Here is a 57671-nt window from a genome sequence, read left to right as displayed (position 1 = left end):
TGGCGCGCCTCAGGAACTCAGGATCCGCTGGCGTATCTGGAGCGTATTCGTCTGGCGATGAAAGCCGGGAATACCGGTCTGGTCACGGCGTTAGCTGGGCAAATGCCCGCGCAATACCAAACTATCGCTTCGGCGATCATCGCGCTGGCCAACGATCCGAATTCGGTGATGACCTTTGCGCGCACCACTGGCGCGACGGATTTCACCCGACAGATGGCGGCGGTGGCTTTTTCCAGCGTGGCGCGTCAGGATGCGGAAAACGCCCGCCTGATGATCCCGTCTCTGGCGCAGGCGCAACAGCTGAATGACGAGCAAACCCAGGAGCTGCGCGACATCGTCGCCTGGCGTCTGATGGGTAATGACGTTACCGATGAGCAGGCCAAATGGCGCGATGACGCCATTATGCGCTCGAATTCCACCTCGCTTGTGGAGCGCCGTGTGCGCATGGCGCTGGGAACCGGCGATCGTCGTGGTCTGAATACCTGGCTGGCGCGTTTGCCAATGGAAGCAAAAGAGAAAGATGAGTGGCGTTACTGGCAGGCGGATCTGCTGCTTGAGCGCGGGCGTGAGGCGGAAGCCAAAGAGATCCTGCACCAGCTCATGCAGCAGCGCGGTTTCTATCCGATGGTGGCGGCACAGCGTCTGGGTGAAGAGTACGAGCTGAAAGTGGATAAAGCCCCGGCAAACGTTGACTCTGCGCTGACTCAGGGACCGGAAATGGCACGTGTGCGCGAGCTAATGTACTGGAATCTGGACAATACCGCGCGCAGTGAATGGGCGAATCTGGTCACCAGTCGCACGAAGTCTGAGCAGGCTCAGCTGGCGCGTTACGCGTTCAACAATCACTGGTGGGATCTGAGCGTACAAGCGACGATCGCCGGTAAGCTGTGGGATCATCTGGAAGAGCGTTTCCCACTGGCCTACAAGGATCTGTTTACACGCTACACCAGCGGCAAGGATATTCCGCCAAGCTATGCGATGGCGATAGCGCGTCAGGAAAGCGCCTGGAACCCGAAAGTGAAATCGCCGGTTGGCGCCAGCGGGCTGATGCAGATTATGCCGGGCACGGCGACGCATACGGTGAAAATGTTCTCGATTCCAGGTTACAGCAGCCCGAGCCAACTACTGGATCCTGATACCAACATCAACATTGGTACCAGCTATTTACAGTATGTCTATCAGCAATTCGGTAATAACCGCATTTTCGCGTCGGCGGCCTATAACGCCGGACCGGGGCGCGTTCGCACCTGGCTTGGCAATAGCGCGGGTCGTATCGATGCTGTCGCGTTTGTCGAAAGCATTCCATTCTCTGAGACGCGTGGCTACGTGAAGAACGTGCTGGCTTACGATGCGTACTATCGCTATTTCCTTGGTGATAAGCCGGAGTTGATGAGCGACGCAGAATGGCAACGTCGTTACTGATCGTGTCGGTTGTGTTATGCTATCGTACTCGTTAAAGAGTACAAAAGGGGGGCGGCAAGCACGCTTCCCCCGCAACGATGGCGATAACTTATGACTCAGCAATCACCCTATTCGGCAGAGATGGCAGAACAGCGTCACCAGGAGTGGTTACGTTTTGTCGATCTGCTTAAACACGCCTATGAACAAGACTTACACCTGCCCCTGCTCAATTTGATGTTAACGCCGGATGAGCGCGAAGCGCTGGGCACGCGCGTGCGTATCATTGAAGAGCTGCTGCGCGGCGAGATGAGTCAGCGCGAGCTTAAAAACGAGCTCGGGGCGGGGATCGCCACCATTACACGGGGGTCGAACAGCCTCAAATCCGCACCGGTGGATCTGCGTCATTGGCTGGAGCAGGTGCTGCTAAAAAATGCCTGATGGCGCTTCGCTTATCAGGCCTAAGGATGTGGCGCGGTTGTGGCCGGATAAGGCGAAGCCGCCATCCGGCACAACGCTATAAATACACTGCGTTATGAAACGGGCTGAGCGCCAGAATCACCGCCTGGTGGTATACGCTTGAGCGCGTCAGCTTGCCCGCGGTAAAGACGCCGATTGCGCCTTCTTTACGGCCAATCTCATCAATACCCGTGTAGTCCGACATCACCGGACCGAGCGCTTCGCCTTGACGGACTCTATCGAGAATGACAGCTGGCAATGGCAGCGTGGCTGAACGGGCTTCGCCGCGCTGGACGCCATTATCAATCACCACCCAACTGAAGGTCGCATCGTCGTCAATTCCCGCTTCAATAGCGACCCAGAAATCAGCCTGCGGGTGCAGACGGCGCGCATTATCAACGCGATTTCGTGCGCCAGTGCGCGTTTCCTGGTTTCCGAAAGGTTGTTCCGGCACGCCACTCTCGACGGCGACGGGTTCAATATGGCAGGATCCTTCCCCGAAAATCTCTTCAAATGCCCGCAGAATTGCCTGAATTTTGGCAGGATTGGTGGTCGCAGAGATAACCTTGTGCATAATTAAGCTCAGTTTGAAAATTCATCGCATCGCAGTATAACGGAATCTATGGTCACTCCCGTTTTTGCAACACTGATTTTGACGACAAGTTGGCTTGCTTGAATCTATCCGGCGTCTGAATGGGATTTTATTCCCGCGCCTTGATGAGTTCCGCGCCTGATGAACCTCCAGAAAATATACGGCTTCAATGAGCCTTTCCGTTTTACAGGTTCCTCAACAGGCCGGTGGGCCGTTAGTATCATCAATATCAGTATTCGCAAAACCAGATCAGTAATTCTTTAAACCGGTGTATTTCTGCCGTTATGCTACATAAGTTTGCTGTCGTGCCGTTAGGGCCCAGGCTATTCTGGCCAGCTTGTTTGCCAGAGCACAAGTGACGACAAAGTTGCTTTTCCGGCACAGTAAATCCCTGACCCAATCGGCCAATTTGCCAGACTGGTGTTCCAGTTTTTGTATGAATACCCTGGCACATTGAACCAACAAAGTTCGGATCTTTTTATTACCTCGCTTACTAATTCCCAGCAATGTCGTCCTACCTCCCGTGCTGTACTGCCGAGGTACAAGCCCTGTTGCCGCCGCAAAGTCACGGCTGCTGGCGTACTGCTTCCCGTCGCCAATCTCAGTTGAAATAGTACTCGCTGTCAGTGTTCCGACGCAGGGAATGCTCAGCAAGCGCTGTCCAACCTCATCTTCGTCCAACTTTCGTTTCAACTGGGATTCCAAATCTTTAATCTGCTCAACAAGATAGTGATAATGCTGTTGTAATTTCAGCAATAACTGGCTGAGGTAAAGAGGCAAACTATTATCCTCAAGAATGGTACTCAGTCGGCTAATAACGGCAGCTCCTCGGGGAACGCTAATGCCAAATTCCAGCAGAAAAGCATGCATTTGATTGGTTGTTTTTACCTTATCCTGAACCAGGGATTCACGGACACGATGCAGAGCCCGCATTGCCTGCTGAGATTCCGTTCTGGGCTGCACAAAACGCATAGACGGACGCGATGCAGCTTCACAAATAGCTTCGGCGTCGACAAAGTCGTTTTTATTGCTTTTAACGAACGGGCGGACAAATTGTGGTGATATCAGCTTTGGGGAATGCCCCAACTCTTCCAACTTGCGTGCCATAAAGTGAGAACCGCCACAGGCTTCCATTGCGATGGTTGTAGCGGGGCATGTCGCCAAAAATTCGATCAACTTTGGCCGGGTAAATTTTTTACGGTAAACAGCCTTCCCGCGACGATCCTGGCAATGAATATGGAAAGAGTTTTTACCCAGATCGATACCAATGAGCGCAATGTTTTCCATGATAGTTCTCCGAATGAAAGCCTGTCCTCAGCATAGTACCGGGAAGGAGGGAGTGACCATCTCATTAAAAAAGCATGTTACAGGTATACCTTGTTCGCCATGGCGAAACGCAGTGGAACGCCGAGCGACGTATTCAAGGCCAGTCAGACAGCCCACTGACCGCTAAAGGTGAACAGCAAGCCATGCAGGTGGGCGAACGCGCCCGCACGTTTGGTATTACGCATGTCATCAGCAGCGATTTAGGTCGTACACGACGCACCGCAGAAATCATCGCCCAGGCCTGTGGCTGTGATATCACCTATGACTCACGTTTGCGCGAGCTGAATATGGGCGTGCTGGAGCAACGCCATATCGATACGCTGACGTCGGAAGAAGAGGGCTGGCGTCGCCAGTTGGTGAACGGTACGGTGGAGGGGCGTATTCCTGAAGGGGAATCGATGCAGGAACTGAGCGATCGCGTCCACGCGGCGCTGGCATCCTGTCTGGAACTGCCGCCGGGGAGTCGTCCGCTGCTGGTCAGTCACGGTATTGCACTGGGTTGCCTGGTGAGTACGATTCTGGGATTACCGGCATGGGCTGAACGTCGCCTGCGTCTGCGCAACTGTTCTATTTCTCGCGTCGATTACCAGGAAAGTTTGTGGCTGGCGCCGGGATGGGTAGTTGAAACGGCAGGGGACATCTCACATCTGGACGCCCCTGCGTTAGACGAACTGCAGCGCTAGCGGCGAATAGGAATCAGGAATTCGCAGCGCAGGTTGATCGGGCGATCTCCCGCTTTGGCATCTTCTGCCGGGTAGTATCGCTCGATATCCTGCCCTTTACGGCGCGTCAGGTTCAGCATTGGCATGCATGTGCCATAAACCGTCAGGATAAACTCCTGTACGCCGGTCCCCAGCCCTTCATAGGTAAACATCACATACTCGCCGCCCTGTAGCAGGATAGGCTGTGCCGACGGCACATAACCATTGGCCTGTTCCGGCGTCAGTGCTGTGGTGTAAAACACTTCCTGCTCGTCATCTTTTTCAATGCTCGGACGCGTTTCGTTCAACCCGTACAGCACAGGTGGGATCGCAGGAGCCTGGCTAAGGAAGTCGCGCCAGAACTGAATTCGCATTTCATGACGGAAATCTGAAATCTGCTCCAGCGAGCAGGAATAGCTTTGCGTGGTGCCAAGCAGTTGCGTATCTTCCAGCGTGACAAACTCGTGCGCAGGCATGGCAAATTCACCCAGTCGCATAGGCGGGCGAATACCAAACGCGCTCCATTCCGGTGAACGGCGATACAGCGCAGGCGTTTGGGAAAATTGTTTCTTGAACGCGCGGGTAAAGGTTTGTTGAGAGTCAAAGCGATATTGCAGCGCAATATCCAGAATTGGGCGTGCAGTCAGGCGCAGCGCCACTGCGGATTTCGATAAACGACGGGCGCGGATATAGGCGCCAATAGCATGGCCCGTCACGTCCTTAAACATTCTCTGCAGGTGCCACTTGGAATAGCCTGCTTTTGCCGCCACATTGTCAAGCGACAAAGGCTGATCCAGATGACCTTCCAGCCAGATTAATAGGTCGCGAATAATGCCAGCCTGATCCATAAAATATCCTCATCCTTTCAACAACGAGTACCTGACGTCAGGTATGAGGATAATAGCATTTTTTGCTGTTTTAGCATTCAGTGTTTTTTTTGCTCATAAATGCTTTTTTCGATCATTCGAAAGCGTGATTATTGTAATCCTGTGATCTGTATACGTTTTATCTTAGAATGTCGAATAATTACACAGAGTAACTTTTAAAAATGGTAACAATATGAAATATAAGAGCTTAATCATTTCCTCAATTCTGCTGATGTTGGCGCAGGTCGCCCATGCGGAGCAGATTGGATCTGTCGATACGGTGTTCAAAATGTTTGGGCCGGATCATAAAATTGTGGTCGAAGCGTTTGACGATCCAGATGTTACCAACGTGACCTGCTACGTGAGCCGGGCGAAGACCGGCGGCATCAAAGGTGGGCTGGGGCTGGCGGAAGATACCTCCGATGCCGCCATTTCCTGTCAGCAGGTGGGGCCGGTAGAACTGAGCGACAGAATCAAGAACGGCAAAGCGCAGGGTGAAGTGGTATTTAAAAAACGTACCTCGCTGGTGTTTAAATCCTTACAGGTCGTGCGTTTTTACGACGCGAAACGTAATGCACTGGCCTATCTGGCCTATTCAGATAAAGTGGTCGATGGATCGCCCAAAAATGCCATCAGCGCGGTGCCCATCATGCCGTGGCGGGAATAACAAGGAAGCAAAATGCAACAACCGTTGATCTGGTTGGTTGAGGATGAGCAGGGCATTGCCGATACGCTCATCTACATGCTGCAGCAGGAAGGTTTTAGCGTGGAAGCGTTTGAGCGCGGGTTACCTGCGCTGGAGAAATCTCGCCAGCGTTGTCCTGATGCGATCGTTCTGGATGTCGGACTACCGGATATCAGCGGTTTTGAACTGTGTCGACGCCTGCTGGAGCGGCATCCAGCGTTGCCGATCCTGTTTCTGACCGCGCGTAGCGATGAGGTGGATCGCCTGCTGGGGCTGGAAATTGGCGCGGATGACTATGTTGCCAAGCCTTTCTCACCGCGCGAGGTGTGCGCCCGCGTGCGTACGCTGCTGCGGCGGGTGCAGAAATTCTCTGCTCCTTCATCGACGACGCGTTGCGGCGATTTTGAACTTAATGAGCTGGCCGCGCAGATTACCTGGTTCGGCAAGCCGTTAAACCTGACGCGCTATGAATTTCTGTTGCTGAAAACACTGCTGTTGTCGCCGGGGCGCATTTACTCACGCCAGCAGTTGATGGATTTAGTCTGGGCCGATGCACAGGACACCTTTGACAGAACGGTCGATACCCACATTAAAACGCTGCGCGCCAAGCTGCGGGCTATCAACCCTGAGCTTTCCCCCATCAATACGCATCGCGGTATGGGATATAGCCTGAGGAGCGTCTGATGCGCATTGGCATGCGTTTGTTGCTCGGCTATTTTCTGATTGTTGCCGTCGCCGCCTGGTTCGTTTTGTCGATCTTTGTACAGGAAATTAAACCAGGCGTCCGCCGGGCAACCGAAGGCACTTTGATTGATACCGCCACGCTGCTGGCTGCGCTGGCGCGCGATGACTTGCTCTCTGACTCTCCAGCCAACGGCAAGCTGGCGCAGGCATTTTCGCAACTGCATAACCGCCCATTCAGCGCCAATATCAGCGGCATTAACAAAGTCCGTAATGAATACCATGTCTACATGACGGACGCGCAGGGTAAAGTGTTGTTTGATTCCGCAAACCAGGCTGTCGGTCAGGACTATTCTCGCTGGAACGACGTGTGGTTAACCCTGCGTGGGCAATATGGCGCCCGCAGTACGCCGCAAAACCCGAACGATCCGGAAAGTTCAGTGATGTACGTGGCCGCGCCGATCGTAGACGGCGGACGTATTATCGGAGTGCTTAGCGTCGGTAAACCGAATGCGGCGATGGCGCCGGTGATTAAACGCAGTGAACGGCGGATGCTGTGGGCCAGCGCCGTATTGCTGGGCATTGCCTTAGTGATTGGCATCGGGATGGTATGGTGGATAAACCGCTCCATCGCCCGGCTGGCGCGCTATGCCGACTCCGTTACCGAGAATCGCCCCGTCCCACTGCCTGATTTAGGTAGCAGCGAGCTACGTAAACTGGCGCAGGCGCTGGAAAGCATGCGACTGAAGCTGGAGGGCAAAAACTACATTGAGCAGTATGTTTATGCGTTAACGCATGAACTGAAAAGTCCGCTGGCGGCCATTCGCGGCGCGGCTGAGATTTTGCGCGAAGGTCCGCCGCCGAACGTGGTTGCGCGCTTTACCGATAATATTCTGACGCAAAATGCGCGCATGCAGGCGCTGGTCGAAACCCTGTTACGCCAGGCGCGACTGGAGAATCGACAGGACATTACGTTGACGCCAGTGGCGGTAGATGCGCTGTTTGCTCAGCTCAAAGAGGCACGCAGCGTGCAACTGGCGGCAAAAAACATCACGCTTACCATTATGCCTTCATCGCTTAGCGTCGCCGCCGATCCTGCGTTACTGGAGCAGGCATTGGGGAATTTGCTCGACAACGCTATCGACTTCACGCCACAGGACGGGACGATTACGCTGAGCGCGCATCAGCAGGATGAACTGGTCACGTTGCAGATAATCGACAGCGGCGGCGGGATCCCCGACTTCGCGTTGCCGCGTATTTTTGAGCGTTTCTATTCGCTGCCCCGTGAAAATGGGCATAAGAGCAGCGGTTTAGGGCTGGCGTTTGTCAGTGAGGTTGCGCGACTGCACGAGGGGACGGTGACATTGTGCAACCGACCACAAGGCGGCGCACAGGCCTCGTTTACGCTTCACGGTCACTTCACATAACTTCAAATTCTCCGCACATAGCTGTTCTACCTTGCTGATATTGCAAAGGAGAACGCTATGTTTAAATCACCCCTGTTTTGGAAAATAGTCACCTTAGGTGGCGCAATACTGCTGCTGTTAATCCCGCTGACGATGGTCAGGCAGATCATCGTGGAGCGATCGGATTACCGCGATGAAGTCGAAGATGCCATCCGACAGAGCACCAGCGGGCCGCAAAAGATGGTAGGACCGTTGATAGCCATTCCGCTAACGGAGCTTTACACCTCACTGGAGGATGGTAAAGAAATCCAGCGTAAGCGTAGCTATATCCATTTCTGGCTGCCGGAGTCGTTGGTAGTTGAGGGGAATCAGAACGTTGAAGCACGTAAAATCGGTATTTATGAGGGCCAGGTCTGGCACAATGATGTTTCGGTGAAGGCTGAGTTTAACGCTGAACGGTTGAGTGATTTAAATCATCCTAATATCAGCATCGGCAAACCGTTTATTGTGGTTGGCGTGGGGGACGCGCGCGGGATTGGCGTGGTAAAAGCGCCGCAGGTCAATGGAACGTCGCTGGCCGTTGAGCCGGGGACGGGGCTGGATGGACGTGCGCAGGGGATCCACATTCCGCTACCCGATGCGAGCTGGGCTGAGCAAAATCTGAGCATGGCGTTGTCGCTTAATTTGAGCGGAACCGGCGATTTCTCCGTCGTTCCGGTTGGGCGTAACAGTGAAATGACCTTAACCAGCAACTGGCCGCATCCCAACTTTCTTGGGGACTTTCTCCCGGCTAAGCGCGAAATTAGCGAATCAGGATTCAAGGCTCAGTGGCAAAGCAGCTGGTTTGCGAACAACCTCGGCGAGCGCTTTAACGACGAAAAGATTGGTTGGCTGGGCATGCCAGCGTTTAGCGTCGCCGTCGCCACGCCAGCAGATCAGTACCAGTTAACGGACAGGGCAACAAAGTATGCCATCCTGCTGATTGTGCTGACCTTTATGTCTTTCTTCGTCCTTGAAAGTATGACCAATCTGCGCTTGCACCCGATGCAGTATCTGCTGGTGGGGCTATCGCTGGTAATGTTTTATCTGCTGCTGCTGGCACTGTCGGAACACATCGGTTTTACGGCGGCGTGGATAACGGCAAGTCTGGTGGGGGCGTTGATGAACGGTGTGTATCTGCAGGCGATATTGCAGGGCTGGCGGAACAGTATTTTGTTCACCGTGGCGCTGCTGGGGCTGGATGGTGTGATGTGGGTGCTGCTACGTTCACAGGATAGCTCTTTACTGCTGGGAACCGGCGTGCTGTTGTTCGCGCTGTGTGGGGTCATGTTCCTGACGCGTCATCTTGACTGGCACTCGCTGGCACAGCCAAAAACAAAGCCAAAATCTACAGAACTTCCAGAGCTTCAGCCTGCGCAGAGCGACGAATTTCGCTTGTGGGAATAGAGCGGTAGGGAAATGAAAAACGGCGCATAAAGCGCCGTTTTTATACCAGTGAGGATTGAATTAATCCTGCAGGTCGCCGCAGAAACGGTAGCCTTCACCGTGAATGGTGGCGATGATTTCTGGCGTATCCGGCGTTGATTCGAAATGTTTACGAATGCGGCGGATCGTCACGTCAACGGTACGGTCATGCGGCTTCAGTTCGCGACCGGTCATTTTTTTCAGCAGTTCTGCGCGAGACTGGATTTTGCCCGGATTCTCACAGAAGTGAAGCATGGCGCGGAATTCGCTGCGTGGCAGTTTATACTGCTCACCGTCAGGACCAATCAGAGAGCGGCTGTTGATGTCCAGCTCCCAGCCATTGAACTTGTAGCTTTCGACGCTACGGCGTTCTTCGCTGACAGTACCCAGGTTCATGGTACGGGACAGCAGGTTACGAGCACGGATAGTCAGTTCGCGCGGGTTAAACGGCTTGGTGATGTAATCGTCTGCGCCGATTTCGAGGCCGAGAATTTTATCGACTTCGTTATCACGGCCCGTCAGGAACATCAGCGCAACGTTAGCTTGTTCGCGAAGTTCGCGCGCTAACAGCAGGCCATTTTTCCCAGGCAGATTGATATCCATAATCACAAGGTTGATATCATATTCAGAGAGAATCTGATGCATTTCCGCGCCATCTGTCGCTTCGAATACATCATAGCCTTCTGCTTCGAAAATGCTTTTCAACGTGTTGCGTGTTACTAACTCGTCTTCAACGATAAGAATGTGCGGGGTCTGCATGTTTGCTACCTAAATTGCCAACTAAATCGAAACAGGAAGTACAAAAGTCCCTGACCTGCCTGATGCATGCCGTAAATTAACATGATCGGCGTAACATGACTAAAGTACGTAATTGCGTTCTTGATGCACTTTCCATCAACGTCAACAACATCATTAGCTTGGTCGTGGGTAGTTTCCCTCTGGACCCGACAGTGTCAAAAACGGCTGTCATCCTAACCATTTTAACAGCAACATAACAGGCTAAGACATGCCGGACACCCAATAAAACTACGCTTCGTTGACATATATCAAGTTCAATTGTAGCACGTTAACAGTTTGATGAAATCAACGTATCCAAATGTTTGCTTTCATCACAAAATTGCAATATTACAACTAGTTGCACGAGCAAATTAATAAATGTAATGAATCCAACCAGTGCGATCCATTTTAAATTAAATTATCATGGATAAACAGAGGGATATGCAACTTTTGTTAACATAAAAAGCAATAGTACACCCGGGAAATAGTTTAGCATTTTTTAATGGATGCGAAATGCTTTTTCAGTGATTTCTGTTAAAAATATGTAAATTCGCACTGCGTAATATGTTGAAGCACGTCACATTTTTCCTTGCAGACTGGCCAAAAAGAGTATCGAAATGCGTTTAACAATTATTCTGGTTGCCCCCGCCAGAGCGGAAAATATAGGTGCGGCTGCCCGCGCTATGAAGACCATGGGGTTCACCCAATTACGCATCGTTGACAGCGAAGCCCACCTGGAACCCGCCACGCGATGGGTCGCGCATGGTTCTGGCGATATTATTGATAATATTAGCGTTTTTTCAACGTTGGCGGAGGCGCTGTACGACGTAGATTTTACCGTCGCGACCACTGCGCGTAGTCGGGCGAAGTTCCATTACTACGCTACGCCGGTCGAACTGGTTCCTCTGCTGCAGGAAAAATCAACGTGGATGGATCATGCCGCGCTGGTTTTTGGTCGTGAAGATTCAGGGCTGACCAACGAAGAATTGGCCCTGGCGGATGTACTCACCGGTGTACCTATGGTGGCTGACTATCCTTCACTCAATTTGGGGCAGGCGGTGATGGTGTATTGCTATCAATTAGCAGGTTTAATACAACAACCCGTCAAAAACATTGAGGTGACGGATGAGCTTCAGCTACAGGCATTGCGCGCGCGCGTTTTGCGTTTATTAGCCACGCTGAACGTTTCTGACGACATCAAGTTGACGGACTGGCTGCAACAGCGAATGGGTCTGTTAGGGCAGCGAGATACGGCAATGTTGCACCGTTTTTTACATGATATAGAAAAAAGCATCACGAAATAAAATATCGACCTACATTTGTTGCGTGGTGTTTTGCTCTGGATTCAAGTAGGGGTGACATACTGTATTGGTCGAAACTAAAAGGGCAAGCAGTCGCTCGTGAACAAGTTTCGGAATGTGACCAATTTAAAAATTTATTGACTTAGGTCAGCAGATACTTTAACCCTAAAAGAATACAGGACAGATAATAAATAATTACAGAGCACACAACATCATGAAACGCATCAGCATCACTATTACCACAACCATCACCATTACCACAGGTAACGGTGCGGGCTGACGCGTACAGGAAACACAAGAAAAAGCCCGCACCTAAACAGTGCGGGCTTTTTTTTCGACCAAAGGCAATGAGGTAAACCATGCGAGTGTTGAAGTTCGGCGGTACATCAGTGGCAAATGCAGAGCGCTTTCTGCGGGTTGCCGATATTCTGGAAAGCAATGCCAGACAGGGGCAGGTCGCGACCGTTCTCTCTGCCCCCGCAAAAATTACCAACCATCTGGTGGCGATGATTGAGAAGACCATCGGTGGTCAGGATGCTTTAGCCAATATCAGCGACGCCGAACGCATTTTCTCTGAGCTGTTGGTGGGTCTTGCCGCCGCGCAACCGGGTTTCCCGCAGGCTCCGCTCAAAGCCTTTGTTGAACAAGAGTTTGCACAGATTAAGCACGTCCTGCACGGTATCAGCCTGCTGGGTCAGTGCCCGGACAGCATCAATGCTGCGCTTATTTGCCGTGGTGAAAAAATGTCGATCGCCATCATGGCTGGCCTGCTGGAAGCGCGCGGGCACAACGTGACGGTCATCGACCCGGTAGAGAAATTGCTGGCGGTAGGTCATTACCTCGAATCTACCGTTGATATCGCCGAATCTACGCGCCGCATAGCCGCCAGCCGTATTCCTGCGGACCATATGATTCTGATGGCAGGTTTTACCGCCGGGAATGAGAAAGGAGAGTTAGTGGTGCTGGGGCGTAATGGCTCTGACTACTCTGCCGCCGTACTGGCCGCCTGTTTGCGCGCCGATTGTTGTGAGATCTGGACCGATGTCGATGGCGTATATACCTGCGATCCGCGCCAGGTACCCGACGCCCGACTGCTGAAGTCGATGTCTTATCAGGAAGCGATGGAGCTTTCTTACTTCGGCGCTAAAGTGCTGCACCCGCGCACCATTACCCCTATTGCCCAGTTCCAGATCCCGTGCCTGATTAAAAATACCGGCAATCCACAAGCGCCCGGCACGCTTATCGGTGCCAGCAGTGATGATGACGATTTGCCGGTAAAAGGGATTTCTAACCTCAATAACATGGCGATGTTTAGCGTCTCCGGCCCTGGGATGAAAGGCATGGTGGGGATGGCGGCGCGTGTTTTTGCCGTGATGTCGCGCGCAGGCATCTCGGTGGTGCTGATCACCCAATCCTCTTCTGAATACAGCATCAGCTTCTGCGTCCCGCAGGGCGACTGCGCGCGTGCGCAACGCGCCATGCAGGATGAATTCTATCTCGAACTGAAAGAAGGCTTGCTGGAGCCGCTGGCGGTGACTGAGCGTCTGGCGATCATCTCGGTCGTTGGCGATGGTATGCGCACGTTGCGTGGCATCTCGGCGAAATTTTTTGCCGCGCTGGCTCGCGCGAACATTAATATCGTGGCAATCGCCCAGGGCTCGTCTGAGCGTTCCATTTCGGTAGTGGTGAACAACGACGACGCGACCACTGGCGTGCGTGTGACCCATCAGATGCTGTTCAACACCGATCAGGTGATTGAAGTATTTGTCATTGGCGTTGGCGGCGTGGGCGGTGCGCTGCTGGAGCAGCTTAAACGTCAGCAAACCTGGCTTAAAAAGAAGCATATCGATCTGCGTGTGTGCGGTGTGGCGAACTCGAAGGCCCTGCTGACCAACGTCCATGGTCTGAATCTGGAAAACTGGCAGTCGGAGCTGGAAAGCGCGAAAGAGCCTTTCAACCTGGGGCGCTTAATTCGTCTGGTGAAAGAATATCATCTGCTCAATCCGGTGATTGTCGACTGTACGTCAAGTCAGGCGGTCGCGGATCAGTATGCGGATTTCCTGCGCGAAGGCTTCCATGTGGTTACGCCGAATAAAAAGGCCAACACGTCGTCGATGGATTACTACCATCAGCTGCGTTTTGCTGCGGCGAAGTCTCGTCGTAAATTTCTGTACGACACCAACGTAGGCGCGGGCTTGCCGGTAATTGAGAACCTGCAAAATCTGCTCAGCGCGGGCGATGAACTGCAACGTTTCTCCGGCATTCTTTCTGGTTCGCTGTCGTTTATTTTCGGCAAGCTGGATGAAGGCATGAGCTTCTCCGAGGCCACCACCATGGCGCGTGAGCTGGGCTATACCGAACCCGATCCGCGTGACGATCTATCCGGTACGGACGTGGCGCGTAAGCTGTTGATCCTGGCCCGTGAAACCGGTCGTGAGCTGGAGCTTTCTGACATTGTTATTGAGCCGGTCCTGCCAAAAGAGTTTGATGATTCCGGTGATGTTCCCGCGTTTATGGCGAAATTGCCGCAGTTGGATGACGCCTTTGCCGCGCGTGTGGCGAAAGCCCGTGATGAGGGGAAAGTATTACGCTATGTTGGCAATATTGAAGAGGATGGCGTCTGTCGCGTAAAAATAGAAGCAGTAGACGGCAACGATCCGCTGTTCAAAGTGAAAAACGGTGAAAACGCGTTGGCGTTTTACAGCCATTATTATCAGCCGCTACCGTTGGTTCTGCGCGGATACGGCGCGGGTAACGACGTGACGGCGGCGGGCGTATTTGCCGACCTGCTACGCACCCTTTCATGGAAGTTAGGAGTCTGACATGGTGAGAGTTTATGCCCCGGCTTCCAGCGCCAATATGAGCGTCGGGTTTGATGTGCTCGGAGCGGCGGTAACCCCGGTGGACGGTTCGCTGTTAGGCGATGTGGTATCCGTTGAGGCGGCTGACCATTTCAGCCTCAACAACCTCGGTCGCTTTGCCAATAAGCTGCCGCCTGAGCCGCGAGAAAATATTGTCTACCAGTGCTGGGAGCGATTCTGTCAGGAGCTGGGTAAAAGCGTTCCGGTGGCGATGACGCTGGAAAAAAATATGCCGATTGGTTCCGGGTTAGGCTCCAGCGCGTGTTCCGTTGTGGCGGCGCTGGTCGCCATGAACGAGCATTGCGGTAAACCGCTCAACGATACGCGCCTGTTGGCGATAATGGGTGAGCTGGAAGGGCGTATCTCCGGCAGTATTCATTACGATAACGTCGCCCCGTGCTTTTTGGGCGGCATGCAGTTAATGATCGAAGAAAACGGCATTATCAGCCAGCAGGTGCCAGGCTTTGATGAGTGGCTGTGGGTCCTCGCGTATCCGGGAATTAAAGTGTCGACGGCAGAAGCGCGGGCGATTTTACCTGCGCAGTATCGCCGTCAGGACTGTATCGCCCACGGGCGGCATCTGGCTGGGTTTATCCATGCCTGCTATTCCCGTCAGCCAGGGCTTGCCGCGAAGCTGATGAAAGATGTCATTGCTGAGCCGTACCGTACCCGCCTGTTGCCAGGCTTTAGCCAGGCGCGTCAGGCGGTAGCGGAAATCGGGGCGCTGGCCAGCGGTATCTCCGGTTCGGGGCCGACGCTGTTCGCTTTGTGCGACAAGCCGGATACGGCGCAGCGTGTAGCAGACTGGCTGGGTAAAAATTATCTGCAAAATCAGGAAGGCTTTGTTCATATTTGCCGGTTGGACACGGCGGGCGCACGGGTACTGGGATAATCAATGAAACTGTATAATCTGAAAGATCATAACGAACAGGTCAGCTTTGCACAGGCCGTCACGCAAGGGCTTGGCAAGAATCAGGGATTGTTTTTTCCGCACGATTTGCCGGAATTCAATCTGTCAGAAGTCGATGAGATGTTGAACCAGGATTTCGTTAGCCGCAGCGCGAAGATCCTTTCCGCATTTATCGGTGATGAAATCCCACAGGAGATTCTGGAACAGCGCGTGCGTGCGGCGTTTGCCTTCCCGGCGCCGGTTGCTCAGGTTGCCGCGGATATCGGCTGTCTGGAGCTGTTCCACGGCCCAACGCTTGCATTTAAAGACTTTGGCGGGCGCTTTATGGCGCAGATGCTGACGCATATCAGCGGCGACAAACCGGTCACCATTCTGACGGCGACCTCTGGAGACACTGGTGCGGCAGTCGCACATGCCTTTTATGGTCTGAAAAATGTGCGCGTGGTGATCCTTTATCCGAACGGCAAGATTAGCCCATTACAGGAAAAACTGTTCTGTACACTGGGTGGCAATATTGAAACCGTGGCGATTGATGGCGATTTTGATGCCTGTCAGGCGCTGGTGAAACAGGCGTTTGATGACGAAGAGCTGAAGGTAGCTTTGGGGCTGAATTCGGCTAACTCAATCAACATTAGCCGTCTGCTGGCGCAAATCTGTTACTACTTTGAGGCCGTGGCTCAACTGCCGCAAGAGGCGCGTAATCAGCTGGTTATTTCCGTTCCCAGCGGCAACTTTGGCGATCTGACTGCCGGGCTGCTGGCAAAATCACTGGGCTTGCCGGTGAAGCGTTTTATCGCGGCGACCAACGTCAACGATACGGTTCCACGCTTTCTTGCACAAGGTGAGTGGGCGCCGAAAGCGACACAGGCGACGTTGTCGAATGCGATGGATGTCAGCCAGCCAAATAACTGGCCGCGGGTGGAAGAACTGTTCCGCCGTAAAATCTGGCGTCTGAATGAGCTGGGTTATGCCGCTGTTGACGATGCCACTACTCAGGACACGATGCGTGAGCTGCATGAGATGGGGTACACCTCAGAACCGCATGCGGCGGTGGCTTACCGTGCGCTGCGTGACCAACTGAACCCTGGCGAGTACGGCCTGTTCCTCGGCACTGCGCATCCGGCCAAGTTTAAAGAAAGCGTTGAAGAGATTCTTGACCTGACGCTGGCGCTGCCAAAAGCGCTAGCGGAACGCGCGGACCTGCCGCTGCTTTCTCATAACCTGCCTGCTGATTTTGCTGAACTGCGCAAGCTGATGATGGCCCGCGGTTAACGGTTGTGCCCGCTGGCGCTTTGCTTAGCGGGCCTACAAAACCTATCGGCCGGATCGGGCGTTCGCCGCCATCCGGCCTTTTTACTACTGCTCCTGGCGCTTAAACACCAGTTCGCCATTTCCTGACGCTTCTTCATCAAAGAAATAGCCTTCGCTGTTAAAGGCGGTCAGCTGTTCTGGCTGCGTTAAGCGGTTCTCAATAATGTAGCGACTCATCAGGCCGCGCGCTTTTTTGGCATAGAAGCTGATGACTTTGAACTTACCGTTCTTCTCGTCGAGGAAGACCGGTTTGATAAGCTCCGCATTGAGCTTTTTCGGCTTCACGGATTTAAAATACTCATCCGAGGCGAGGTTAATCACTACGCTGTCGCCTTGCGCTTCCAGCGCTTCGTTAAGTTTATCGGTGATGGTATCTCCCCAGAACTGGTAGAGATCTTTACCTTTCGCATTGGCCAGACGAATACCCATCTCCAGACGGTAAGGCTGCATCAAATCCAGCGGACGCAAAACGCCGTACAGCCCGGACAACATCCGTAAGTGTTGCTGAGCGAAGTCGAAATCCGCTTCGCTGAAGGTTTCAGCCTGCAGTCCGGTATACACGTCGCCTTTAAATGCCAGAATGGCCTGGCGCGCGTTTTCCGGCGTGAAGTCAGGCTGCCAGTCATGGAAACGCGTGGCGTTCAGATCCGCCAGCTTGTCGCTAATTCCCATCAGCTTGCCAATTTGCGGAGCAGAGAGTTGGCGCGCCACGTGAATAAGCTGCTGAGAGTGATCCAGCAGTTCGGGCAATGTATGACGTGTCGTTGCCAGCGGACTTTGGTAGTCGAGCGTTTTTGCAGGTGAAATCAGAATCAGCATATCCAGTCCTTGCAGGAAATTTACTGCGACTTTAGCAAAAAAAACGACAGAATTGATCGATGGTTGCGATTGCCGCGCTATCCGCGCGGCGTCTCATCCCAGCTTTCGGGCGCAAGTTGTTGTCTGATATCAGGATAACGGCGCGGATCGAATTCTGGGCGCACCCCGAGTTTGCGTTGGCGTAGATAGTCGCAGGCGATAGTCTGCACAACCGGTGAAAGCAGCAGAATCGCCGTCAGGTTAGTGATGGCCATACACGCCATAATGATGTCCGCCAACTGCCAGACCAGCGGAACGCTGACTAACGTTCCGCCGATAACGGTGCTAACGGTGGCGATCCTTAATAGCCAGACGACGCGGATATTGTCCAGCTTCAGGAAAACGAGGTTATTTTCCGCATAGATGTAGTTGGCTACGATAGAGCTAAAAGCAAACAGAATCACAATTAACGCCACGAATCCGGCACCCCATTCTCCCGTTACTGAAACCATCGCTTTCTGGAGTAACTGGATGCCTTCCATCGGTACATAGCTGGCGTCATTACCCGCCAACAGAACAATCATCGCGCTGGCCGTACAGAGAATCAGCGTATCAACTAATACTCCGATCATTTGCACAATGCCTTGTGCCGCAGGATGCGGAGGCCAGGATGCTGCTGACGCGGCCGCGTTCGGAGTTGATCCCATTCCGGCCTCATTAGAAAACATACCGCGTTGAAAGCCGCTGGCAATGGCCTGGCTTAGTGTATACCCGGCGGCACCGGCTGCGGCTTCCTGCCAGCCAAAGGCACTTTTTATAATGGTCATGATAATGCCGGGGAGCTGTCCGAAATGCCACAGACAGATGACGATGCTGCAACCGACCCACAACAGCGCCATCATCGGAACGAACCATTGCATCAGGCGGGCAACGCCTTTAATGCCGCCAACGATTGCCAATAATGACACTATTGCCAGTGCGATACCGGTGAAGAGGGGAGGGATATCAAAAGCAAAGGTCAGCGCATGAGAGACCGAATTAGCCTGAACGCTGTTAAAAATCAGACCATAAGCAATGAGTAAAAAGATGGCAAAAAGAACGCCCATCCAGCGCATGCCCAGCCCACGCTCCATATACCACGCAGGACCGCCGCGAAACTGTCCCTTGCTGTCGCGCTCTTTATACAGTTGGGCAAGAGAGCTCTCGGCAAATGACGTCGCCATACCAATGATCGCCGAGACCCACATCCAGAACACGGCTCCCGCGCCGCCAGCGGCAATCGCCAACGCCACGCCCGCCAGATTTCCGCTACCGATACGTGCGGCAAGACTGGTGCATAAAGCCTGAAAGGAAGTTAAACCGCCCGGCTGCGGGCTGATGCTGTTTTTAAGACTTTTGCCAAACTGGCGAATATAGCGAAACTGAATAAACCCTGTACGCCAGGTGAACCAACATCCTGCGCCAAGCAGGAGGTAGATCATCACCGATCCCCAGAGTATTTCATTAATAAATGAGAAAAAATCAGGCATTAACATCCCTCTTGTTGATGCCGGTAAGCGCGAATATTCCCATGTAAGCGCTACCAATAATCGACCAGTATATACCTTATAGGGTGATTGATTGCGGGAGTTTATCATAACAATCGTTATATCCCTTAATTGCGCATCACAGGCTTGGCGATGCGTAATCAGGGCTGAGCGGCTGGTCGGACAATCCAGGCGGTTGCGCTGAGAGTGCGTCGTGCTATCATCAGGGAAGATCGGTTACATCCCCCTAACAAGCTGTTTAAAGAGAATCGCTATCATGACGGACAAATTGACCTCCCTTCGTCAGTTCACCACAGTAGTGGCCGACACCGGAGACATCGCGGCAATGAAGCTGTATCAGCCTCAGGATGCCACAACTAACCCTTCTCTCATTCTTAACGCAGCGCAGATCCCGGAATACCGCAAGCTGATTGATGACGCTGTAGCCTGGGCTAAGCAGCAGAGCAACGACCGTGCGCAGCAGGTCGTCGACGCGACCGACAAGCTGGCAGTAAATATCGGTCTGGAGATCCTGAAACTGGTCCCAGGTCGTATCTCCACTGAAGTTGACGCTCGTCTGTCCTACGACACCGACGCGTCCATCGCTAAAGCAAAACGCCTGATCAAAATGTACAACGATGCTGGCATCAGCAACGATCGCATCCTGATTAAACTGGCTTCAACCTGGCAGGGCATCCGTGCCGCTGAGCAGCTGGAAAAAGAAGGCATCAACTGTAACCTGACTCTGCTGTTCTCCTTCGCGCAGGCACGTGCATGTGCAGAAGCTGGCGTATATCTGATTTCTCCGTTCGTTGGCCGTATTCTTGACTGGTACAAAGCCAATACCGACAAGAAAGAGTATGCACCGGCAGAAGATCCGGGTGTGGTTTCCGTAACGGAAATCTACGAGTACTACAAACAGCACGGTTACGAAACCGTAGTTATGGGTGCGAGCTTCCGTAACATCGGCGAAATCATTGAGCTGGCAGGCTGCGATCGTCTGACGATTGCTCCGGCACTGCTGAAAGAACTGGCGGAAAGCGAAGGTGCTATCGAACGTAAACTGTCTTTCTCCGGCGAAGTGAAAGCGCGCCCTGCACGCATCACCGAAGCTGAGTTCCTGTGGCAGCATAACCAGGATCCGATGGCTGTAGACAAACTGGCGGACGGTATCCGTAAGTTTGCTGTAGACCAGGGTAAACTGGAAAAAATGATCGGCGATCTGCTGTAATCATTAGTGCGTGGCCCTGATATGGGTCACGCTACCTCTTCTGAAACCTGTCTGTCCTTCCCTTCGCAGTGTATCATTCTGTTTAACGAGACTGTTTAAACGGAATAATCATGAATACTTTACGCATTGGCCTGGTTTCCATTTCTGACCGTGCTTCCAGCGGCGTTTACCAGGATAAAGGTATCCCGGCCCTTGAAGAGTGGCTGGCGTCAGCCCTTACCACCCCTTTTGAGCTGCAAACGCGATTGATCCCGGATGAACAGGCGATCATCGAACAGACCTTATGCGAGCTGGTAGACGAAATGAGTTGTCATCTGGTGCTGACTACCGGCGGAACGGGTCCGGCCCGTCGTGACGTAACGCCTGATGCAACGCTTGCCGTAGCCGACCGTCAGATGCCGGGCTTTGGTGAGCAGATGCGCCAGATAAGCCTGCACTTTGTGCCAACGGCGATTCTTTCCCGTCAGGTTGGCGTGATTCGCAAGCAGGCGTTGATCCTGAATCTGCCTGGGCAGCCAAAATCGATCAAAGAGACGCTGGAAGGCGTGAAAGATGCCGACGGTAAGGTTATCGTGCCGGGTATTTTTGCAAGTGTACCGTATTGTATACAGCTATTAGATGGGCCGTATGTGGAAACCGCACCGACTGTTGTAGCATCTTTTCGTCCTAAAAGCGCAATACGCGATACAAAAGCCTGAAAGTAGCCCGATCGTGACATAAGTGCCAATGACAGTGGAGTATTGAATTGTTTACGATATAGTAATTTTTGCTTTACATATATCAACAAACAGATTCAATTACTTCACTGACTCATGGTTTGCTATGTCACAACACACTCGACCGCTGAATCGCCAGGATTATAAAACCCTTACGCTTGCTGCCCTTGGTGGTGCGCTTGAGTTTTATGATTTCATTATCTTTGTCTTCTTTGCCGCTGTTGTTGGCGAGCTCTTCTTCCCCGCAGACATCCCTGAATGGCTACGTCAGGTGCAAACCTTCGGCATTTTTGCCGCCGGATATCTGGCGCGTCCGCTGGGGGGCATCATCATGGCGCACTTTGGCGATCTGGTCGGGCGCAAGAAAATGTTCACCCTGAGCATTTTACTGATGGCGATACCGACGCTGGCGATTGGTCTGTTGCCTACCTACGCCTCAATGGGGATCCTCGCGCCGCTGCTGTTACTTCTGATGCGTATTTTGCAAGGCGCTGCCATCGGCGGAGAAGTTCCGGGCGCGTGGGTGTTCGTGGCGGAGCATGTACCGGAGCGTCGCATCGGCATTGCCTGCGGAACGCTGACTGCCGGCCTGACGGTGGGAATTCTGCTGGGGTCGGTGGTTGCGACGCTGGTGAACACCAGCCTGACGCAGCAGGCGGTGCATGATTACGGCTGGCGTATTCCTTTCCTGCTGGGGGGCGTGTTTGGGCTGGTGGCGATGTACCTGCGTCGCTGGCTGCAGGAGACGCCCATATTTCTCGAAATGCAGCAGCGTAAAGCGTTGGCGCAAGAGCTACCGGTGAAGTCAGTGGTGAGCAAACATAAAAAAGCGGTGGTTATTTCAATGCTGCTGACCTGGCTGCTTTCAGCCGGGATTGTGGTGGTGATCCTGATGTCACCAGTCTGGTTGCAGAAGCAGTATGGCTTTGCGCCGGCGCTAACGTTGCAAGCCAACAGTGTCGCTACCATTATGCTGTGCGTCGGTTGTCTGCTGGCCGGGTTTATTGTCGACCGGGTCGGCGCCAGCAAAACCTTTATTGTCGGCAGCCTGCTGCTGGCCTGTTCAAGCTGGTTTTTCTATCACCTGACCGGCAGCCATCCCCAGCATTTGTTCCTGTTATACGGGCTGGTGGGGTTATGCGTTGGCGTGGTGGGGGCTGTGCCTTATGTGATGGTGCGCGCGTTTCCGGCGGAAGTCCGCTTTACCGGAATATCCTTTTCTTACAACGTGTCGTACGCCATTTTTGGTGGTCTGACGCCAATCGCCGTCACGATGTTGATGAGCGTGTCGCCAATGGCTCCGGCCTGGTATGTGCTGGCGTTATCGCTGGTAGGGCTAGGTTTGGGGATTTGGCTGCGACAGGATCTTTATCATCGCGATTCGAGCGTACAGGCAGAGTTACAGCGCTTGTAAGGAATATCCCCCCGTCAGGGGGGATAGCATCAGATTAGTGCGCTTCACCAATCGGCAGGATGGTACGGCCAAACTGTTCGTTCAGCACTTCACCCATCGCCAGGTAAATGGCGCTTGCGCCACACACTAAGCCTACCCAGCCAGCAACGTGAATGATCGCTTCGTTACCCGCAATGTTGCCCACGGCCAGCAGGGCGAACAGCACTGTCAGGCTCAGGAACACGAACTGCAGCATGCGCGCGGCTTTCAGCGTACCGAAGAACATGAACAGAGTGAACACGCCCCACAGACCGAGGTAAGCGCCCAGGAACTGACTATTGGTTGCATCCGCCAGGCCCATTTTCGGCATCAGCAGGATCGCAACCAGCGTCAGCCAGAACGAACCGTAGGAGGTAAAGGCGGTTAAACCGAAGGTGTTGCCTTTTTTATATTCCAGCAGTCCGGCAAAAATTTGCGCGATACCGCCGTAGAAAATGCCCATCGCCAGAATAATAACGTCCAGAGCGAAGAAACCCGCGTTGTGCAGGTTAAGCAGAATGGTGGTCATGCCAAAGCCCATCAGGCCCAGCGGTGCCGGATTAGCCAACTTAGTGTTGCCCATAATTCCTCAAAATCATCATTGATTGAATGGTGAAATAGTTTCCCCGAATAACGATCGCTGTCTTCGGGGCGCGGCATGATAATCAGGGGAGAGGGCACTGTCTATGATCTAACGAAGGGTAAATGAATTATTTTCCCTGTGATGGGCATCACGCTAGCCAGTTACGGCGGTGCTGCTCAGCAGAAGGCCCATAAGCAGGCTGGCGGAAAGGGTTAACACGGATTTCATGGAGTTTCTCTTTGACGGCTGCAAAAGTGTGTGACTTCAGACCATATTACCGTCGTCATAAAAACGATTCATGCTCGTAATCTTTTCTTTTTATTGCAATTTTCATGTGAATGGCTTTCCTGATTTAATTGGTTTTATGAATTAATTCTGGTTGGCGACTATTCATTTTTATCTCTTTTTGCCTTTTTTCTGCGAATTTATTGCCACAAGGCTAAAAAAATTTTTCATGCCCCCCTTGATGACGTGGGTTACGACCCCATCTTGTAGACAACCGCAGTGGTGAGTCTGAAAAAAAACGATTCAGGGTAGTTGAAACCGCACGTTTCGCCCTTATTACAGATTCACAACCACATGATGACCGAATTTTTAGTGGAGACGTTTAGATGGGTAAAATTATTGGTATCGACCTGGGTACTACCAACTCTTGTGTAGCGATTATGGATGGCACTACTGCACGTGTGCTGGAGAACGCCGAGGGCGATCGCACCACGCCTTCTATCATTGCTTATACCCAGGATGGTGAAACTCTGGTTGGTCAGCCGGCTAAACGTCAGGCAGTGACAAACCCGCAAAACACCCTGTTTGCGATTAAACGCCTGATTGGCCGCCGCTTCCAGGACGAAGAAGTGCAGCGTGATGAAGCCATCATGCCGTACAAAATCATCGGTGCTGACAACGGTGATGCATGGATTGACGTAAAAGGTCAGAAAATGGCACCGCCGCAGATTTCTGCTGAAGTGCTGAAAAAAATGAAGAAAACGGCTGAAGATTACCTGGGTGAACCGGTAACTGAAGCAGTTATCACCGTACCTGCATATTTTAATGATGCTCAGCGTCAGGCAACCAAAGACGCCGGCCGTATCGCAGGTCTGGAAGTAAAACGTATCATCAACGAACCAACCGCAGCTGCACTGGCTTACGGTCTGGATAAAGAAGTCGGCAACCGTACTATCGCGGTTTATGACCTGGGTGGTGGTACTTTCGATATCTCTATTATCGAAATCGACGAAGTTGACGGTGAAAAAACCTTCGAAGTTCTGGCAACCAACGGTGATACCCACCTGGGTGGTGAAGACTTCGATAGCCGTATGATCAACTACCTGGTTGACGAATTTAAGAAAGATCAGGGTATCGACCTGCGTAACGACCCGCTGGCGATGCAGCGTCTGAAAGAAGCCGCTGAGAAAGCGAAGATCGAACTGTCTTCCGCTCAGCAGACCGACGTGAACCTGCCGTACATCACTGCAGACGCGACTGGTCCGAAACATATGAACATCAAGGTGACCCGTGCGAAACTGGAAAGCCTGGTTGAAGACCTGGTTAACCGTTCTATCGAGCCGCTGAAAGTTGCTCTGCAGGATGCTGGTCTGTCTGTTTCCGACGTTCAGGACGTTATCCTGGTCGGTGGTCAGACTCGTATGCCGATGGTACAGAAGAAAGTAGCTGAGTTCTTCGGTAAAGAGCCGCGTAAAGACGTTAACCCGGACGAAGCTGTGGCAATCGGTGCTGCCGTTCAGGGTGGTGTATTGACCGGTGATGTGAAAGACGTGCTGCTGCTGGACGTTACCCCGCTGTCTCTGGGTATCGAAACCATGGGTGGCGTGATGACTGCACTGATCGCGAAAAACACCACTATCCCGACCAAGCACAGCCAGGTGTTCTCTACTGCTGAAGACAACCAGTCTGCGGTAACCATCCACGTGCTGCAGGGTGAACGTAAACGTGCCGCTGATAACAAAGATCTGGGTCAATTTAACCTGGATGGCATCAGCCCGGCTCCGCGCGGTATGCCGCAGATCGAAGTTACTTTTGACATCGATGCCGACGGTATCCTGCACGTTTCCGCGAAAGACAAAAATAGCGGTAAAGAGCAGAAGATCACCATCAAGGCTTCTTCTGGTCTGAACGAAGAAGAAATTCAGAAAATGGTTCGTGAAGCAGAAGCGAACGCAGAATCTGACCGTAAGTTTGAAGAGCTGGTTCAGACCCGTAACCAGGGTGACCATCTGCTGCACAGCACTCGCAAGCAGGTTGAAGAAGCAGGCGACAAACTGCCGGCTGATGACAAAACTGCCATCGAGTCTGCACTGACCGCGCTGGAAACTTCTCTGAAAGGCGAAGACAAAGCGGATATCGAAGCGAAAATGCAGGCGCTGGCACAGGTTTCCCAGAAACTGATGGAAATCGCTCAGCAGCAGCACGCACAGCAGCAGGCTGGCGCAGCAGGTGCTGATGCTTCTGCAAACAACGCGAAAGATGACGACGTTGTCGACGCTGAGTTTGAAGAAGTGAAAGACAAAAAATAATCGCCCTTTGAACGGGTAATTACTGGCACGGGCGAAGAGGTTTCCTCTCCGCCCGTGCACGCATGTTAGGGGCAGATAAAAAGAGATGGCTAAGCAAGACTATTACGAGATTTTAGGCGTTTCCAAATCAGCGGAAGAGCGTGAAATCAAAAAGGCCTACAAGCGCCTGGCCATGAAATATCACCCGGACCGCAACCAGGGTGATAAAGAGGCCGAAGCCAAGTTTAAAGAGATCAAAGAAGCGTACGAGATCCTCACCGATGCGCAAAAACGTGCGGCTTATGATCAGTACGGCCATGCAGCGTTTGAGCAAGGCGGTATGGGCGGCGGCGGCGGTTTTGGCGGCGGGGCCGACTTCAGCGATATCTTTGGTGACGTGTTTGGCGATATCTTTGGCGGCGGTCGCGGTCGTCAGCGCGCCTCACGTGGTGCTGATTTACGTTACAACATGGATCTCACTCTGGAAGAAGCCGTGCGTGGCGTCACCAAAGAGATCCGTATTCCGACGCTGGAAGAGTGTGATGTTTGCCACGGCAGCGGTGCGAAGGCGGGCACGCAACCCCAGACCTGTCCAACCTGTCACGGTTCTGGTCAGGTGCAGATGCGTCAGGGCTTTTTTGCCGTACAGCAGACCTGTCCACACTGTCAGGGCCGCGGTACGTTGATTAAAGACCCGTGCAACAAATGCCATGGTCATGGTCGCGTTGAGAAGAGCAAAACGCTGTCCGTTAAGATCCCGGCTGGGGTTGATACTGGCGACCGTATTCGTTTAGCGGGTGAAGGTGAAGCCGGTGAACATGGCGCGCCAGCAGGCGATTTGTACGTTCAGGTGCAGGTAAAACAGCACCCAATTTTCGAACGTGAAGGCAATAACCTGTACTGCGAAGTGCCGATTAACTTTGCGATGGCAGCGCTGGGCGGCGAGATTGAAGTGCCGACGCTGGATGGTCGCGTGAAGTTAAAAATCCCGGGCGAAACGCAGACCGGCAAACTGTTCCGCATGCGTGGTAAAGGCGTTAAGTCAGTACGCGGCGGCGCACAGGGCGATCTGCTGTGCCGTGTGGTGGTTGAAACCCCGGTAGGCCTCAACGACAAGCAGAAGCAGTTGCTGAAAGATCTGCAGGACAGCTTTGGCGGCCCGACCGGCGAGCAAAACAGTCCGCGCTCTAAAAGCTTCTTCGACGGTGTGAAGAAATTTTTTGACGATTTGACGCGCTAATTTACAGCTGTCTTATTAATTAAAAGGCCTTGGATTGAAGAATCCTGGGCTTTTTATTTTTGTATCGAATACAAAAATAATTAGTTAGATATCAAGAATAAATCTTCAGGAAAAATGATGAGAAATGATTTTTTAAAATAAAGATTTTCTTCTATTTTTTGCTCAGTTAATAGAAGAAAAGGTGAGTGAAATGCTTGTGCGCGAAAATGATTTTGACTTCAATTTAATTAAGATATTTAATGCCGTTGTGGAATCCGGAAACGCTTCTCGAGCTTCCGAGAGATTATCCATAACACCAGCTGCTGTTTCTCAGGCGTTAAGTCGATTACAGAATATTTATTCATTTAAGCTCTTTGAACGAACCCGAAAAGGGTTGACGCCTACGAAAAAAGGATTGGAACTCCATAAGGCCTATAGCCATGTTGTGAATGTAATCAACGCTACATATTCACTTTCAAAGAATAACTACGATCCTCCAGCAATAACTTTATTAGGGAGTGATATTGTAGAGAATTATTATCTCCATCATTTTATTAGGAATGATGAATTAATTGAAAAGTATGAAATAAATCATTATGCAGTAAATAAAAATAGCGAAGATACTTTGGCTGAAATGTTACTTTCTGGAGTGGGTGATATTTTAATTAATCTTTCACCACCAAAAAACTTTGATATTGAAGTCCATCTTATTGACGTTTTTAGGCAATATGTTTGTATTTGTGGCAACGACAATCCACTATCAATCTTAGAGCAAATCTCACTACACCATTTTTATACTTTTTCACATGCGGTATATCAATCTGATATGTTCTCTCCGGAAGTAATGGTTTATACCAATAGCGTTGATCATAGAACAGAACGTAAAATAGGTTATCGCAGCGATTCTATGTTAGGGGTAGTCAATATAGTAGAAACAACAAATATGATCTGCATTGTACCTCTTGAGTTGGCTTCATTTTTTAAATATACCAGAGGGTATAACATTAAAATATTATCACTGCCTGATGAATTATTTTTTAAAACAATCCCTGTTTATGCTTCTTTATATAAAAAAAGCAAATATTATGTTGTGCTTAGAGAGTGGATAGTGATACTGCAATCTAAATATTCATCTATAAATGATCGGGATAATTTATGTCAGTGATAATAAGTTCAGAACCTGCCTTAAAGTATATTATAGAGCTAGAGACTATTCTTGCGATTATTATCGTGAGTGCTTGGGGGGGAGTCGTTAGCTATCTCATGAGAGAAGCCCGGGGACGAAAGAAAAAAAATATAGCAGGATGTTTAAAACAAGTCATTATTTCATGTTTTACAGGTTTTTTACTCTCTGGCATTGCTCTTGATAAAGGTGCTGGTATAAATATGATACTCATATTGTCAGGGCTGGGAGGGGTTTTTGCTGGGCCCGTACTGAAAATGTTGAAAGATAAACTGGCACAGGTTTTTGCTAAGTGAGCTGTATTGCCCGTCCATGGGCATTACCATACTTAAAGCAAGTAAAATCTTAGTGTGATATATAGAATTATTGTAATAAATAAAATCATTGCATAATAATACAGAAACGGTTTCTGCAGGAAATGATGTTTGCTATTTAAGCATTTTATTTCTATGTTTTCATTAATCTGTACTCCTTGACGTGGAATTGTAATGAACAAATTGTCAATGCCAAAAATTCTCAGGTCTTTTCTGACCAGATAGAGTAGTTGAGTCAGATTAGCATCACTTATAAATGTACTCCTGTCCTCCCATAATGCTTCCGCAATATGATTTTTCCTTATCACCAGTTCTTGCGCATGAGTTAGGATGAAATTTAAACATTTAGAACGCATATGAGTAAGTTTTATAGTTCGCTTCCCATCTTTACTTTTTAATTCATGGCTGGCGTTATCATACATACAACTATTTTTAATAATGTAAATGGTCATTTATATACCATGGTTAGTTTAATGTGTTCAGAAATATTAAATACAAATTTTCTGTTATTCAATACATATGCATACCTATTGCATGTAAAAACGATACGTGTCACATAAGTTATGATATTTTTAGTTTGTATTAATTTTAAATTAAATAGGAGTTATTTATTTAATTGGCCATTAGGGGGGTAGGGAGGCATTATTGAGTTTTTTGACATAGGCTGAATGGCAATTTATAGACTTTTATTTGGGGATATATGGCATAGCATATTAATAGATGGTTTTATAGTCACATAAATTTTTTGTTTCTTCATAAAGATGTTTTTTTAGATTATTTTATTACTAGTTATTTGTACGAATACTACGGTTCTGTTTATCTTACCAGCTATCGGATTATATAGCCGATTGGAAATGAAAACTTTTTGTGAAAGGATAGAGATATGCAAATTAATAAATTACAAATTAGTCAACCAGAACCTCGTATGCCAGTTAACCAGAAAATTGATGTTGATAACGCAACGGTGCTTTCGCATAATGCAATCTATCAAACACTCCTCTCTGCAGTGGTGGAAACTAATGATTATGATAATGCCATAGTTACGTTAGATCCTTATAGTACGGCACCTTTAAGCCTATATCTGGGTATTTGGGGGAAATTGAATGAAGATATCAAAATTAATGTGCAGGATAGCAAGGGGATAACGGTAGCTGTATCCTGGACCTACAGCATGCAGACCGGTGCAAACCTGATTCCAGTTTCGGGTCTGGTTGCCGGGGAGGATAATGTCGTTACCTTAATCTCAGGTGCGCAGATTGTTGGGCAATACACGGTAACCCCATCAGCATTGCCGCCATCGGATTCTGCTGATATCAGTCTTGGCTTCCCTGTCATCACTGTGACAAAGTCAGTTGACGATTCCTCATTAGTTGTAGATGGCCTTTATTTTTCAACATATTTTGATCGCTATAATCTTGCCTTTGATCAAAATGGCATCGTTCGTTGGTATGTCTCTCAGGCAATTCCTTCTTATAACTTTGTCCGAACAGACAGCGGGCATTTCCTGGCTACGTCACAAGGAATTAATCACTGCCTGGATATGTACGAATTTGACGTAATGGGCAGAGTATATGCAGTCTATCTCCTTGATAATGAGTTTCATCACTCCATTCTGCCATTAGAGAACAATCTGGCTATTGCCCCCTCGGAATATACTAATGGACGTCCAGATGATTACTCAACAGGTAAAGATGGTGTTTCCATTATCGATCTCACTTCAGGGCTTGAGGTTGCTTATTATGACATGTTAAAAGTGATGGACTATTCTCGTTCGCCACGTCCATCAGGAAGTGCACCGGGTCAATCGGCTACGATGGATGACTGGCTGCATATCAACCAGAGCTATATTAATACAACCAATAATGTGCTGGTTTCATCAGGGCGTCACCAAAGTGCCATCTTCGGTGTTGATGTCGACTCGGGCCAACTGCGTTTTATTATGGCTGATCATGAAGACTGGGCCTCCGACTTTGAGGAATACTTGCTGACACCAGTCGATGAGTCAGGTAATCCGCTGTTTGATTTTTCTACTCAAGATGGAATTGATTTAGCGAACAGTAATTTCTGGACATGGGGGCAGCATAATATCGTAGAGATTCCAAATGCTGAGATCGGTATTCTGGAGTTTTTAGTTTTTGACAATGGAAATTATCGTTCTCGAGACGATGCCAGGAGCTTGTTGCCAAAGGATAACTTTAGCCGGGTAGTTCAGTTTAGAATAGATCTAAACACGATGACGGTAACACGCTCGTATGAATATGGGAAAGACGAGGTTGGTAGCAGGGGCTACAGCAGCTTCGTAAGTGCCAAGCATTTATTGAGCAATGGTAATCTGGTCATCCATTTTGGTGCAAGCACCATGGATGAAAATGGTCGTCCTCTATCTGCCCAACCGGGATACAGTGATATTGTGGATCCGCAAGATGGAAGTCAGGCGCTGGGGATGTTGGTATTACAAGAGATCAATAAGCAGACGAAACAGCTTCTTTTTGAGGCGACGGTAACGTCAGGTTATTATAAAAATGCTGAAGTAAATGGTGATGATTATCGTTATGATATTTCTGCTTTCAGAGTTTATAAACTGCCATTATTTTGATAAGTAAAAATGAATGCGGCCATGATTGTGGCCGCATTATGTATTAAATGATCTTACTAAAAAATCATTTGCTAATATCGTCAACACGCATTGTGTGATCAGGAACAATGTTCTTCACATGCTCCATGTAATCGATTATTGCCTGAGCGGTTTGTAATCCCTTAATGTATTTAACATTTTTACTATTGGTGAAACTAAATCCACCACCGCCTTTCCCGATAAAAGAATCCAGAGCAATAGTATAAAATTGACTGTCTTCTACCGGTTTTCCTTTAATATTAAACGAAACAATACGCTGCCCCAACGGTTTTGTGCTGTCGTATTTAAACTGTACCGTTTTTGACGCGTGTAGCGTCCCATTTTTCAAATCTGCGGCATGAGACATAATTGACCTGAGATCTTTACCGCTGATCTCCACACTCATTACATCATTAGTGAATGGATACATGCTCAATACATCACCATATGTAATGTTGCCTTTGGGTAATTCGGAACGAATACCGCCAGCATTATAGAATGAGGCATCGGCGTAAGGTACCTTATACATCAAAGCATCAGTAATTAAATTACCTGTAGTAGCAGATTCACCATAAGAACGGGTCAAAATCTCAGGTGAGTAGGCGACGACTCTGTCGGTAATTTTCTTAACTTTATTGTTCCACTCATCGATTTTTGCCTGTGTTTGCGGATCAGGCTTATAGGTATCTGCGTACATCGTGATTAGCTTACCATTGTAGCTATCCACTTTTTTGGTTTCAGGGTTCCAGTCGAGGACTAACTTGCCTAACTCAATCGTGTAGGCATTAGTTGAAACCACCAACGTATCGCCGACTTTAATGGGTTCTGGAGTACCTTTATGGGCATGGCCGGTGATCAGTACGTTCAACCCGTAGCCTTCAAGCGTTTTAGCCATTTCAACGTCAGCTTTCAGCGCACGGGCAACGTCTTCATCACCACCGCTGGATTGACGACCCGGTACACCTTCATGCGCGAGCAGTACTGTCAGGTCAACTTTCCCTTTCAATTCTTCCAGTTGTTTCTTCACATACGGTACGGGATCCTGGCAGTCAACACCTTCACGGACGCCTGCGGCAATTGCTTCATAAAATGCCGAAACGCCGTGCATCCCAATAACACCAATTTTCAAACCATTTTTTTCGACGATGGTATAAGGTGTTTTAATTAATGGTTTATCACTATTGCTGTAAAACACGTTGTTGAGCAGTACCGGAAATTTAAGTTTACTCAGTTGTGTGACTAGATTTTCATGTCCATGGTCAAACTCATGATTTCCTACCGAAACGGCATCATAGGGCATGGTATTCAAAATATCGATAATGGCTTCACCTTTGGTTAAGGTGCTGATATAAGGGCCAGTAAAATAGTCACCTGCATCAAAGAAAAAAACATCTTTATCTTTTTCTTTGGCATCCTTAACTATTTTAGAGATAGGAGCAAATCCTCCTACCTCACGTGTCTTCGACACAGAAGGAATAATCCCTGGTGTAACGTGAGCATGCAAATCATTTGTGTAGTAAATGGTAATGTCTCTGGCATCTGCAGTAATGGTTATAGCAGATGATAAACCAATACATAAAGACAAGAGGGACAGCGAGAATTTATTCTTCACATTCATATTCATATTCCATTTATTCGATATATTGACAATTACACCTCACCGCATCTGATATATCGGATGCAGAGTTTCAAACTGGGTTATTTCTTTTTTATTTATTTTGATAGTAATCAGAACTCGAAGCCAATCATATAATTCATACGGTCACCATAATCTTTATAACCTAATTTATTATTAAAGTAACGATAGGATACCGATGCAGTCCAGCTAGGTATAAATTTCCATGTGAAAGTCACTGCGCCATTCAGACCAGTATGTCCACCTTGTTGCTCTGCATAGGCATCATTACGATCCATTTCAATTTCATTCCAGTTGGAAACAGAAAATTTTTCGTTAAACATTTCAAAATTATATGCCGCAACCCAACCAAGTACATATCCGTTAAGGCCAGTAGCCTGACCGTATTTTTTTGACGTATAGTCGTTGGATAAATTGTGTATAGCCACATAGGGTTTAATGAACCATGATTTTTCTACCAGACCAAGGTAGCCGACCCCATACATCATATTCAATTCATCACCAAACGTGTTCTCCATCGACATATAGAGTTTGGTCATCAACGTAAAATCAGAACCTTCTATCGGACGATAATGTCCGAGAAACTGAGTAACGTGGTTCCGTCCTTCGACTGGATGGTTGAGAACGTTCATTTCGTAAAATGAAGCAAATTCACCTCTGTCGAAAACGGCGCCAAAATCAGCCACCGCTTTCCACACTTCACCACGATCGACGTTTACGAAACCTTTATTCCAGTCACCATACCCGAGACTAATTTTCCCATATACGCGTTTTAGTTCAGCTGAATGACCATTAAAACAGGCTAAGATAAGGCATGCACCAAGTAGACTATTAATGTATTTTTTGTTCATGCTCAGCTCCGTGAGGTAAAGAAAATAATAAAGTGTAATGCTTTTGAAAAAAAGGAAGTCTATTGGTTGATGTTTTGTTTGTGAGTGATAGGTGTCGCAAAAATACCAGTGTTCGAATATTAATTTGAGAAAGTGTCGGGAGGTGTTGTTTTTTTTATGCTAACTTTATGTTTTTTTGAATATAAGGCGTGTTACCGGAGTAACGCGAATATTTTTTATCGATGCTTTCGATATTCTTTTTGTATGACTTATTCGCTATTAGCAACTTAGTGCCGAGAAAACAACATATGCTGACATTAACGAGATATAGAGAGGGTGAGGGAGGTGTTTGGGATCTTCGTCACTTGTTATTGTGCAGTTTTTTAATAGAATTTTCTGGTAAGTTTATATAAATAAAAATGATACTTTAATTATTAATATAGCGTCTGCGAATGTATTTGTTTCTTTATTTTTTTTCAATCACTCTTTATTGCATGCTGATGTAATAGTGAGTGCCAGAAATCAACCGAAAATATTAAGCCTTTTGGCAAGTTTATTGCGTAATTGGTGATGTGATAATTCAAAGGAGTTGAAATGAAAAGAACTGTTGTTGCCAGTATGATCGGACTGGCCTTATGTGCCGGAAGCGTATCGTCAACCGCGCAGGCTGCTACGGATAAACGTCCTAACTTAGTCATCATTCTTGCAGACGATTTAGGCTATGGCGATCTCGCGACTTATGGCCATCAAATCGTCCAAACACCTAATATCGACAAGCTGGCGCAGGAAGGGGTGAAATTTACCGACTACTATGCACCTGCGCCGCTGTGTTCTCCTTCTCGTGCTGGTTTATTAACGGGGCGTATGCCGTTTCGTACCGGGATGCGCTCATGGATCCCTGAAGGGAAAGACGTCGCATTAGGGCGCAATGAATTGACGATTGCTAATCTGCTGAAAGAGCAGGGCTACGACACGGCGATAATGGGCAAATTACACCTGAATGCCGGAGGAGATCGCACCGATCAGCCGCAAGCGAACGATATGGGATTCGATTACACTCTGGTGAATGCTGCCGGGTTCGTAACGGACTCAACTTTAGATACCGCAACAGAGCGCCCGCGTCATGGCATGGTACATCCAACCGGTTTTGTGCGTAATGGCAAGCCGATTGGCAGAGCGGAGACCTTCAGTGGAGAATTAGTAAGCTCTGAAGTCGTGAAGTGGTTGGACAATAAGAAAGATGATAAGCCGTTTTTCTTATACGTCGCCTTCACAGAAGTTCATAGCCCACTGGCATCGCCGAAAAAGTATCTCGATATGTATTCACAAAACATGAGCGACTACCAGAAACAGCATCCGGATCTGTTCTACGGAGATTGGGCTGATAAACCGTGGCGCGGCACGGGAGAATATTACGCCAATATCAGCTATATGGATGCGCAGGTCGGTAAAGTAATGGATAAGATTAAGGCAATGGGTGAAGAAGATAACACCATTGTCATTTTTACCAGCGATAACGGACCGGTCACACGCGAGGCTCGTAAAGTGTATGAACTGAACCTGGCGGGCGAAACGGATGGGCTTCGCGGTCGTAAAGACAATTTGTGGGAAGGCGGCATCCGTGTTCCGGCAATCATCAAGTATGGTAAACATATTCCGCAGGGGATGGTAACGGATACGCCGGTTTATGGTCTCGACTGGATGCCGACGCTGGCAAATATGATGGATTTTAAACTGCCAACAGATCGTACCTACGATGGGCAGTCTCTGGTGCCATTACTGGAACAGAAAACGTTAGCGCGTCAGAAGCCACTCATTTTTGGTATTGATATGCCATTCCAGGATGATCCAACGGATGAGTGGGCTATTCGCGATGGTGACTGGAAAATGATCATCAATCGCGAAAATAAACCTAAATACCTCTACAACCTGAAAAAAGATCGTTTTGAAACCCTTAATCAGATTGGCAAGCAGCCTGATATCGAAAAACAACTGTACGGTAAGTTCCTGAAGTACAAAAAGGATATTGATAACGATTCCTTAATGAAAGCCCGAGGTGAAAAACCAACGCCAGTAACCTGGGGTTAATCGGATAACAACAAAAAAATAGAGTATGCCACTTAGGGCTATGCCCGCCTGGCTCAGTATTTTTATGCTGAGCCGGGTTCTTTTATTTATGGACCTCCGTGATGCAAAGGAAAAGTTGTCAGGTAATGGTTAAGCCGACAGGATCAGTATGCAATCTGGACTGCAAATACTGTTTTTACCTGGAAAAAGAGAAACTCTATCCAGACAGAAAAGCAAATTTCAAAATGTCAGATGAAATGCTTGAATTATTCATCAAGCAACACATTGCCGCACAGGATGTGGATGACGTCATTTTTGCATGGCAAGGTGGAGAACCGACTCTGATGGGGCGCGCGTTTTACCAGCGGGCGATTGAACTTCAGCAGCGTTACGCTGAGGGGAGAACCATAGTAAATACCTTTCAGACTAATGGCGTTTTGATCGACGAAGAATGGGCTGAGTTTTTCAAGAAGAATGATTTTCTGGTGGGGATTTCTGTTGACGGTGACGCCGCGCTACATGATGAATGGCGTGTTACTCGTTCGGGTAAACCGACACATGAGAAAGTGGAGCAGGCCATTAAACGCCTGGTACGTCACGGCGTTGAGTTTAATACGCTGACGGTGGTTAACCACACTAATATGTCTCATCCACTGCAGGTTTACCAATATCTGAAAAGCATTGGTAGCCAGTATATGCAGTTTATTCCATTAGTAGAGAGGCGTAGTGACAGCAGCGATGCCGAGTTGGCTGCACCCTGTGATAAACAAACGAAAATGATGCCGTGGTCCGTTGACTCACTTGAATTCGGCCATTTTCTCAATGCTATTTTTGATATCTGGATTCGTGAGGATATTGGTAATATTGGCATACAGATATTTGAGCAGACGCTGGCTGCCTGGTGCGGATTACCTCCGCATGTGTGCGTGTTTTCTCCAACGTGCGGCAGTGCATTCGCAATGGAAATGAATGGTGATGTTTATAACTGCGATCACTTTGTCTATCCGCAGTACAAACTAGGGAATATTCAGCATACAACGGTGCGTGCGATGAACAATAGTGAGCAAAATCGGCAATTCGGCAATGATAAAAGCCGTACCATGGCGCAAGAATGTTACTCCTGTCAGTGGCAGTTTGCTTGCAATGGTGGATGTCCTAAACACCGATTTCTCCCCTCAGTCTCAGGAATATCGAATCAGAACTTTTTATGTGCTGGTTATCAGTTGTTTTTTTCCCATACTGCACTAGCGATGGGGGCGATGAAAACGCTCTATGAAAATAATATTTCGCCAGCAGAGATAAAAACAATATTTGTGTAATAGTAATATTCGCAGGGAGTGAATATGTTTTCTCGAATCAATGTTGATGCCTGTAAAACACCTACTTGTAAAAATATGGGTATATTAAATAGTCCGGATTATTTAACCCAAGGGAAGGAGATTCTGTGTAGAGAATGTGGATTTTTGTTCCCCATCATTTCTGAGTACTCGCTCAATCTCTTCCGTCAGTCGGCAAACCAGGCCTGGAAGGGATTGATTAAAGCTTGTCCTGGCTGCGGTAGTTCATCACTGAAAAAATATGGATTTTCCGCTCAAAGAGAGGCGCGACTATATTGCCTTGAGTGCCACAAAACGTTCGTTTCCCCAGGAGAACATAAGGCAGATATCCGTCAGGAAAACCTTGCCAGACTTATCCAGGAAGGCGCTTCGTTGTCTGATATTAGAGCGACACTTTCATTAGACAGCACGGGTCTAAACCGTGCGCTACAAAAATTATCCCGCAAGGTAAATGAGGCTGAACGAGAGTTCGTTTTTCCTGCGTTTGATCTGGCGATGAGTACGTGCGCTTTTCGGGTTAAATTTAATGGCGGCGACAACAGTTTGTATGCTCTGGTTACGGCAGAAGAGAGCAGTGGCAGGGTTATCGCTGTGACAACTAATTATTCCACGCAGCCTGTCGAAAACGAATATCAGTACATTTCTGAATACGAGGAACGTCTGCCGCCTGGGACGTTAGCGCATCTTGTCCAACGCAAAGAACTCATGACGATGCGGCGAAATACCCTATTTGATATCGACTATGGTCCCGCCACGCTTTACAAAAACGATCCCGGGATGTTGGTAAAACCGGTTCTTCCCGCGTACCGGCATTTTGAGCTGGTCAAAGAGCTTACGGATGAGCACTCCCTCAATGTTCAGCACGACATCGATCATGAGTGTTTTATATTAGGAGGATGTATGATGGCTAATCTGCAATCTGTGCGGCAAGGTCGTTGTCATATATCATTTGTAAGAGAAATGGGGGTTTCACCTCCGGATAAAGACTTTCCTTATCGAGTGTTCCTTAGTGGCGGAATACGTAATAATGTCTGGCGAGCCTTCTCAACACGCGGTTACTCTAAAGCCGTATGTAACCTCACAGGAAATAAAAAAACGAGTATGCTACGCTACGCTACCTTAACGGGCAGCACTAAATTTATTCAGTTTTTGCATACGCATCCGTTTTTCTTTCAGCTTAGCCGCCTGTCTCCTGCCAATGTTACGGTCGTACTGAATTATTTAAAATTTGAATATAATAAAAATATAATGCGATAACGGAATGTTTTTATTGATATTAATTGATGCTTTTTGATTGCCTGATTGATACATCCCCAGTGTATTTATTTTATTGTTCCGCTGTGGAACGATGAAATGAATAAATTGGACACGCATAATGAAAAAGATTATTTCCCCCGATATTAAGTTGCCTACACCTCGTCCCGCTGTTAATCAGGAGATTGACAGCAATAATGAGATGGTTCTCAGTCATACCGCTGTTTATCAAGATTGTCTGGCTCGGATCACTGATGAGAATACGTTGGAAAATGCGGTCATTGTTCTAAACCCTTATGGTACAGCGCCTTTAAGTGCATATGCCGGTGTTTGGAGTGATGAGGAACGTACTGTAACGCTGAAAATTCAGGATCTGGCGCAAAGTGCGATACAAGTCGTGCAAGATTTTACGTTGAATGTGGGGGCGAATCTGCTGCCTGTACTTGGCCTCGTGGCTGATGTCGATAACCAACTGGCTATTTTGGTTGATGAAGTCGTTATCGCCACTTATACGATAGCAACCCAACCTTTACCTGCAACGGATTCTGCAGATGTGCAGTTAGGGTTTCCTGTTATCAATGTGACTCAACCAGTGACTGACGCCGACCTGATTGCGCCGGGCTGCTATTTCATTACGCATTTCGACCGCTATAACTACGCTCTGGATCAGGATGGCGTGGTGCGTTGGTACGTGACACAGGACTTCCCGTCATTCAATTTGGTGCGCATTGATAACGGTCATTTCCTGGCTACATCAGAAGCTAAAAACACCTACCTTGAGATGTATGAGTTCGACATGATGGGACGGCTGTATACTTTTTATATTCTGGATAACCAATTCCACCACTCAATTTGGCAATGGGACAGTAGTACCATCGTCGCGCCTTCCGAATATACCTCGGGCAGACCGGATTCACTGAAGACTAATGAAGATGGCGTCTCAGTCGTGGATTTATCTACCGGGCTGGAAATTGCCTATTACGACATGGCCGCTATTCTTGATACCTCACGTACAGCGAGACCAACGGGGACGGCACCTGGTGAAGATCCGACCGCTCAGGACTGGCTGCATATCAACCAAAGCTATGTTAATGAAACGAATAGTTTGCTGATCGCTTCAGGGCGTCATCAGAGCGCTGTTTTTGGCATCAGCCTCGAGACTGAATCGCTGCAGTTTATTATGTCCACGCATGAAGATTGGAGCGAGGAGTATAAGCCTTACCTTCTGACTCCGGTCGACAGTGATGGTGTCTCTCTTTATGACTTCAGCAATCAGGATGATGTGGATGCGGCAAACCGTGATTTTTGGTCGTGGGGACAACACAATGTGACGGAAGTGGCTAATGACGAACCAGGAATGGTCGAATTTATGGTATTCGACAATGGTAACTATCGCTCTCGTGTTGATAGTAAAAGCCTGCTTCCACCAGATAATTACAGCCGGGTTGTACACTTTATCGTTGATTTGAACGCAATGACGGTAATGCGCCCTTTTGAATACGGTAAGGAGTTGGGAGCTCGCGGTTATAGTAGTTGTGTAAGCGCCAAAGAGGTGTTGCAGAATGGCAACATCGTTGTGCATTTCGGCGATTGCACATTTGACGAAAATGGCCGAGCTATCTCTTGCCAGCCGGGGGATAGCGACATTATTGACCCGCAGGAAGGAAATGAAGCATTGGGGAATTTGCTTCTGCAAGAAATTGAACCGGTAACCAAGTCGGTGCTTTTTGAGGCGACAATGACCTCTGGTTACTATAAAAACGAGGAAGTGAATGGCGTAGGCTATCGCTATGACATCACCAGTTTCCGCGTTTATAAAATGGGACTGTATGCCTGATTAGGTCTCAGTGTTTTGCGCTCTATGCCCGACATCTGTTCGGGCTTTTTTGTTCGTAAAAACCGATCTATTCATCATGAATAATCTAATTTTAACGAGCTTTCTGAAGGTGTAAGATAGTATTTACGAAGTATTCACCCAATAGAGAGAATAAAAGTGAAACATCTGCATCGTTTTTTTAGTAGTGACGCCTCGGGGGGCATCATTCTGATCATCGCTGCCGTGGTTGCTATGCTGATGGCAAATATCGGGGTTACCAGTGGATGGTACCACGCCTTTCTGGAAACGCCCGTTCAACTGCGGGTTGGCGCGCTTGAGATCAACAAAAATATGCTGCTGTGGATCAATGACGCGTTGATGGCGGTGTTCTTCCTGTTGATCGGTTTGGAAGTGAAGCGCGAGTTAATGCAAGGTTCGCTGGCCAGTCTGCGCCAGGCGGCGTTTCCGATCATTGCCGCTATCGGGGGCATGATTGTCCCGGCGCTGCTGTATCTGGCATTCAACTATGCTGACCCTATCACCCGTGAGGGTTGGGCGATCCCGGCGGCAACAGATATCGCTTTTGCATTAGGCGTGCTGGCGCTGTTGGGCAGCCGTGTCCCGCTGGCGTTGAAAATCTTCCTGATGGCGCTGGCGATAATCGATGACCTCGGCGCTATTGTGATCATCGCGTTGTTCTACACCAGCGATCTCTCGCTGCTGTCGCTGGGCGTTGCCGCGTGCGCGATCCTTGTCCTGGCAGCATTGAATCTGTGCGGTGTAAGACGTACCGGTATTTATATTCTGGTTGGCGTAGTGCTGTGGACGGCCGTACTGAAGTCTGGCGTGCATGCAACTCTGGCGGGTGTGATCGTCGGTTTCTTCATTCCGTTGAAGGAAAAACACGGGCGTTCACCGGCGAAGCGTCTGGAGCATGTTCTGCACCCGTGGGTGGCATACCTGATCCTACCGTTGTTTGCCTTCGCTAACGCGGGTGTCTCACTGCAGGGCGTCACCATTGATGGACTGACCTCGGTGTTACCGCTGGGGATCATTGCTGGCCTGTTAATCGGGAAACCACTGGGTATCAGCCTCTTTTGCTGGCTGGCGTTACGCTTCAGGATGGCGCAATTGCCGGAGGGAACGAATTTCCAGCAAATTATGGCGGTCGGTATTCTGTGCGGCATTGGCTTTACGATGTCGATTTTCATCGCCAGCCTGGCGTTTGGGACCGTCGATCCTGAGCTGATTAACTGGGCGAAACTAGGGATCCTGATCGGTTCTTTGCTGTCGGCGGTAATAGGTTACTGCTGGTTACGCACCCGGTTGAACGCAGCAGCCTGACGGGATAACCCTTTCGTGACAATTTTCAGGGAGAGTGTATGTCTCATATAAACTACAACCACCTGTACTACTTTTGGCATGTATATAAAGAAGGATCGGTGGTTGGTGCAGCAGAGGCGCTTTATCTGACACCGCAGACCATTACCGGGCAGATTAAAGCGCTTGAGGAACGCTTACAGGGAAAGTTGTTCAAGCGGAAGGGGCGTGGACTGGAGCCCAGCGAATTAGGCGAATTGGTTTTTCGTTATGCGGATAAGATGTTCACGTTAAGCCAGGAAATGCTGGATATCGTGAACTATCGCAAAGAGTCGAATTTACTGTTCGATGTCGGCGTGGCGGATGCGTTGTCCAAACAGCTGGTTAGCAGCGTGCTGAATGCTGCAGTCGTTGAAGATGAACAAATCCATCTGCGTTGTTTTGAATCAACGCACGAGATGCTGCTGGATCAGCTCAGCCAGCATAAACTGGATATGATTATCTCCGACTGCCCGATCGATTCTACGCAGCAGGAAGGGTTGTTCTCAGTGCGGATTGGCGAATGCAGCGTGAGCTTTTGGTGCACCCAGCCATTGCCTGAGAAACCATTTCCGGCCTGCCTCGAAGAGCGTCGATTGCTGATCCCAGGGCGCCGTTCGATGCTCGGGCGTAAGCTGTTGAACTGGATTAACTCACAAGGGCTGAACGTTGAAATCCTTGGCGAGTTTGATGATGCCGCGCTGATGAAAGCGTTCGGCGCAACGCATAACGCTATTTTTGTTGCGCCTACTCTTTATTCCCACAATTTTTATGCCGATGATTCAATTGTTGAAATTGGACGCGTAGAGAATGTGATGGAGGAGTATCACGCCATATTTGCGGAAAGAATGATCCAGCATCCAGCGGTGCAGCGTATTTGCAATACTGATTACTCGGCACTATTTATTTCTGCGGGTAAATAATCAAGGCGCACTCGTCATACTTCATATTGTGGGGGGGTTACTCGGCCAGTCGGTACACTGCACCCTGCCACCTTGTGGCAGGGTCACTGGTGAGTGCTGAGCAAAGTGGATGCACCGACGCAAAAGATGTAGCAAATCAAACAGAAAGAGATTTTCTGAGACCCTCCAGCTCGCTTCTTACCCTATCTCATAACCTGTTTTATACAGAAAATGAGATCTCATCAAATCGATATCTCATGGTTTCAAAGCGTTTGTGATTAGCACCCCTCGCATAATGGGAGCATTACATAGGTGTCCCACCGGACGGATGGGACACACTATTTCTTCTATGACTCATTAACGAGGTAAGCATTATGACTAACAGCAAACTGGTACAAAATGATTCGCTCAGTACAAAAGAGTACGAGCAGAACGGATTTGTGGCGGCCACGGAAACCAATGAGTTTAGCTATACATCGGCGCGTGTTGCGAAGGTAGCCTATAACGAGTACAAGCCCAACGAGTTTAAAGTGTCCGGTTACTGGACTGACTGGTCGCAATATGACGGCCGTCTCGATGGTGATTTCGCGCCTTCCAGCTGTGGGCGCGGCGTTGACCTGGCGTTATTAGACCCCTTTGCTTACGATAAAATTACGCTGGGTTTCTGCGGGATTGTCGGCGATACCGGCGAGAAAGCGACGACCATCAACAATGCCGCAGTCGACTTCCAGCGTACGCAATGGCAACCCACTTTTGTCGATGCGTGGGGAGATGTTGCCTCCTATCGCAACTGCGGCTTTGCGGGCTGGGTAAGCAATGATTACATGGCGCTTTTCCATCAGTACGATGCACAGGGCGTTCTGGGGGGGTTACGCGATGTACAGAAAAAGAACCCGAATCTCCATCTTTCAATGAGTATTGGCGGATGGACCATGAGCCAGGCGTTCCACTTTATGGCTAAGGATCCACATAAACGCGCGCTATTCTGCGACGGCCTGACCGATCTGTTCACCCGATTCCCGATGTTTAGCGAAATCGATCTGGATTGGGAATATCCGGGGGCACCGGGAAATACCGGTAATACCTACGATGATACTGACGCACCAAATTTTGCTGCCTTGATTAAGGATGTGAAAGCCGCGCTGAATAAAATCAATCGCAGTGATGTGAAAATTAGCGTTGCCGCGGCTGGTGACATCGAGAAACTGAAAAAAGCCAATATTCCAGCGCTCATTGATGCGGGGGTCTGGGGCATTAATTTAATGACCTACGACTTCTTTGGTACGCCGTGGGCTACCGAGCTGGCGCATCATACCAATCTCTACCCGAATGGTAGCGCGAATAACTGGAGCGTAGAGACCTCCGTTAATTATCTGGAGTCGATTGGGGTGCCGCTTAAACAGGTCTTTATCGGTTATGCCGGTTATAGCCGTAATGCTCATGATGCGACGATCCAGAGCGTATCTCCGCTGAAAGGAACTTACACGCCAGGATACGGCACGACGGTCGGAACATTTGAATCCGGCTCAACGGAATGGTACGACCATATCGCAAATTATCTTGATCTGGAAAACCAGACCGGTCGCAATAATTTTATTGTTTACACCGATGAAGTGGCGGATGCGGATTTCCTGTATAACCCACAGTCTAAAGTCTTTATGTCGCTGGATACCCCACGCACCGTGAAGGCCAAAGCCGAGTACGTAAAATCCCGCGGCCTGGGCGGCCTGTTTACCTGGACGGCGGATTTGGATCGTGGCCCGCTGGTGAATGCGGCTCGCGAAGGGCTGGGCTGCGAAATGACGCGGCAAACTGTTGATATGAGACCGTTCTATTTTAAAGGTATTACGAAGTAAGTGCTCATGTCCCCCTGTAAAGGGGGACATTTTCGGCTGTCTCAATCGTGTAAAAAACATAGATAAGTAAATAAATATTGTGTATCAGGTGAATTATTATTTTGGATTGAATAAGTAAATTTATATTACATTTTATGACATTGCCTTCTTATTTTTAGATTTTTTTATGGTTTTTTACATCAGGTTTGACAATTCTCTCAGTTAGATGATTATTTTTGGTACTAAAATAACGCATCTCAATAGTTAATGGATTTTCAAATGGTTACATCATTCATGATTGGAAATGATTTATTGTTTGATACAAGTGAAATGGTTCTTCATCATCTTAAGGATGGGGAAAGTATTCATTTATCCGGCGTGAAAGGTCGCTGTTTGAAGTGTCTCATCTCACATACCCAACAAGATATAACGACAAAAAAGCAAATTTGCGATGAGGTATGGGGACAATTTGGTTTATTCGCCAGCGATAGTACGTTATTGCAGACGATTTATGCCTTGCGGCGGGATTTGCGGGATATAGAGATGACGGATTTAATCGTTACCCATCCCCGACTGGGCTACCAGATCAATCCGGCCTATAGCGTTACACCGGTTGCTGAATTAGGCGCTGAAAAAAATGAACCTGCTGCCACTGAGGTATTTTCCTGTCCTTCTGACACTGATATTCTCAGTGCCCATTATGAAATTCAGAAAAAAACCGAAGGCAAAAAAACAGACGTTGCCGTTAATCTCTCCCTGCATAAGGCGAGGGTTATTTTAGCGTTCCTGACATTTGTATTGACTACAGTATTAGTACTCCTGACAGTGTTTTTCTACAGGGAAGAGTTACGTCTTCATAATGGCGGAAAAAATTTGTATTTAAATCCTGAAACGGGAAAAGATAGTCATGGACAAAAAGGATTTATCCTGTGCCAGTGCAATAAGTACGATACAAGCGAAAATTGCAAAAATCATGAATATATATGTAAAAAAGTGACTTCATGATATTTTTCGTTACGTAATGCAACTTAAGTTTATTATGCGTTTGGTGGATAAGGCGAGAGCGTCATCTTGCCACCGAAAAGCTCGGTTAACCGTCGTTCGGCAAGATGATGCGTCCAGTGATGAGCCGGTTAGATGAAATAATGCCTCAAGTGGTGCATCACGGAATTTCCAGCAGGTCTGATTAATAGAGTTGGCAGCCAGAGAGCCATCCAGAACAAGCTCGAGTTTTGTCACCGCATCGGTGATGTAGAGATCATAATGAAGCCCATTCCGATAATTAACCAGATAACGAGTTCCGCGGAGAGTTTATGCTTTCTGATACTGGCTTTATCTGTGGAGCGAAGGACCTGAGAGACATTCAGGAGGTATTGAGTGCCGAAAAGAGGAAAGAGATTCGGGTTCAGCCCAGGTTGTATCGCATAGCGACAGGTTGAAAGAATGAAAAAGCCCCATCAAAAATGATGGGGCTTATTGTGCTACGCTTGCGCGGGTTTTTTCACAAAGCGACAACAAGCAGGCGATTAAGCCAGTTTGTTGATCTGTGCAGTCAGGTTTGCTTTATGACGTGCAGCTTTGTTTTTGTGGATCAGACCTTTAGCAGCCTGACGGTCCACGATCGGTTGCATTTCGTTAAATGCTTTCAGTGCAGTAGCTTTGTCGCCAGCTTCGATAGCTGCGTATACTTTCTTGATGAAAGTACGCATCATAGAGCGACGGCTAGCGTTGTGCTTGCGGGCCTTTTCAGACTGAACGGCGCGCTTCTTAGCTGATTTGATATTAGCCAAGGTCCAACTCCCAAATGTGTTCTATATGGACAATTCAAAGGCCGAGGAATATGCCCTTTTAGCCTTCTTTTGTCAATGGATTTGTGCAAATAAGCGCCGTTTAAATTGCAGCACTCGTTGCGTAGTGATGGCGCAGGATTCTACCAGCTTGCGGGGCGTGAATACAGCCTTTCCACGAGAAAAATTGCATTGGTGTGCCCGTGAAGGGCGTCAATTTGTTTCATAACGATGAAAACCATCCTCTTTCTGTTTCGTAGAAACAATCGCCGGTTAACGTTGAACGCGGTACAGGGTATACTTTCACGATTTTCACTGTTTTGAGCCAGACATGAAGCTGATACGAGGCATACATAATCTCAGTCAGGCCCCGCATGGGTGTGTGCTGACTATTGGTAATTTCGACGGCGTGCACCGTGGCCATCGTGCGTTGCTGCAGGGCTTACGGGAAGAAGGGCGCAAACGCAATTTACCGGTGATGGTGATGATTTTCGAGCCGCAGCCGCTGGAGCTGTTTGCGACGGACAAGTCACCTGCGCGCCTCACCCGTCTGCGGGAAAAACTGCGTTATCTGGCGGAGTGCGGCGTTGATTACGTGCTGTGCGTGCGTTTTGACAGGCGCTTCGCGGCATTAACGGCGCAGACCTTCATCAGCGATCTGCTGGTGAAGCGCCTTGGTGTACAATTTCTTGCCGTTGGTGATGATTTCCGCTTTGGCGCTAGCCGTGCGGGCGATTTCTTGTTATTACAGGAAGCGGGCGCTGAGTATGGTTTTGATATCACCAGCACCCAAACCTTCTGTGAAGGCGGTGTGCGCATCAGCAGCACCGCGGTACGTCAGGCGCTGGCGGAAGATAACCTGCAACTGGCTGAAAGCCTGCTTGGGTATCCTTTTACTATCTCAGGACGCGTAGTTCACGGTGACGAGTTAGGGCGCACTATCGGTTTTCCGACGGCAAACTTACCGCTTCGTCGCCAGGTTTCTCCGGTGAAAGGGGTTTATGCGGTTGAAGTAATGGGGCTGGGTGACAAACCTTTCCCCGGCGTCGCCAACATCGGCACACGCCCGACGGTAGCAGGCGTACGCCAACAGTTGGAAGTGCATCTATTGGACGTTGTAATGGACCTGTATGGTCGCCATATAGATGTAGTACTGCGTAAAAAAATACGCAGCGAACAGCGATTTGCCTCGCTGGATGAACTAAAAGCGCAGATTGCGCGTGATGAGTTGACTGCCCGTGAATTTTTTGGGCTAACAAAACCGGCTTAATGCCTATACGAGTTTTAAATACGGAACCGAGAATCTGATGAGTGACTATAAATCAACCCTGAATTTGCCGGAAACAGGGTTCCCGATGCGCGGCGATCTCGCCAAGCGTGAACCGGGAATGCTGGCGCGTTGGACTGATGATGACCTGTACGGCATCATTCGTGCGGCCAAAAAAGGCAAAAAAACCTTCATTCTGCATGATGGCCCTCCTTATGCGAATGGCAGCATTCATATTGGTCACTCGGTTAACAAGATTCTGAAAGACATTATCGTGAAGTCCAAAGGACTCACGGGATTCGACTCGCCTTACGTTCCGGGCTGGGACTGCCACGGCCTGCCTATCGAGCTGAAAGTAGAGCAGGAATACGGCAAGCCGGGCGAGAAGTTCACCGCCGCTGAGTTCCGCGCCAAATGCCGTGAATACGCAGCGACGCAGGTTGACGGTCAGCGTAAAGACTTTATCCGTCTTGGCGTGCTGGGCGACTGGTCGCATCCGTACCTGACCATGGACTTCAAAACTGAAGCCAACATCATTCGTGCGCTGGGTAAAATCATCGGCAACGGTCACCTGCACAAAGGTGCGAAGCCGGTGCACTGGTGCGTTGATTGCCGTTCCGCGCTGGCGGAAGCGGAAGTTGAGTATTATGACAAAACCTCCCCGTCCATCGACGTTGCGTTCCACGCCGCCGATCAGGACGCGGTAAAAGCGAAATTTGGCGTTTCTGACGTCAATGGCCCGATCTCACTGGTTATCTGGACTACCACCCCGTGGACGTTACCGGCGAACCGCGCAATCTCTCTGGCGCCTGATTTTGACTATGCGCTGGTGCAGATTGACGGGCAGGCTGTGATTCTGGCGAAGGATCTGGTTGAAAGCGTCATGCAGCGTATTGGTGCGGCTGAATACACTATTCTGGGCACCGTAAAAGGCGCCGAGCTGGAACTGCTGCGCTTTACCCATCCGTTTATGGGCTTTGACGTGCCGGCTATTCTTGGCGATCACGTTACGCTGGATGCGGGTACCGGTGCGGTCCATACCGCCGGCGGCCACGGTCCGGATGACTACGTCATTAGCCAGAAATACGGTCTGGAAATCGCTAACCCGGTTGGTCCGGACGGCGCATATCTGGCGGGTACCTATCCGGATCTGGACGGTGTGAACGTCTTTAAAGCCAACGACAAAATCGTTGCGCTGCTGAGCGATAAAGGCGCTCTGCTGCACGTTGAGAAGATGCAGCACAGCTACCCGTGCTGCTGGCGCCACAAATCGCCGATCATCTTCCGTGCGACTCCGCAGTGGTTCGTCAGCATGGATCAGAAAGGTCTGCGTGCGCAGTCGCTAAAAGAGATCAAAGGCGTGCAATGGATCCCGGATTGGGGTCAGGCACGTATTGAATCGATGGTTGCCAACCGTCCTGACTGGTGTATCTCCCGTCAGCGTACGTGGGGTGTGCCGATGTCTCTGTTTGTTCACAAAGACACCGAAGAGCTGCATCCGCGTGCTATCGAACTGATGGAAGAAGTGGCCAAACGCGTTGAAGTTGACGGCATCCAGGCGTGGTGGGATCTCGATCCGAAAGATATCCTCGGCGATGAAGCTGACCAGTATGTCAAAGTCCCGGATACGCTGGACGTGTGGTTCGACTCCGGTTCAACCCACTCATCCGTTGTGGACGTGCGTCCTGAGTTTGCAGGCCATGCGGCAGATATGTATCTGGAAGGTTCTGACCAGCACCGCGGCTGGTTCATGTCTTCTCTGATGATCTCCACTGCAATGAAGGGCAAAGCGCCATACCGTCAGGTACTGACCCACGGTTTCACCGTTGATGGTCAGGGTCGTAAAATGTCCAAGTCTATCGGTAACACCGTAAGCCCGCAGGACGTAATGAACAAACTGGGCGCGGATATTCTGCGTCTGTGGGTCGCTTCTACCGACTATACCGGCGAAATGGCCGTTTCTGACGAAATCCTGAAACGTGCTGCCGACAGCTATCGTCGTATCCGTAACACCGCACGCTTCCTGCTGGCGAACCTGAACGGGTTCGATCCGGTAAAAGATATGGTGAAACCGGAAGAGATGGTGGTGCTGGATCGCTGGGCGGTAGGTTGTGCACAAGCGGCGCAGGAAGAGATCCTGAAAGCTTATGAAGCCTATGACTTCCACGAAGTAGTACAGCGCCTGATGCGCTTCTGCTCCGTAGAAATGGGTTCATTCTACCTCGACATCATCAAAGACCGTCAGTACACCGCGAAAGCGGACAGCGTGGCGCGTCGTAGTTGCCAGACTGCGCTGTTCCATATTGCAGAAGCGCTGGTACGCTGGATGGCGCCGATCATGTCCTTCACCGCTGATGAAATCTGGGGTTACCTGCCGGGCGATCGTGAGAAGTACGTCTTTACCGGTGAATGGTACGAAGGTCTGTTTGGCTTAGGCGAAACCGAAGCGATGAACGATGCCTACTGGGACGAGTTGCTGAAAGTGCGCGGCGAAGTGAACAAGGTCATCGAGCAGGCACGTGCGGATAAGAAAGTCGGTGGTTCGCTGGAAGCGGCGGTTACTCTGTACGCTGAACCAGAACTGGCGGCGAAACTGACCGCGCTGGGCGAAGAGTTGCGCTTTGTTCTGCTGACCTCCGGTGCGACGGTTGCGGATTATGCAGCGGCTCCTGCTGACGCTCAGCAGAGCGAACTGCTTAAAGGTCTGAAAATCGTACTGAGCAAAGCCGAAGGTGAGAAATGTCCGCGCTGCTGGCATTACACTACCGATGTCGGCCAGGTGGCGGAACATGCAGATATCTGCGGACGCTGTGTCAGCAACATCGCCGGTGATGGCGAACAACGTAAGTTTGCCTGATGAGTAAGCCTCTTTGTTCAACAGGACTACGCTGGCTGTGGCTGGTGGTAGTCGTGCTGATTATCGATTTAGGCAGCAAATACCTGATCCTCCAGAACTTTGCTCTGGGGGATACGGTGTCGCTGTTCCCGTCGCTTAATCTGCACTACGCGCGTAACTATGGTGCGGCGTTTAGCTTCTTAGCCGACAGCGGTGGCTGGCAACGTTGGTTCTTTGCCGGTATCGCCATTGGTATCTGCGTTATCCTGATGGTGATGATGTATCGCTCGAAGGCGACGCAGAAGCTGAACAACATCGCGTATGCGTTAATCATTGGCGGTGCGCTGGGCAACCTGTTCGACCGCCTGTGGCACGGCTTCGTGGTTGATATGATTGACTTTTACGTCGGTGACTGGCATTTCGCGACATTCAACCTTGCCGATACGGCGATCTGTATCGGTGCGGCATTGATTGTCCTCGAAGGCTTCTTACCGTCGAAAGAGAAAAAAGCCGCATAAAAAAATGCCGGATGGCGCTATGCTAATCCGGCCTACAATATACTGCGATTCTTGTGGGCCCGGTAAGCGTAGCGCTATCGGGCAAACAGGCGGCAGCAATTTTAAAGAGCAACCTGCATGTCTAAATCAGTACAGAGTAACAGTGCGGTGCTGGTGCACTTCACCCTTAAGCTCGACGATGGCTCCACCGCAGAGTCAACTCGCAATAACGGCAAGCCTGCGCTGTTTCGCCTGGGCGACGGTTCTCTGTCTGAAGGACTGGAACAACACCTGCTGGGGTTAAAAGAAGGTGATAAAACCACTTTTGCTCTGGAGCCGGATGCCGCCTTCGGCGTGTCCAGCCCGGACTTAATTCAGTATTTCTCGCGTCGGGAATTTATGGACGCGGGCGAGCCAGAAATTGGCGCTATCATGCTCTTTACCGCAATGGACGGCAGTGAGATGCCTGGTGTGATCCGCGAAATCAACGGTGACTCGATCACGGTTGATTTCAACCATCCGCTGGCCGGGCATACCGTTCATTTTGATATTGAAGTGCTGGAAGTCGAACCGGCACTGGAGGCGTAAAATGCAGATCCTGTTGGCCAACCCGCGCGGTTTTTGCGCTGGCGTAGACCGCGCTATCAGCATTGTGGAAAACGCGCTGGCTATTTACGGCGCACCGATTTATGTCCGTCATGAAGTGGTGCATAACCGCTATGTGGTGGATAGCCTGCGCGAGCGCGGCGCTATTTTTATTGAGCAAATCAGCGAAGTACCGGATGGCGCGATCCTGATTTTCTCTGCTCATGGCGTGTCTCAGGCGGTGCGTAACGAAGCCAAAGGCCGCGACCTCACGGTTTTTGATGCGACCTGCCCGCTGGTAACGAAAGTGCATATGGAAGTTGCACGCGCCAGCCGTCGCGGTGAAGAGTCAATTTTAATTGGTCACGCCGGGCATCCGGAAGTTGAAGGCACGATGGGCCAGTACAGTAACCCGCAGGGGGGAATGTATCTGGTCGAATCACCTGAAGATGTGCTGAAACTGAATGTAAAAAATGAAGGCAAATTGTCCTTCATGACGCAGACCACTCTCTCCGTTGATGACACCTCTGACGTCATTGACGCGTTACGAAGCCGTTTCCCGAAAATTGTCGGGCCGCGCAAAGACGATATCTGTTATGCCACGACCAACCGTCAGGAAGCGGTCCGTGCGCTGGCAGAGCAGGCGGATGTTGTGCTGGTGGTCGGCTCGAAAAACTCTTCTAACTCCAACCGTCTGGCTGAACTGGCCCAACGAATGGGGAAAGCGGCGTATCTGATTGACGATGCGACCGATATCCAGGAAGCGTGGGTGAAAGAAGCCAGGTGCGTGGGCGTGACGGCCGGTGCCTCGGCGCCTGATATCCTGGTTCAAAACGTGATTGCTCGCCTGCAGGAGCTTGGCGGTGGGGAAGCTATTCCGCTGGAAGGGCGTGAAGAAAACATCGTTTTCGAAGTACCGAAAGAGCTGCGTGTGGATGTTCGTGAAGTAGAGTAAGTCTTTCCGGTTACGATTATGAGAAGATGCCAGACTTAACGTCTGGCATTTTTTTATGGAGAAACCATGCGCTTACCGATCATTCTTGATACCGATCCCGGCATTGATGATGCTGCCGCTATTGCCGCCGCGCTGTTTGCCCCTGAGCTGGATCTGCAACTGATGACCACGGTAGCAGGTAATGTGTCGGTGGAAAAAACCACCCGTAATGCATTGCAACTGCTGCACTTCTGGAATGCGGATATTCCACTGGCGCAGGGGGCATCGATGCCGCTGGTGAGACCGCTACGAGATGCCGCTTCCGTACACGGTGAATCAGGTATGGAAGGGTATGAATTTGTCGAACATGACCGCCAGGTGATGGCAAAACCTGCCTTCCAGGCCATTCGCGATGCGTTGATGCATGCCCCGCAGCCTGTGACGCTGGTGGCAATTGGCCCCCTGACCAACATTGCGCTGCTGCTGACTCATTATCCTGAATGCATATTCAACATTCACCGTCTGGTGATTATGGGCGGTTCTGCCGGGCGCGGGAACTTCACGCCAAACGCGGAGTTTAATATTGCTATTGATCCCGAGGCCGCCGCAAAAGTCTTCCAGAGCGGGCTGGAGATTGTGATGTGTGGGCTGGATGTCACTAATCAGGCCATGCTCACCCCTGACTACCTGACGACGTTGCCGCAGCTTAACCAGACGGGAAAAATGCTGCACGCGCTGTTTAGCCATTACCGTAGCGGCAGTATGAATACGGGGCTACGAATGTACGACCTGTGCGCTATTGCCTGGCTGGTGCGCCCGGAACTGTTTACCCTGCAGCCGTGCTTCGTGGCGGTTGAAACCCAGGGTGAATATACCTCGGGTACGACGGTGGTGGACATTGAAGGACGTTTAGGGCATCCGGCAAATGCCCTGGTCGCGCTGGGGCTGGACGTTGAGGGGTTCCAGCAGTGGGTGGCAGAGGTACTGACGCTGGCACCTTGAGGCTGTGATCCGGCCCGCAATATGCAGATAGCGATAGCAGGTTAATCGATTAATCTGCTAATCTGATCCTGTTGTTCTCCTCGGGCCGGAGACACATATGAACCTTTCTTTTATCCAGCCACCGCAGGTGGCGTGGGCAAGCGGCGCTTTAGCTGATGGCCTGTTATTGCGTAAATCCACCCGTATTGAGGATCTTCCAGACGTTTTTGCCGATGAACACGCCCGTCAACAGCTGGCTGGCGAGCAGGTCGTGTATGACGTCGAGATGCTGGATACCTCTCCCGCTGAAGGTGAACTCTACACCGGCGTTACCCATCTTTACCCTGGCCGGGTCGGCTGTGAGTATTTTATGACTCGCGGGCATTTCCATGCGCGCCGCGAACAGGGGGAAGTCTATTTTGGTCTGCGTGGCACCGGTTTGCTGCTGTTGCAAACTGAGCAGGGCGACGCGAGGCTGGAAAAAGTATTCGCGGGATCTGTCCACATTATCCCCGGCTTTACCGCGCATCGGTTAATCAACACCGGGGAAGAGGTTCTGTCGGCGCTCGCCGTATGGCCAGGGATTGCGGGTCATGATTATGCAGCGCTTGCCAGCGGCTTCAGAATAAGGGTCTTTGAGGAAAATAAGACGGTTCAGGCGAAGGAGGTACAGAATGGGTGACTTAGCGCATTCTTACGGCCTGGATATGACGGTCCATCATCACCCGCTTGGTTTTAGCTATGGGGATGAGGTTACCGGGCCGATGCCGGAGATTCGTCAACTCGACCAGATTCGCGCCTCGCTGCGCGATCCGCACTGTGAAGGGCCGCAAGAGGTGTATGCCATAGCGATGGATGTGGCGCGAATGCAGGATCGCGAAGAGTTGAAAAAGCGGATGCTGTTGTTTGGCGTGGTGACCTATGCGGCGGGACGGCTGGGAGAAGAGCCGGTGCGTAGTCAGGGACATATTCATCGTATTAGTCAGCACAGCGGCTGGTCTCCGCCGGAGCTTTATGAAATCTGGCAGGGAAAAGCGATCATTTATATGCAGGAATATGTTGAGGACGACCCAGGCCGCTGTTTTGCTGTAATTGCCGGACCCGGTGAGAAAGTGTTGGTACCACCCGGTTGGGGGCATGCGACTATATCCGCAGACCCGGATGTACCGTTAACCTTTGGCGCGTGGTGCGATCGTGAATATGGTTTTGAGTACGACGCCGTGCGTGCGCATAAAGGACTGGCATGGTATCCGCTGCTGCAGGGCAACAACGTTATCTGGCAGCATAATCCGCGTTACATCCCTGGACGACTGCAGGCCGTTACGCCCAGACAATATACGGAATTCTCGATTACCTCCGCACCTGTTTATCAGCAATTCATCGAGGACCCGGCGCGTTTCCAATTTATCTCACGCCCGGACAAGCACCCCGAGCTATGGCAAAACTTTCATCCATAAAAAAACCGGGGCATAGCCCCGGTTGTACCGTTTTCTGTGTGTTATCCCGCAAACAGGCCCGTGGCGACGCCGAGGGCGGCCAGTATCAACAGTAAAATCATCGCTTTCACTGGTGACACACCGCGCTTGGCCATCAGATACCAGGTACCAAGCACCACAATCAGCGGCAGTAACTGCGGGAAGATACCGTCCAGCATCTGTTGAACATGGATATTCACCCCATCTTTGGTAATAAACTCCAGTCCGGTGCCAAGTTTAACGTAGCTGGCCGCCACGCCCCCCATGACAAACACACCCAGCAGCGATAACGCTTCACGCAGACGGGCAGACTTGCTGCTCACCAGCATTTCCACCGAGCCAGAACCCATTTTGTAGCCTTTCAGGAACAAGAACCACGAACCGGGAATGATGATGGCCAACCAGGCAACGGTATAAAACAGCGGCCCCAGAATGTTACCGCCGGCCGCCAGGGCCATGCCGATGCTGAGCAGGATAGGGATCAGCATGCCAGGGATCATTGAATCGCCGATCCCGGCAATAGGGCCCATCAGGCCAACCTTCAGGGTATTGATGGTCTCCCCATCGATCGGTTCACCGTTCGCTTTTTTCTCCTCCAGCCCCAGCACCATACCGTTTACGATCGCGCCTATCTGGGGCTCCGTATTATAGAATGAGGCATGACGGCGCAGCATTTCAGTACGTTGGGCTGCGTCGGGATAGAGCTTTTTCGCCACCGGAAGCATACTCAGACAAAAGCCAAAAGATTCCAGACGTTCAAAACTCATCGATGACAAGTTGTGCATCATCCATGCGCGCCAGCAGCGGCGAAGATCTTTACGCGTAAGTGTACGTTCTTCCATCAGAATTCATCCTCCTCATCATCGGCTACCGACTTTGCATTCGCGGCCTGCGGCGGTTCCGGTTTGTAGTTGTAATGGATCAACGCCAACAGCGAACCGACGATCACCAGCGCGACCATGTTGAGTTTTAAAAATACGATGCAGACAAAACCGACGAGGAAGTAGATCAGCATGGTGTAGTTTTTGATGATCTGCTTCAGCAAAATCGCGATCCCGACGGCGGGTAAAATGCCGCCCAGTACGTTCATCGTTGACAGAACTATTTTCGGCAAGCTGTCCATAAAACCGCTGATGTATTGCGCGCCGAAGTAAACCGCAATAAAAGTTGGTACAAAACGCAGGACAAAGTTTGTCACCTGTGGCCAGATGGCGCTGTTCAGGTAAATACCGCGTTCGTCGCCCCGTTCCAGCGCCACATCTGCCCGGTGATTCCAGAAGGAGTTCAGTACCATCATCGCGTTAAACAAAATGGTTCCGGCGATACCGATGGTCGCAGCCAGCGCGACCGCGACCTCGGGGCCTTTTCCTGAAAGGATCCCTAGGGCGATTGCGGGGTAAGCAACAAAGTTGAGATCGGCCGGCATCGAACCGCCAGGCGTTACCATCGCGATATACACCGCCTGAACCGCGACGCCAATCATGATCCCGGTTTTAATGTCGCCGAGAATAATCCCGACCAGCATTCCGGAAATCAGCGGGCGGGTGATCAGATACCAGCCGCCGGTCAGCCCCAGAAGCCAGGGACTGCTGAGGGCGCCGAGATAGCAAAGTATGCCAATCAACGTAGCTTCGATAATCATCGTGCGCTCCTTATTTCAGCTTCTGACGTGCGTCCTGCCAGCTGTAGCAACTGGCATCAGGAACCAGGCGAAACTCAACCAGGTGCCCATGTTGCGTCAGCCAGTCAAAGGCGGCAATTTCATCCCCGTTGACCGACTGATTCGGGCCGATGGTGGTGGTATCAGCACGCGCGCTCATCGGACCTACATTAATCTTGCCGTTGGCATTTTTCAGGCTGATACCTGCTTCTTCAATGCGTTTGAGCGTGACGGGGGATTTGCCAATGACGAAATAACGTTTCTCGCTGGCAATGACTTTTGGCAATTTTTCAATCGCGGTGGCCGTATCAAACAACCAAACTTTGGTGTCCTGTACGGCGCCTTTCATCACCGAAGAGAGCAAAGGGTCGGCCGCGACGGCGTCGTCTATAGCGACGATCCCATCACAGGGCAGCTCTTTGGCCCAACGTGTCACGAGCTGCCCATGGATTACGCGGTCATCGATACGTACAAAAGAAATACTCATAGTGGTTTCCTTTAAAAATCGTCGGACTGAACGGATAAAACCGGGGCGGCTTTAATCAGCGTGGGTATCGTCAGCGCCAACAGCTCGACGGCTGCGGCGTGAACATCCGTTAAATGGCAAATCTCCTCGCTTTGTAACAGCATCGGGAAATTGACCCCCGCTACGACGGCAACGGGAGGAACCGTTTGTGAAGAAAAAGCATGATGGCAGGCGACATTCCACGGCGTACCGCTTTGCATGTCACATAGCACCAGTACGCCGTCAGCGTCTTTTCCGGCACTGGTGAGAACCTGAGAGAACGTCGCTTTAAACCCTTCGATACCTGCCTGTTCACTCAGCGTGACGGGATAAACATGCGGTAATTCTCCATAAACCATACGACCGCTGGCGAGAAGCGCGTCCGCCAGGGGACCATGGGTGGCAACAATTACGTTAATCATGCGCTTATCCTCTAACCCAGGCTTTAATCGTGGCGAGCTGTTGACCGACGCCTTTGCCAAACGGCGAAATACGATATTCTCCGACGGCGGCAGGGATGATAAAGGTCTCTGCATAGTTGACGACAAACGGGGGAAACGCGCCGCTCGGGCTTTCAACAACGGCCTGCGCACCTTCGACCAGGTTCAGGACGTTGACGCCGCCATGGGTATGGTGAGTGACCGGTGCCGTAAACCAATGGCGACGCGTTTCGATAAATTCGCGTTCGTGCATTCCGGTTCTTTCTTCCCGCCAACCCTCTCCTTCAGCCAGGGGGTCAATACGGTTGACGAGGTTGTCGTGCACCCATTGCGTGTCGCGCTGCCAGTCAATAACCTGCTGACCGTGATCCAGATGCACCGGACGCGGTAAGCCGTCTAACCCTAAGCGGCCCCAATCCCACAGCTTGAAGGTGAAGATATAGGGCGTTGCGCTGATCTCCAGCACCATGGTTCCTGCACCCGAGCAGTGTACGGTTCCTGCGGGGATCAGGAAGTGATCGTGTTTATGTGCGGGGATCTGGTTAACGAATCGTTCATCATCAAAGGTTTTTTCGCCACGACCCGCGGCCCGGAGGTCGTCGAGCATATCCTGCGGTGCGATCCCGGTTTTGGTCCCGAGATACACTACGGCGTCCGGCTCGGCTTCGAGAATGTAATAGCTCTCATCCTGGGTATAGTGCATACCAAACTGCTGTTGAATGTACTCCGTGAGCGGATGAACCTGAAAGCTCAAATTCTGGCCGCCAATAGTGTCGAGGAAGTCAAAACGGATCGGGAATT

At 50.0% G+C, this 57671-nt stretch carries 52 protein-coding genes, 2 pseudogenes and 1 other annotated feature (2 of these 55 running past the window's edge); of the genes and pseudogenes, 38 read left to right on the top strand and 16 right to left on the bottom strand.

The genetic code is table 11. The features are described from left to right. Together sltY and trpR are read left to right on the top strand one after the other, a co-directional pair. Positions 1-1422 carry the 3' portion of a murein transglycosylase gene (gene sltY / locus HV345_RS20020; protein WP_047358370.1) on the top strand. 516 nt of this gene lie to the left of the window's left edge, so 1422 of the gene's 1938 nt are visible here — the last part of the coding sequence; its start codon lies off the left edge, out of view; its stop codon occupies positions 1420-1422. A gap of 90 nt (positions 1423-1512) precedes the next feature. Further along, positions 1513-1839 (top strand): trp operon repressor, encoded by a 327-nt coding sequence (gene trpR / locus HV345_RS20015; protein ID WP_019078321.1) that lies wholly within the window; start codon positions 1513-1515, stop codon positions 1837-1839. A 76-nt stretch (positions 1840-1915) separates the two neighbouring features. Here trpR and yjjX read toward each other — a convergent pair whose 3' ends face one another. Both yjjX and HV345_RS20005 read right to left on the bottom strand, forming a co-directional pair. Beyond that, positions 1916-2431, bottom strand: a complete 516-nt coding sequence (yjjX, locus tag HV345_RS20010) for an inosine/xanthosine triphosphatase (RefSeq protein WP_016151618.1) — start codon at positions 2429-2431, stop codon at positions 1916-1918. Positions 2432-2731: 300 nt separating this feature from the next. Beyond that, positions 2732-3736 carry an IS110-like element IS4321 family transposase gene (locus HV345_RS20005; protein ID WP_000427623.1) on the bottom strand — a complete coding sequence of 335 codons (1005 nt, stop codon included), beginning with the start codon at positions 3734-3736 and terminating at the stop codon, positions 2732-2734. A gap of 74 nt (positions 3737-3810) precedes the next feature. On the opposite strand from HV345_RS20005, the gene gpmB reads away from it, so the two are divergent. After that, positions 3811-4458, top strand: coding sequence for a 2,3-diphosphoglycerate-dependent phosphoglycerate mutase GpmB (gpmB, locus tag HV345_RS20000; RefSeq protein ID WP_016151619.1), 648 nt, complete (start codon positions 3811-3813; stop codon positions 4456-4458). Here the strand turns inward: gpmB and robA are convergent. Further along, a complete protein-coding gene (robA, locus tag HV345_RS19995) occupies positions 4455-5324 on the bottom strand; it encodes an MDR efflux pump AcrAB transcriptional activator RobA (RefSeq protein WP_003837295.1) in 870 nt (289 codons plus the stop codon). The two genes, gpmB and robA, sit on opposite strands and share 4 nt — an antisense overlap. Before the next feature lie 211 nt (positions 5325-5535). Here robA and creA point away from each other — a divergent pair, with 211 nt between their 5' ends. From creA to creD, 4 genes are read left to right on the top strand one after another with little or no spacing between them, the layout of a single operon-like run. Then, the gene (creA, locus tag HV345_RS19990; RefSeq protein WP_016151621.1) at positions 5536-6009 is read left to right on the top strand and encodes a protein CreA; all 474 of its coding nucleotides are present in this window, start codon (positions 5536-5538) and stop codon (positions 6007-6009) included. 12 nt (positions 6010-6021) lie between these two features. After that, entirely contained in the window at positions 6022-6711 is a 690-nt protein-coding gene (creB, locus tag HV345_RS19985; RefSeq protein WP_047500122.1) for a two-component system response regulator CreB, read from the top strand. Next, on the top strand, positions 6711-8135 hold the full coding sequence (creC, locus tag HV345_RS19980) for a two-component system sensor histidine kinase CreC (RefSeq protein WP_181635969.1): 1425 nt from the start codon (positions 6711-6713) through the stop codon (positions 8133-8135). The genes creB and creC overlap by 1 nt, the downstream gene beginning before the upstream one ends. Positions 8136-8192: 57 nt before the next feature. After that, entirely contained in the window at positions 8193-9560 is a 1368-nt protein-coding gene (gene creD / locus HV345_RS19975) for a cell envelope integrity protein CreD (RefSeq protein ID WP_181635968.1), read from the top strand. 60 nt (positions 9561-9620) lie between these two features. Here the strand turns inward: creD and arcA are convergent, their stop codons facing one another. Continuing rightward, positions 9621-10337, bottom strand: coding sequence for a two-component system response regulator ArcA (arcA, locus tag HV345_RS19970; protein ID WP_001194359.1), 717 nt, complete (start codon positions 10335-10337; stop codon positions 9621-9623). A gap of 95 nt (positions 10338-10432) precedes the next feature. Here arcA and yjjY point away from each other — a divergent pair, with 95 nt between their 5' ends. The 6 genes from yjjY (at position 10433) to thrC (ending at position 16699) form a co-directional block, all read left to right on the top strand. Then, positions 10433-10573, top strand: a complete 141-nt coding sequence (gene yjjY / locus HV345_RS19965) for a protein YjjY (protein WP_042998021.1) — start codon at positions 10433-10435, stop codon at positions 10571-10573. Between the two features lie 399 nt (positions 10574-10972). Continuing rightward, a complete protein-coding gene (locus tag HV345_RS19960) occupies positions 10973-11659 on the top strand; it encodes a tRNA/rRNA methyltransferase (protein WP_016151625.1) in 687 nt (228 codons plus the stop codon). A 206-nt stretch (positions 11660-11865) separates the two neighbouring features. After that, positions 11866-11992, top strand: a sequence feature (Thr leader region). Continuing rightward, positions 11871-11936: a thr operon leader peptide gene (gene thrL / locus HV345_RS19955; RefSeq protein ID WP_032337689.1), complete on the top strand. Its 66-nt coding sequence runs from the start codon at positions 11871-11873 to the stop codon at positions 11934-11936. Its footprint overlaps the feature before it by 66 nt. A gap of 23 nt (positions 11993-12015) precedes the next feature. Continuing rightward, positions 12016-14478: a bifunctional aspartate kinase/homoserine dehydrogenase I gene (gene thrA, locus HV345_RS19950; protein ID WP_101700356.1), complete on the top strand. Its 2463-nt coding sequence runs from the start codon at positions 12016-12018 to the stop codon at positions 14476-14478. Position 14479: 1 nt separating this feature from the next. Further along, a complete protein-coding gene (thrB, locus tag HV345_RS19945; RefSeq protein ID WP_016155645.1) occupies positions 14480-15409 on the top strand; it encodes a homoserine kinase in 930 nt (309 codons plus the stop codon). A 3-nt stretch (positions 15410-15412) separates the two neighbouring features. Beyond that, entirely contained in the window at positions 15413-16699 is a 1287-nt protein-coding gene (gene thrC, locus HV345_RS19940) for a threonine synthase (protein ID WP_181635967.1), read from the top strand. Positions 16700-16783: 84 nt separating this feature from the next. Here the strand turns inward: thrC and yaaA are convergent, their stop codons facing one another. Both yaaA and HV345_RS19930 read right to left on the bottom strand, forming a co-directional pair. Then, positions 16784-17557: a peroxide stress protein YaaA gene (yaaA, locus tag HV345_RS19935; protein ID WP_016155647.1), complete on the bottom strand. Its 774-nt coding sequence runs from the start codon at positions 17555-17557 to the stop codon at positions 16784-16786. A 77-nt stretch (positions 17558-17634) separates the two neighbouring features. Next, entirely contained in the window at positions 17635-19065 is a 1431-nt protein-coding gene (locus tag HV345_RS19930) for a sodium:alanine symporter family protein (RefSeq protein ID WP_046275507.1), read from the bottom strand. Between the two features lie 274 nt (positions 19066-19339). On the opposite strand from HV345_RS19930, the gene tal reads away from it, so the two are divergent. From tal to HV345_RS19915, 3 genes are all read left to right on the top strand, one after another. Next, positions 19340-20293, top strand: a complete 954-nt coding sequence (tal, locus tag HV345_RS19925) for a transaldolase (RefSeq protein ID WP_016151631.1) — start codon at positions 19340-19342, stop codon at positions 20291-20293. 110 nt (positions 20294-20403) lie between these two features. Then, the gene (gene mog / locus HV345_RS19920) at positions 20404-20991 is read left to right on the top strand and encodes a molybdopterin adenylyltransferase (protein ID WP_016155649.1); all 588 of its coding nucleotides are present in this window, start codon (positions 20404-20406) and stop codon (positions 20989-20991) included. Between the two features lie 124 nt (positions 20992-21115). Beyond that, entirely contained in the window at positions 21116-22423 is a 1308-nt protein-coding gene (locus HV345_RS19915; protein ID WP_016151633.1) for an MFS transporter, read from the top strand. Between the two features lie 34 nt (positions 22424-22457). Here HV345_RS19915 and satP read toward each other — a convergent pair whose 3' ends face one another. Then, positions 22458-23024: an acetate uptake transporter gene (gene satP, locus HV345_RS19910; RefSeq protein WP_047358362.1), complete on the bottom strand. Its 567-nt coding sequence runs from the start codon at positions 23022-23024 to the stop codon at positions 22458-22460. A gap of 611 nt (positions 23025-23635) precedes the next feature. Between satP and dnaK the strand changes: the two genes are divergently transcribed. The 5 genes from dnaK (at position 23636) to HV345_RS19885 (ending at position 30849) form a co-directional block, all read left to right on the top strand. Beyond that, entirely contained in the window at positions 23636-25558 is a 1923-nt protein-coding gene (gene dnaK / locus HV345_RS19905) for a molecular chaperone DnaK (RefSeq protein WP_016151634.1), read from the top strand. Positions 25559-25643: 85 nt separating this feature from the next. Beyond that, positions 25644-26777 carry a molecular chaperone DnaJ gene (dnaJ, locus tag HV345_RS19900; RefSeq protein ID WP_008786151.1) on the top strand — a complete coding sequence of 378 codons (1134 nt, stop codon included), beginning with the start codon at positions 25644-25646 and terminating at the stop codon, positions 26775-26777. Positions 26778-26967: 190 nt separating this feature from the next. Continuing rightward, the gene (locus HV345_RS19895; protein ID WP_181598605.1) at positions 26968-27921 is read left to right on the top strand and encodes a LysR family transcriptional regulator; all 954 of its coding nucleotides are present in this window, start codon (positions 26968-26970) and stop codon (positions 27919-27921) included. Next, positions 27912-28235, top strand: a complete 324-nt coding sequence (locus HV345_RS19890) for a phage holin family protein (RefSeq protein ID WP_046275510.1) — start codon at positions 27912-27914, stop codon at positions 28233-28235. Before HV345_RS19895 ends, HV345_RS19890 begins: the two co-directional genes overlap by 10 nt. A 901-nt stretch (positions 28236-29136) precedes the next feature. Further along, positions 29137-30849 (top strand): aryl-sulfate sulfotransferase, encoded by a 1713-nt coding sequence (locus tag HV345_RS19885; protein ID WP_181635966.1) that lies wholly within the window; start codon positions 29137-29139, stop codon positions 30847-30849. A 64-nt stretch (positions 30850-30913) separates the two neighbouring features. Here HV345_RS19885 and HV345_RS19880 read toward each other — a convergent pair whose 3' ends face one another. Next, positions 30914-32485, bottom strand: coding sequence for a bifunctional UDP-sugar hydrolase/5'-nucleotidase (locus HV345_RS19880; RefSeq protein ID WP_181635965.1), 1572 nt, complete (start codon positions 32483-32485; stop codon positions 30914-30916). 110 nt (positions 32486-32595) lie between these two features. Then, the gene (locus tag HV345_RS19875) at positions 32596-33354 is read right to left on the bottom strand and encodes an outer membrane protein OmpK (protein WP_181635964.1); all 759 of its coding nucleotides are present in this window, start codon (positions 33352-33354) and stop codon (positions 32596-32598) included. Positions 33355-33927: 573 nt separating this feature from the next. Between HV345_RS19875 and HV345_RS19870 the strand changes: the two genes are divergently transcribed. The 8 genes from HV345_RS19870 to HV345_RS19835 all read left to right on the top strand — a co-directional run bounded on the left by HV345_RS19870 (position 33928) and on the right by HV345_RS19835 (position 44908). Next, positions 33928-35421 (top strand): sulfatase, encoded by a 1494-nt coding sequence (locus HV345_RS19870; protein WP_181635963.1) that lies wholly within the window; start codon positions 33928-33930, stop codon positions 35419-35421. A 98-nt stretch (positions 35422-35519) separates the two neighbouring features. Beyond that, entirely contained in the window at positions 35520-36719 is a 1200-nt protein-coding gene (locus HV345_RS19865; protein ID WP_181635962.1) for an anaerobic sulfatase maturase, read from the top strand. A gap of 24 nt (positions 36720-36743) precedes the next feature. Further along, positions 36744-37994 carry a cytoplasmic protein gene (locus HV345_RS19860; protein ID WP_047414469.1) on the top strand — a complete coding sequence of 417 codons (1251 nt, stop codon included), beginning with the start codon at positions 36744-36746 and terminating at the stop codon, positions 37992-37994. Positions 37995-38112: 118 nt separating this feature from the next. Then, a complete protein-coding gene (locus HV345_RS19855; protein ID WP_181635961.1) occupies positions 38113-39828 on the top strand; it encodes an aryl-sulfate sulfotransferase in 1716 nt (571 codons plus the stop codon). Positions 39829-39984: 156 nt separating this feature from the next. Next, positions 39985-41151, top strand: coding sequence for a Na+/H+ antiporter NhaA (gene nhaA, locus HV345_RS19850; RefSeq protein WP_016151635.1), 1167 nt, complete (start codon positions 39985-39987; stop codon positions 41149-41151). A gap of 38 nt (positions 41152-41189) precedes the next feature. Continuing rightward, a complete protein-coding gene (gene nhaR, locus HV345_RS19845; RefSeq protein WP_016155652.1) occupies positions 41190-42089 on the top strand; it encodes a transcriptional activator NhaR in 900 nt (299 codons plus the stop codon). A gap of 353 nt (positions 42090-42442) precedes the next feature. Beyond that, entirely contained in the window at positions 42443-43924 is a 1482-nt protein-coding gene (locus tag HV345_RS19840; RefSeq protein ID WP_181635960.1) for a glycoside hydrolase family 18 protein, read from the top strand. A gap of 258 nt (positions 43925-44182) precedes the next feature. Continuing rightward, positions 44183-44908, top strand: coding sequence for a winged helix-turn-helix domain-containing protein (locus HV345_RS19835; protein WP_016155655.1), 726 nt, complete (start codon positions 44183-44185; stop codon positions 44906-44908). Positions 44909-45018: 110 nt separating this feature from the next. Here HV345_RS19835 and HV345_RS19830 read toward each other — a convergent pair. Next, positions 45019-45361: pseudogene (locus tag HV345_RS19830) on the bottom strand (transposase domain-containing protein); the annotation flags it as partial. Between the two features lie 68 nt (positions 45362-45429). Continuing rightward, the gene (gene rpsT / locus HV345_RS19825; RefSeq protein WP_003018940.1) at positions 45430-45693 is read right to left on the bottom strand and encodes a 30S ribosomal protein S20; all 264 of its coding nucleotides are present in this window, start codon (positions 45691-45693) and stop codon (positions 45430-45432) included. 105 nt (positions 45694-45798) lie between these two features. Here rpsT and HV345_RS26515 point away from each other — a divergent pair. From HV345_RS26515 to HV345_RS19785, 9 genes and pseudogenes are all read left to right on the top strand, one after another. Next, a pseudogene (locus tag HV345_RS26515) lies at positions 45799-46014 on the top strand (DUF2575 domain-containing protein). 7 nt (positions 46015-46021) lie between these two features. Further along, positions 46022-46960 carry a bifunctional riboflavin kinase/FAD synthetase gene (gene ribF / locus HV345_RS19820; protein WP_181635959.1) on the top strand — a complete coding sequence of 313 codons (939 nt, stop codon included), beginning with the start codon at positions 46022-46024 and terminating at the stop codon, positions 46958-46960. A gap of 37 nt (positions 46961-46997) precedes the next feature. Further along, entirely contained in the window at positions 46998-49814 is a 2817-nt protein-coding gene (gene ileS, locus HV345_RS19815) for an isoleucine--tRNA ligase (RefSeq protein WP_016155657.1), read from the top strand. Then, a complete protein-coding gene (lspA, locus tag HV345_RS19810; RefSeq protein ID WP_003018932.1) occupies positions 49814-50311 on the top strand; it encodes a signal peptidase II in 498 nt (165 codons plus the stop codon). Before ileS ends, lspA begins: the two co-directional genes overlap by 1 nt. Before the next feature lie 117 nt (positions 50312-50428). After that, the gene (fkpB, locus tag HV345_RS19805; RefSeq protein ID WP_003018929.1) at positions 50429-50878 is read left to right on the top strand and encodes an FKBP-type peptidyl-prolyl cis-trans isomerase; all 450 of its coding nucleotides are present in this window, start codon (positions 50429-50431) and stop codon (positions 50876-50878) included. A gap of 1 nt (position 50879) precedes the next feature. Then, positions 50880-51830 (top strand): 4-hydroxy-3-methylbut-2-enyl diphosphate reductase, encoded by a 951-nt coding sequence (gene ispH / locus HV345_RS19800; RefSeq protein ID WP_047500149.1) that lies wholly within the window; start codon positions 50880-50882, stop codon positions 51828-51830. Positions 51831-51896: 66 nt separating this feature from the next. Further along, entirely contained in the window at positions 51897-52811 is a 915-nt protein-coding gene (gene rihC / locus HV345_RS19795) for a ribonucleoside hydrolase RihC (protein WP_181635958.1), read from the top strand. A gap of 97 nt (positions 52812-52908) precedes the next feature. Continuing rightward, entirely contained in the window at positions 52909-53472 is a 564-nt protein-coding gene (locus tag HV345_RS19790; RefSeq protein WP_016151641.1) for a glucose-6-phosphate isomerase family protein, read from the top strand. Then, positions 53465-54247 (top strand): glucose-6-phosphate isomerase family protein, encoded by a 783-nt coding sequence (locus HV345_RS19785; protein WP_047414458.1) that lies wholly within the window; start codon positions 53465-53467, stop codon positions 54245-54247. Before HV345_RS19790 ends, HV345_RS19785 begins: the two co-directional genes overlap by 8 nt. A 41-nt stretch (positions 54248-54288) precedes the next feature. Here HV345_RS19785 and HV345_RS19780 read toward each other — a convergent pair whose 3' ends face one another. The 5 genes in view from HV345_RS19780 to HV345_RS19760 are tightly spaced (at most 11 nt apart) and all read right to left on the bottom strand, a layout consistent with a single transcriptional unit that may run on beyond the window. Then, a complete protein-coding gene (locus HV345_RS19780; RefSeq protein WP_016151643.1) occupies positions 54289-55107 on the bottom strand; it encodes a PTS system mannose/fructose/sorbose family transporter subunit IID in 819 nt (272 codons plus the stop codon). After that, a complete protein-coding gene (locus HV345_RS19775) occupies positions 55107-55907 on the bottom strand; it encodes a PTS sugar transporter subunit IIC (RefSeq protein ID WP_046276031.1) in 801 nt (266 codons plus the stop codon). The genes HV345_RS19780 and HV345_RS19775 overlap by 1 nt, the downstream gene beginning before the upstream one ends. A 10-nt stretch (positions 55908-55917) precedes the next feature. Continuing rightward, positions 55918-56412: a PTS sugar transporter subunit IIB gene (locus HV345_RS19770; protein ID WP_003837349.1), complete on the bottom strand. Its 495-nt coding sequence runs from the start codon at positions 56410-56412 to the stop codon at positions 55918-55920. A gap of 11 nt (positions 56413-56423) precedes the next feature. Beyond that, on the bottom strand, positions 56424-56852 hold the full coding sequence (locus HV345_RS19765) for a PTS sugar transporter subunit IIA (RefSeq protein WP_016155663.1): 429 nt from the start codon (positions 56850-56852) through the stop codon (positions 56424-56426). 4 nt (positions 56853-56856) lie between these two features. Beyond that, positions 56857-57671: the end of a class I mannose-6-phosphate isomerase gene (locus HV345_RS19760; RefSeq protein ID WP_181635957.1), read on the bottom strand. It continues 931 nt past the right edge of the window; 815 of the gene's 1746 nt are visible here — the last part of the coding sequence; its start codon lies off the right edge, out of view; it ends in the stop codon at positions 56857-56859.

The organism is Citrobacter sp. RHBSTW-00986 (assembly GCF_013783065.1).
In the GTDB taxonomy this organism is placed as follows: domain Bacteria; phylum Pseudomonadota; class Gammaproteobacteria; order Enterobacterales; family Enterobacteriaceae; genus Citrobacter; species Citrobacter braakii.
The sequence above is the reverse complement of the archived record's forward strand: the minus strand, read 5'-3'. Positions and strand labels throughout refer to the sequence as shown.

Coding starts and splice junctions, on each gene's coding strand:
- ispH (WP_047500149.1), top strand. CDS start 50,880: ATGCAGATCCTGTTGGCCAACCCGCGCGGTTTTTGCGCTGGCGTAGAC.
- HV345_RS19790 (WP_016151641.1), top strand. CDS start 52,909: ATGAACCTTTCTTTTATCCAGCCACCGCAGGTGGCGTGGGCAAGCGGC.
- HV345_RS19835 (WP_016155655.1), top strand. CDS start 44,183: ATGGTTACATCATTCATGATTGGAAATGATTTATTGTTTGATACAAGT.
- HV345_RS19890 (WP_046275510.1), top strand. CDS start 27,912: ATGTCAGTGATAATAAGTTCAGAACCTGCCTTAAAGTATATTATAGAG.
- HV345_RS19960 (WP_016151625.1), top strand. CDS start 10,973: ATGCGTTTAACAATTATTCTGGTTGCCCCCGCCAGAGCGGAAAATATA.
- tal (WP_016151631.1), top strand. CDS start 19,340: ATGACGGACAAATTGACCTCCCTTCGTCAGTTCACCACAGTAGTGGCC.
- thrA (WP_101700356.1), top strand. CDS start 12,016: ATGCGAGTGTTGAAGTTCGGCGGTACATCAGTGGCAAATGCAGAGCGC.
- thrC (WP_181635967.1), top strand. CDS start 15,413: ATGAAACTGTATAATCTGAAAGATCATAACGAACAGGTCAGCTTTGCA.
- yaaA (WP_016155647.1), bottom strand. CDS start 17,557: ATGCTGATTCTGATTTCACCTGCAAAAACGCTCGACTACCAAAGTCCG.
- HV345_RS19860 (WP_047414469.1), top strand. CDS start 36,744: ATGTTTTCTCGAATCAATGTTGATGCCTGTAAAACACCTACTTGTAAA.
- HV345_RS19895 (WP_181598605.1), top strand. CDS start 26,968: ATGCTTGTGCGCGAAAATGATTTTGACTTCAATTTAATTAAGATATTT.
- arcA (WP_001194359.1), bottom strand. CDS start 10,337: ATGCAGACCCCGCACATTCTTATCGTTGAAGACGAGTTAGTAACACGC.
- HV345_RS19885 (WP_181635966.1), top strand. CDS start 29,137: ATGCAAATTAATAAATTACAAATTAGTCAACCAGAACCTCGTATGCCA.
- nhaR (WP_016155652.1), top strand. CDS start 41,190: ATGTCTCATATAAACTACAACCACCTGTACTACTTTTGGCATGTATAT.
- mog (WP_016155649.1), top strand. CDS start 20,404: ATGAATACTTTACGCATTGGCCTGGTTTCCATTTCTGACCGTGCTTCC.
- creA (WP_016151621.1), top strand. CDS start 5,536: ATGAAATATAAGAGCTTAATCATTTCCTCAATTCTGCTGATGTTGGCG.
- gpmB (WP_016151619.1), top strand. CDS start 3,811: ATGTTACAGGTATACCTTGTTCGCCATGGCGAAACGCAGTGGAACGCC.
- HV345_RS19775 (WP_046276031.1), bottom strand. CDS start 55,907: ATGATTATCGAAGCTACGTTGATTGGCATACTTTGCTATCTCGGCGCC.
- creC (WP_181635969.1), top strand. CDS start 6,711: ATGCGCATTGGCATGCGTTTGTTGCTCGGCTATTTTCTGATTGTTGCC.
- thrB (WP_016155645.1), top strand. CDS start 14,480: ATGGTGAGAGTTTATGCCCCGGCTTCCAGCGCCAATATGAGCGTCGGG.
- HV345_RS19765 (WP_016155663.1), bottom strand. CDS start 56,852: ATGATTAACGTAATTGTTGCCACCCATGGTCCCCTGGCGGACGCGCTT.
- HV345_RS19930 (WP_046275507.1), bottom strand. CDS start 19,065: ATGCCTGATTTTTTCTCATTTATTAATGAAATACTCTGGGGATCGGTG.
- rihC (WP_181635958.1), top strand. CDS start 51,897: ATGCGCTTACCGATCATTCTTGATACCGATCCCGGCATTGATGATGCT.
- dnaJ (WP_008786151.1), top strand. CDS start 25,644: ATGGCTAAGCAAGACTATTACGAGATTTTAGGCGTTTCCAAATCAGCG.
- HV345_RS19880 (WP_181635965.1), bottom strand. CDS start 32,485: ATGAATGTGAAGAATAAATTCTCGCTGTCCCTCTTGTCTTTATGTATT.
- HV345_RS19855 (WP_181635961.1), top strand. CDS start 38,113: ATGAAAAAGATTATTTCCCCCGATATTAAGTTGCCTACACCTCGTCCC.
- HV345_RS19840 (WP_181635960.1), top strand. CDS start 42,443: ATGACTAACAGCAAACTGGTACAAAATGATTCGCTCAGTACAAAAGAG.
- yjjX (WP_016151618.1), bottom strand. CDS start 2,431: ATGCACAAGGTTATCTCTGCGACCACCAATCCTGCCAAAATTCAGGCA.
- HV345_RS20005 (WP_000427623.1), bottom strand. CDS start 3,736: ATGGAAAACATTGCGCTCATTGGTATCGATCTGGGTAAAAACTCTTTC.
- HV345_RS19770 (WP_003837349.1), bottom strand. CDS start 56,412: ATGAGTATTTCTTTTGTACGTATCGATGACCGCGTAATCCATGGGCAG.
- HV345_RS19870 (WP_181635963.1), top strand. CDS start 33,928: ATGAAAAGAACTGTTGTTGCCAGTATGATCGGACTGGCCTTATGTGCC.
- HV345_RS19780 (WP_016151643.1), bottom strand. CDS start 55,107: ATGGAAGAACGTACACTTACGCGTAAAGATCTTCGCCGCTGCTGGCGC.
- ileS (WP_016155657.1), top strand. CDS start 46,998: ATGAGTGACTATAAATCAACCCTGAATTTGCCGGAAACAGGGTTCCCG.
- robA (WP_003837295.1), bottom strand. CDS start 5,324: ATGGATCAGGCTGGCATTATTCGCGACCTATTAATCTGGCTGGAAGGT.
- satP (WP_047358362.1), bottom strand. CDS start 23,024: ATGGGCAACACTAAGTTGGCTAATCCGGCACCGCTGGGCCTGATGGGC.
- dnaK (WP_016151634.1), top strand. CDS start 23,636: ATGGGTAAAATTATTGGTATCGACCTGGGTACTACCAACTCTTGTGTA.
- trpR (WP_019078321.1), top strand. CDS start 1,513: ATGACTCAGCAATCACCCTATTCGGCAGAGATGGCAGAACAGCGTCAC.
- lspA (WP_003018932.1), top strand. CDS start 49,814: ATGAGTAAGCCTCTTTGTTCAACAGGACTACGCTGGCTGTGGCTGGTG.
- yjjY (WP_042998021.1), top strand. CDS start 10,433: ATGACTAAAGTACGTAATTGCGTTCTTGATGCACTTTCCATCAACGTC.
- HV345_RS19785 (WP_047414458.1), top strand. CDS start 53,465: ATGGGTGACTTAGCGCATTCTTACGGCCTGGATATGACGGTCCATCAT.
- HV345_RS19915 (WP_016151633.1), top strand. CDS start 21,116: ATGTCACAACACACTCGACCGCTGAATCGCCAGGATTATAAAACCCTT.
- fkpB (WP_003018929.1), top strand. CDS start 50,429: ATGTCTAAATCAGTACAGAGTAACAGTGCGGTGCTGGTGCACTTCACC.
- ribF (WP_181635959.1), top strand. CDS start 46,022: ATGAAGCTGATACGAGGCATACATAATCTCAGTCAGGCCCCGCATGGG.
- creD (WP_181635968.1), top strand. CDS start 8,193: ATGTTTAAATCACCCCTGTTTTGGAAAATAGTCACCTTAGGTGGCGCA.
- HV345_RS19875 (WP_181635964.1), bottom strand. CDS start 33,354: ATGAACAAAAAATACATTAATAGTCTACTTGGTGCATGCCTTATCTTA.
- creB (WP_047500122.1), top strand. CDS start 6,022: ATGCAACAACCGTTGATCTGGTTGGTTGAGGATGAGCAGGGCATTGCC.